The sequence below is a fragment of the Rathayibacter sp. PhB1 genome (assembly GCF_004362935.1).
Taxonomy (GTDB): Bacteria; Actinomycetota; Actinomycetes; order Actinomycetales; family Microbacteriaceae; genus Rathayibacter; species Rathayibacter festucae.
Genome location: NZ_SNYD01000003.1, coordinates 1 through 57671, shown reverse-complemented (window position 1 = coordinate 57671; position 57671 = coordinate 1). Strand labels below are relative to the sequence as shown.

Genomic DNA, 57671 nt, shown 5'->3' with positions numbered 1-57671 from the left:
GCCTGCGCGTCCTCGGCCGCGAGACCGGCGTCGTCACCGCCGACGGCGTCGAGCTCGAGCTCTCCACCCGGCACGCCGAGATCCTCACCCTCCTCGCCTGGCACCGTGCGGGGCTGTCCGCCGAGGCGCTCGCCCAGCTGCTCTACGGGCGGGAGGACGCGGTGGTCACCGTGCGCGCCGAGATGGTGCGCCTGCGCCGGATCCTCGAGCCGCGCCTCCCGCGGCTGGTGCCGCTCTCGCGCCCGTACCGCCTCGCCAGCCCGGTCGACCTCGACGCGCGCCAGGTGGTCGGCCTGCTCGACCGCGGCGCGCACCGGCTCGCCCTCGACGCCTACGCCGGCGCCCCGCTGCCCGGCTCCGAGGCCCCGGGTGTCCGCGCGATCGCCGACGAGCTGCGCGGCCGCGTGCGCGCCACCGTGCTCACCAGCGCCGCCGCCGAGACGCTGCTCGCCTACGCGCACGGGCCCGACGGCCACGACGACGCCGAGGTCTGGGCCGAGCTGCTGCGGATCCTGCCGCGCCGCTCGCCCCGCCGCGCCGGCATCGTCGCGCACCTCGAGGAGCTCGAGGCCGAGCAGCGCTGACCGCGCCCGGCCGCCGCCTCCGTCGCCGCGCGGTCGTGCAACGGCGTGCAACCTCCCGCGACGTACGGTCGGATCGAGCGCGACACCCCGCACTCACCCGACAACGACGTCGATGGAGGTCCACATGACGCTGTACGCCGACCCGGTAGCCGACCAGGCACCGAAGGAACCGGAGTCCACGGTCTACGCCAACCCGGGCACGGAGGGATCCGTCGCCTCGTTCCGCTCCCGCTACGACCACTTCATCGGAGGCGAGTACGTCGCCCCCGCGAAGGGCCAGTACTTCGAGAACATCACCCCGATCACCGGGAAGCCCTTCTGCGAGATCGCCCGCGGCACCGCCGAGGACATCGACCGCGCGGTCGAGGCCGGCTGGAAGGCGTTCCCGAGCTGGGGCAAGACCAGCCCCGCCGAGCGCTCGAACGTGCTGCTGCGCATCGCCGACCGGATGGAGGCGAACCTCGAGCTGCTCGCGGTCGCCGAGACCTGGGAGAACGGCAAGCCGGTGCGCGAGACCCTCGCCGCCGACATCCCGCTCGCGATCGACCACTTCCGCTACTTCGCCGGCGCCCTGCGCGCCCAGGAGGGCGGCGTCTCCGAGATCGACCACGACACCATCGCGTACCACTTCCACGAGCCGCTCGGCGTGGTCGGCCAGATCATCCCCTGGAACTTCCCGATCCTGATGGCCGTGTGGAAGCTCGCTCCGGCACTTGCCGCCGGCAACTGCATCGTCCTCAAGCCGGCCGAGCAGACCCCCGCGTCGATCCACGTGCTGATGGACCTGATCCACGACCTGCTGCCCGCCGGCGTGCTCAACATCGTCAACGGCTTCGGCATCGAGGCCGGCGCCCCGCTCGCCTCGCACCCGCGGATCCGCAAGATCGCCTTCACCGGCGAGACGACCACCGGCCGCCTGATCATGCAGTACGCGAGCGAGAACCTCATCCCCGTCACCCTCGAGCTCGGCGGCAAGAGCCCCAACGTGTTCTTCGCCGACGTGGCCGCCGAGCGCGACTCGTTCTACGAGAAGGCGCTCGAGGGCTTCTCGTTCTTCGCCCTCAACCAGGGCGAGGTCTGCACCTGCCCCTCCCGCGCCCTCGTGCAGAAGTCCATCTACGACGACTTCGTCGGCGACGGACTCGAGCGCGTCGGCCGGATCAAGCAGGGCAACCCGCTCGACGTCTCGACGATGATCGGCGCCCAGGCCTCCAACGACCAGCTGGAGAAGATCCTCTCCTACATGGACATCGGCAAGCAGGAGGGCGCGAAGCTGCTCATCGGCGGCGACCGCGCCGACCTGGGCGGCGAGCTCAGCGGCGGCTACTACGTCAACCCGACGGTCTTCGAGGGGCGCAACTCCATGCGCATCTTCCAGGAGGAGATCTTCGGCCCCGTCCTCGCCCTCACCTCGTTCGAGGACTTCGACGACGGCATCGCCATCGCCAACGACACCCTCTACGGCCTCGGCGCCGGAGTCTGGAGCCGCAACGGCGCCCAGCTCTACCGCGCCGGCCGCGCCATCGAGGCCGGCCGCGTCTGGTCCAACACCTACCACCAGTACCCGGCCCACGCGGCCTTCGGCGGCTACAAGCAGTCCGGCATCGGCCGCGAGAACCACAAGATGATGCTCGACCACTACCAGCAGACGAAGAACCTCCTCGTCAGCTACGCGGAAGGGCCCATGGGCTTTTTTTGAGCCGTCTTGCGGCGATTCCTCGCTCCGCTCGTCATCACCGCCGCGGTCGGCTTTCCGAGGTGGTCGCGCTGAGTGGAGCGGGGAGCGTCGCGCTACGCGAATCCGCTGGCACGCGGATTCGCGCTCCGCGCTCTCCCCTCCGCTTCGCGTTTCGATGCTGAGGGGAAGGACGCGGCGGCGGACCTTCATGTTGGTCGAGTAGCCCCGGAGGGGCGTATCGAGACCCGCCGTCCTCAGCAGGGCGGCTCTGCAGACTCGTCCTTCTGAGGCTGGTGGATCTCGATACGCCCGCTTCGCGGGCTACTCGATCAGCATGGGGGGCTTCCCCGCACCGACGAAGTGATCTCTCCTGAGGGACCCACAGCACACGCACGCACCACCGAGAGGAACACCGTCCATGGACAGCACGCGCGTCGACGTGACCGAGGCGGCAGCCGGCATGCTGCAGCGGATGAGCGAGCTGCACGGGCCGTTGATGTTCCACCAGTCCGGCGGCTGCTGCGACGGCAGCTCGCCGATGTGCTTCCCGGTCGGGATGTTCCGCACGGGGGCGTCCGACGTGCTCGTCGAGACGCTGCACGTGGACGGGCTCGCCCCGATCGAGTTCTACATGTCGCGGACCCAGTTCGAGTACTGGAAGCACACCCACCTCACCGTCGACCTGGTCGACGGGCGGGGGAGCGGCTTCAGCGTCGAGGCGCCCGAGGGCAAGCGCTTCATGATCCGCAGCCGCCTCCTCACCGACGCCGAGCTGGTCGAGTTCGGCCTCCTGCCGGCCGCCGCCGTCCAGCTCTGACCCCCTCGGTCGCAGGGAATCGCCCGCCTCGGGAATATACCCCCCGGGGGTATGTTGAACCACGGTGACCGACACCGAGGGAGCACCGATGACCGACGCCGCGCACGACCACAGCAGCCACTCCGCCTCCGCCACGACGTCCTGGCGGACCGCCGCCACGGCCACTCTGCACTGCCTCACCGGCTGCGCCATCGGCGAGGTCCTCGGCATGGTGCTCGGCACCGCACTCGGGCTGCACACCCTCGGCACCGTCGTGCTCTCCATCGTGCTCGCCTTCGCCTTCGGCTACGCCCTGACGATGCGCGGAGTGCTCCGCGCGGGGGTCTCCTGGCGCGCCGCCGTCGGCATCGCCCTCGCGGCCGACACCGTCTCGATCGCCGTGATGGAGGTCATCGACAACACGGGGATGCTGGCGATCCCCGGCGCGATGGACGCGGGACTCGCGACCGGCCTCTTCTGGGGCTCCCTCGCCGGCTCGCTCGCCCTGGCCTTCGTGGTCACCACCCCGGTCAACCGCTGGCTGATCGGCCGCGGCAAGGGCCACGCGGTCGTGCACCGCTTCCACCACTGAGAGCCGACGCGTGCGGGACGCCGCTCCGGCGCCCCGGCGGCGGCGCGGCTCCGACCTCGAGCCGCACCGCCACCGGCCTCACGCCCCGCAGCCGCCGAGCGTCAGCACCGGCTGCTCGTTCAGCGTGATGTCCACCACGGTCCCCTGGTCGGCGGCGATCCGGAACCACAGGGTCCGCCCGGAGCCGTTGCTCAGCGCGTAGAGGGCGTCACCGGCGACCGGATCCGCCGGGGTGATCCCCGGGTAGGCCGCCAGGAGCTCCTGCTCGGTCGAGCCGATCCCGATCCCCTCCGCCGTGCGCGGGAACGCGGCGGCCGCCCGCGTCGCGTCGACCCCGTAGCCGAAGACGTTCAGGAGGGTGACCCTGCCCGGCTCGTCGGAGACCGCCATGATCCAGGCCTGGGGGTTCTCCGTGGAACCCCGCCGATCGGAGCGGCACTCCTCGACCCCGAAGTCGTACGGCACGAGAGCGGTCGTGTCGAGGGCGGCGGAGGCGGACTCGCTGCTCCCGCCGAACGCGATCGGCCCGATGCCGTCGAACCCGATCACCCAGGCGGACAGGTCGGCGGTCGCCGCGGTCTCCGTCGGCACGGGGGTCGGCGCCGGAACGGGCGCGGCGGTGGCGGTGGCCGTGGCCGTCTGCGTCTCGGTCGGCGTCGGGACGGGCTCCGGCGTCGCCGTCTCGACGGGCGCCGGCTCCGGAGGGTCGAACGCGCCGGTCAGGGCGACCGCCACCCCGCCGCCGGAGAGCAGCACGGCCGCCGTCACGAGGCCGACGAGGAAGGAGGCGCGGTGGCGCAGCGGCCGCCGAGCCCGGTCGGCACGGGCGTTCTCGACGATCATGCGACGGAAGGCGCGGTCGCGCTCCGGATCGATCACGGGCTTGTCGTTCATCGTGCACCTCCATCGGTGGCTGCGTCGGCGGTGAGATCGGAGATCAGCCCTGCGAGCTTCCCCTTGGCCCGGGAGAGCCGGGACTTGACCGTTCCCTCGGGGACGCCGAGCACCGCGGCGGCGTCGGCGACGGGCATCTCGGCGATGACGCACAGCGACAGCACGTCCTGGTCGCGGAGGCCGAGGGCTCCGAACGCCAGGCGGATCGCCTCGCGTCGCGGCTCGTCGTCGATCCGCCGGTCGGAGTCGCCGGAGAAGTCGTCCTGGTGCTCCGGTTCGGGCAGGCGCCCGAGAGCCAGCCGGTGCCGGCGTGCCGACCGTCCGGCGTTCCGGGCGACGTTGTTCGTCGTGGCGAGCAGCCAGGGGAGCGGCGACCCGTCGACGAGCCGGACGGACGCCCGGCGGCGCCACGCCTCCAGGAAGACGAGCGCCGTCACGTCCTCGGCGTCGTGCAGGGCGCGGGTGTGGCGGAGCGCGTGCCAGAACACGCGCTGCCGGAAGGCGTCGTAGAGGCGGCCGAAGTCGTCGGGGTCACCCGAGAGCGCGGTCGCCCACGACACTCCGGCTTCTCGAGGCGGTGAGGAAGCGGTCATGCTCAGAGATGTCCGATCGGGCGGAACGGTTCCCTCCGTCGCGACGGCGTGTCGCGGGTCCGCTCCTCGTCGAGGTGGTGGCGGCCGGTGGGTCTCAGCCGGTGGGCGGCGCGGAGGCGGCCGGGGGTGAGGTGGCCGGGGGCGGAGTGCCGGTGCTGAGGGTGACGCCGACGACGGAGCCCTTGTCGACCGTCGTGCCGGCCGCGGGGACGGTGCCGGCGACCGCCCCCTGCGGCTGGGTCGAGTCCACCTGCGTGATCGACCCGACCGTGAAGCCGGCGTCGGTGAGCGTCCGGGTCGCGCTGTCGCTGCTGCGGCCCGCGAGATCGGGCACGACGACCTGCGGCGCCGCGATCGTCGCCGGATCGGCGGCGGCGAAGTCGGACCCGCCGTAGAGCGAGTCGATCTCGGTCATCAGCGGCTTCCAGATCCGGTGGCGCGCATCCGGTGCCCAGCCGCTCGCGAAGTCGATCGACTCCAGGTTCACCCGCGAGCCGCTGTCCTGCGCCTTGATGCTGCCCACCCAGACGGCGAGCGAGACGGAGCTCGAGGCGCCGAGCGCCCAGGTGTCGGCGGAGTTGTCCGAGGTCCCGGTCTTGGTGATGTGCTGCACGCCGTCCTTCGGGTCGGCCTGCGTGCCGGTGCCCTCCGCGGTCACCCTGAGCATCGCGTACTGCATCGCCCGGGCGACCGACGACGAGACGGCGCGCGTGCACTCGGACTCGCTCGGCGGGATCGAGACGCCGTCCGGTCCGGTGATCTCGGTGATCACGACGGGGGTGCAGCGCCTCCCGTCGTCCGCGATCGCCGCGTAGGCGACGGCCATCGTCATCGGAGCGACCTCGTTCGTGCCGATGACCGACGCGGCCGACTGGCTCAGTGCGCCGCCGTCCGCCCGGTGGATGCCGAACGACTCGGCGGTCGTTCGGATCCTGCAGAGGTCGAGCAGGTGCGACATCCCGGTGTAGCCCGTGTTCAGCGACCAGATCGTCGAGTTCAGCGCGGTCTGGGTGTCGGAGTAGCCGCCGTCGCCGGCGTTCTTCGGGTTGTAGGCGGGGTAGTCCTGCCTCCCCTCGCAGCTGTCCGTGAAGCCGGTCCAGTTCTTCCGCTTCGAGTCGAACTGCTCGAGCAGCGTGTGCCCGGACCGCAGCCACTCCGCGAGGGTGAAGACCTTGTAGCCGGAGCCGGGCTGGAAGCCGTTGCCCCCGCCCATGTCCGCGTCGACGTTGAGGTTGATCGCCGAGTACTCCGGTCCGCTCGCGATGACGTCCGGGTCCTGGCTGTAGCGCTTGTTCTGCACCATCGTCAGCACCTTCCCCGTCCCCGTCTGCACCGCGACGGCGGTCGCGCCGACGTCGAAGCGCGGGTCCGAGGCGGGGATCTGCTCGTCCATCAGCGCCTGCGCCGTCTCCTGCAGCCCGAGGTCGATCGTGGTGTAGACCTTGAGCCCGCCGCGCTTGAGCGCCGCATAGCGCTCGTCGGCGGTGTCGCCGAGGGCGGGGTCGTCGCGCAGCACGTGCGAGACGTAGTCGCAGAAGTAGGCGGCGCTGCCCGCGGTCTGGCAGCCGTTCGACGGGGGAGTGATGACCGGCTCGATCGGCGCCGCCTGCGCGCTGTCGTGGGCCGCGGCATCGATCTTCCCGTACTCGAGCATCCGGTCGAGGATGTAGTCGCGCCGGCTCGTGGTCAGCGCGTAGCCGTTCGCCTCGCCGTTGTCGGGATCGTCCGGGCGGTCGAAGCGGAACTTCTCCGGGTTGTTGACGATCGCCAGCAGTGCGGCCGACTGCCCGACCGAGAGGTCGGCGGCGTGGACGCCGTAGTAGTACTCGGCCGCGGCCTCGATGCCGTAGACGGTGCCGCCGAAGAGCGCGATGTTGAGGTAGCCGAGGAGGATCTCGTCCTTCGAGTACTCCTTCTCCACCCCGATCGCGAGCCGCATCTCCTTGAGCTTGCGCTCGGGCGTCGTTGCGGTCGCCTCCGTGTAGGCCGCGTCGCGCTCGCTCTCGTCGCTGATCGACTCGGCCTTCTGCACGAGGACGTTCTTGACGTACTGCTGGGTGATCGAGGAGCCGCCCTGCGGCGCCGTGTCGAGGAGATAGGTGCTGGCCACGGCGCGCAGGGTGCCCTGCAGGTCGATGCCGCCGTGCTCGTAGTAGCGCGGGTCCTCGCTCGAGACCAGGGCGTCGAAGACCGGCGCCGCGATCTGGTCGGCGGTGACCTCGATGCGGTTCTGGTCGTAGAAGGAGGCGAGGAGCGTCGGGTCGTCGGGGTCGCCCGCGTAGACGTCCGTCTTCTGCATCAGCTCGCCGACCTCGAGGTAGCTCGGCAGCGACTGGAACGCCGAGATCGTGCTCGAGGTGGCGGCCCCGGTGAGCGCGAAGGCCGGCGCCACCACGACGGTCGCGAGCAGCCCGGCCAGCACGCTGACGATCACGAATCCGAACAGCGCGCCGAGAGCCCCGTGGACGGTGCGACGGGGCTGGAAGACGGGGACGTTCGGACGCTTCAGGATGGATCCTCTCGGTGCACCAGCACCCTAGGCGACGTCTCCGACATCCCCGCCCAGGCGCGCCCGGACTCCTTCCGCGCGGCGCGGAACACGCCCGACCACGGGGGAGGGTCGGCCGCTGACACCGGCTCGATGGACGACCGCATGCCCGCGCCGGCCGCGAGCACGTCGTTCCCGGCGCGAGAGGTGGCAGGCGGGGTGCCCGCCGTCAGGCGCGGCTGACCGGTGCCGTCATTCGGAGGCGGTGGTGAGCAGGGTGCCGTTGACGTCGGAGATGTCGCTGGGGTTCTTCGGCGCCTTGCCGGTGCTCACCTGCAGGGGGATGACGGCTCCCCGCAGGACGGTCTCGTCCGCGCTGGGAGTCGTCGAGACGACGGACCCCTCCGGGATCCTCGCGGAGTCGACGGGCTCGGTGACGCCGACGGAGAAGCCGGCGGCGGTGAGCGTGGCGGTGGCCGCAGCGACCGTGAGCCCGGTCACGTCCGGCACCTCGGTCAGCGTCGCGGACCGCGGCGAGGACGCGAGCATCGAGGCGGGCGGGTCGATGAAGTCGTCGCCGCCGTACTTCTGATCGAGCGCCGTCATGATCGGCTTCCAGATCGCGTGGCGCGCGTCCGCGGCCCTGATCGTGCCCTTCTCGCCGGTGAGCCTGGTCGTGCGGAGGTTCTGCTTGGATCCGTCGTCGAAGCCCTTGATGCTGCCGACCCAGACGGCGAGCGACGCGGCACGGCTGGCGCCGGCGGTCCAGACGTCCGCCGCCTCGTCGGTCGTGCCCGTCTTGCCGATGTGCTCGATGCCGTCGCGCGGATCCGAGGCGGTGGCGGTACCGGAGGTGATGACCCGCTGCATCGCGTACTGCATGCCCCGCGCCACCTCGGGGGTGACGGACTGCGTGCAGGACGAGGTGGGCGGTGCGACGGCCGCACCGGTGCTGTCCGTGATCCGGTCGATGACGATCGCGGCGCAGGTCGATCCGTCGTTGGCGATGCCGGCGTAGGCGTTGGCCACGGTCAGCGGAGCGATCTCGTTCGTGCCGAGGACCGACGCGGCTCCGTTCTCCAGTTCGTTGCCGTTGGCGCGGTGGATCCCGAAGGACTCCGCCGTGGTGCGGATGTCGCAGAGGTCGAGCTGGTTGGCCATGCCCATGAAGCCGGTGTTGATCGAGTTCGCCGTGGCCTGGACGGCGGTCATCGACGAGGCGTCCTCGGAGGCGACGTCGTTCCGCGGAGCGAATCGCTCGGTGAACAGCCCGTCGTTCGCGACGTTGCACTTCTGCGGATAAGCGCGGAACCCCGAGGTCGGCGAGGGGAAGGACTCGTTCAGCGTGTGCCCCGCCTGCAGCCACTGCGCGAGGGTGAAGACCTTGTAGGTCGAACCGGTCTGCACGCCGGCGGTGCCGCCCATGGCGACGTCGACGTTGAGGTTGATCGCGCTGAAGCCGGGGTTCGCGGCGAGGAACTCCTCGTCCTGGCTGTACTTCGTGTTCTGCACCATCGACAGCACGCGGCCGGTGCCGGCCTGGATCGAGGCGGCGGTGGCACCGACCTGGAAGCGGGAGTCGTAGGACGGGATGTAGGCGTTGATCGCGGCCTGCGAGACCTGCTGGATGTCGAGGTCGAGGGTGGTGACGATGTCGAAGCCGCCCTGGCGGATCCGCTGGTAGCGCTCGTCGTCGTCGGCGCCGAACGCCTCGTCGTTGCGCAGGACGTTGAGCACGTACTCGCAGAAGTACGCCGCGTCGCCGGCGGTCGCGCAGCCGGTGGAGGGCTCCGTGATGTTCGGCGTGATCGGCTCGGCGATCGCCGCGTCGTAGACCTCCTGGCTGATCTTCGAGTACTTCAGCTCCTCGGTGAGGATGTAGTCGCGGCGCTCCTTGGTCGCGGCGTACCCGTTCGCGGCGCCGTTGGCCTCGTCCGTCGGGTCGTCGAAGCGGAACTTCGACGGGTTGTTGACGATCGCCAGCAGCGACGCGGCCTGCGAGGTCGAGAGCTGGCTGGCGGGGATGCCGTAGTAGTAGTTGGCCGCGGCCTCGATGCCGTAGACCGTGCCGCCGAAGAGCGCGATGTTGAGGTAGCCGAGCAGGATGTCGTCCTTCGACGTCTCCTTCTCGAGGCCGATCGCGAGGCGCATCTCCTTGAGCTTGCGCTCGGGCGTCGGGTCGGTCGCGAGCTTGTAGGCGGCGTCGCGCTCGGCCTCGTCCGTGATCGACTCGGCCTTCTGCACGAGCACGTTCTTGACGTACTGCTGCGTGATCGACGAGCCGCCCTGCAGGTCGTCGCCGGTCAGCGTGACCGCGAGCGCGCGGAGCGTGCCCTGCAGGTCGATGCCGCCGTGCTCGTAGAAGCGCGGGTCCTCACCGGCGACCGCCGCGTCCTTCGCGGTCTGGGCGACCTCGTCCCAGCCGACCTCGACGCGGTTCTGGTTGTAGACGGAGGCGAGGAGGGTCGTGCCGTCGCCCGCGTAGATGTTGGTCCGCTGCATCAGCTGGCCGGCGTCGAGGTAGCCGGGCAGGTTCTGGAACATGCCGATCGTGTTGCTCGTCGCGAGGCCCGTCAGCGCGAGCGCCGGAGTGACGCCGACGGTGATCAGGACGCCCGCCACGGCGCTCATCCCGATGAAGCCCAGCACTGCCCGCAACGACATCCCCAGCGGTCGAGCGGAGCTGCGGGATGCGGTGGGGAGAGCCATGGAGCGGGAGGTCCTTCCGGCGCGGTGATGCCGCGCGAATGCAGGGTGGCGGGTCGTCGCGCCGGTCGTGCGATCCCCCTCGGTCATGGTACGCGACGCGCCCGGGAGGAGGGGGTCCTCCGAGAGGACGAGATGCACCTGTGACGAGGCGTCCGCGACCCCGACGGGGACGGCCGGGCGGAGGTGGGAATCCGGCGCGCGTGACCGGCGGAAGGCGCCCCCGGGCACGCCGCTTCCGTATCGTGGAGGGTGCGTCCCCGCGAGGGGAGCGTCGGCATCACCGCACCACCAGTCGCCCCGGGGCCCCGGGGCGGTCGGCCCCGGCAGAAAGCACACACCATGGCACGCATCCACGACGACGTGACGCAGCTCGTCGGCAGGACCCCGCTCGTCCGCATCAACCGCCTCGACGGAGCGGACAGCGCCGTCGTCCTGGCCAAGCTCGAGTTCTACAACCCCGCGAACAGCGTGAAGGACCGCATCGGCGTCGCGATCGTCGACGCCGCCGAGGCGTCGGGGGAGCTGCCGCCCGGCGGCACCATCGTCGAGGGCACGAGCGGCAACACCGGCATCGCGCTGGCCATGGTCGGCGCGGCCCGCGGCTACAAGGTGATCCTGACGATGCCCGAGACGATGTCGACCGAGCGCCGGGTCCTGCTGCGCGCTTACGGCGCCGAGATCGTGCTGACCCCCGGCTCCGAGGGCATGCGCGGCGCGGTCGAGAGGGCGCAGGCCATCGTCGCCGAGACGCCCGGCGCCGTGCTCGCCCGCCAGTTCGAGAACGCCGCCAACCCCGAGGTGCACCGCCGCACGACGGCCGAGGAGGTCTGGGAGGACACCGACGGCGAGGTCGACGTCTTCGTCGCCGGCATCGGCACGGGCGGCACCATCACCGGCGTCGGCCAGGTCCTCAAGGAGCGCAAGCCCGGCGTGCAGATCATCGGCGTCGAGCCGATCGACTCGCCGCTCCTCACGCAGGGCACGGCCGGTCCGCACAAGATCCAGGGGATCGGCGCGAACTTCGTGCCCGCCAACCTCGACCGCGACGTCTACGACGAGATCATCGACGTCACCCTCGACGACTCCGTGCGCGTGGCACGCGAGATGGCCGCGCAGGAGGGCATCCTCGGCGGCATCTCCTCGGGCTCGATCATGTGGGCGGCGCTCGAGGTCGCGAAGCGCCCCGAGAACGCGGGGAAGACCATCGTCGCGATCGTCTGCGACTTCGGCGAGCGGTACATCTCGACCGTCCTCTACGAGGACCTCCGCAGCTGAGCGCCGCCGGACCCCACCGCGGGGCGGCCGGACGCCTCACGGCCTTCGCGCGCCTCCGCGAGGACGTGGCGGCCGCGCGCCTGCGCGACCCCGCGGCCCGCAGCGCGGCGGAGGTGGTGCTCGCCTACCCCGGGCTGCACGCGGTCTGGGTGCACCGCCTCGCGCACCGGTGGTGGCGGCGCGGTGCGCGCCTGCCTGCGCGGCTCCTCGCGCAGGCGGCCCGCGCGGCGACCGGAGTGGAGATCCACCCCGGCGCGACGATCGGCCGCCGGCTCTTCATCGACCACGGCATGGGCGTGGTGATCGGCGAGACGGCGCGGATCGGCGACGACTGCATGCTCTACCACTCGGTCACGCTCGGCGGGAAGTCGGCGAAGCGCGAGCGGCGCCACCCGACGCTCGGCGACCGCGTGGTCGTCGGCGCGGGGGCCGTGATCCTCGGGCCGATCGTGCTCGGCTCGGACGTGAGCGTCGGCGCGAACGCGGTCGTGGTGAAGGACGCCCCGGACGGAGCCGTGCTGGTCGGCATCCCCGCCCGCGACCTGCGCGCGCTGGGCCGCGCCGAGGACGCGCTGGCGGATCCGGCCTTCTGGATCGACCCCGCGATGTACATCTAGCGGCGGGGCGCGGCGCCGTCAGTCGTCGTCGGGGCGCGAGATGTCGCGCTTCGCGCTCTTGATCACCGCGAACGCGTCCAGGGCGTGCACCCGCGTCTCCTTGAGGTCGAGGATCGGCGCGGGATAGCCGTCCGCCTCCGGCGTCAGCGTGTCGCCGAGCGTCCACGGCTCGTGGATCACGGTGCGGTCGAGCTCGGCGAGCTCCGGGACGTACTCGCGCAGGTAGCCGCCCTCGGGGTCGAACTTCTTCGACTGCGTCACCGGGTTGAAGACGCGGAAGAACGGCGACGCGTCGGCGCCCGACCCCGCGACCCACTGCCAGTTGGCGGCGTTGCTCGCCGGATCCGCGTCCACGAGCGTGTCCCAGAACCAGTCCTCGCCCACCCGCCAGTCGACCAGCAGGTTCTTGATCAGGAACGAGGCGGTGACCATCCGGACCCGGTTGTGCATGTAGCCGGTCTTCCACAGCTCGCGCATCCCCGCGTCGACGAGCGGGAAGCCGGTGCGGCCCTGGTGCCAGGCGTCGATCCTGTCCTCGCCGGGGTGGCCCCAGGGGAAGGAGTCGAAGCGGGAGTCGAAGTTGGCGGTCGCGAGGTCGGGCCAGTGGAAGAGCAGGTGGTAGCAGAACTCGCGCCAGAGCACCTCGGCGAGAAAGCGGTCGCTGCCCTCACCGCGGTGCTGCCCCTTCGCGTGCGCCTCCTCGAGCGCGTGCCAGACCTGGAACGGGCTGATCTCGCCCCAGCGCAGGTGCGGCGACAGGTTCGAGGTGGCGTCGCGCGCCGGCAGGTTCCGGTCGTCGGCGTAGTCGTCGAGCTGCTCGGCGAGGAACGCGCGCAGCCGCTTCGCCGCCGCCTTCTCGCCCGGCACCCAGCGCTCGCGGAGCCCGCCGGCCCAGTCGGGGCTGGTCGGCAGCAGCTGCCAGTCGTCGAGGTCGTCGGAGGCCGCCTCCGAGGCGATCCCGTCGATCTCGCGCGGTCGCGGCAGCGGTGCGCGCGGAGTGTCCCGGTTGCGGCAGGCGCGCGCGAACGGGGTGTAGACGGAGTAGGGGGTGCCGCCGCCGGTCTGCACGGTCCACGGCTCGAAGAGCAGCGAGCCCTGGTGGCTCTCCGCCTCGACGTCCCGGTCGCGCAGCGCCTCCTTGATCGCGGCGTCGACGGTCCGCTCCGCCTTGCCGTAGCGGCGGTTCCAGTGCACCGCGCCGGCGTCGATCTCCTCGGCCAGCTGCAGCACGACGGCCTCGGCCGGCCCGCGGCGCAGGATCAGGGACGCTCCCGCCTCCTCGAGGTCGCCCGCGAGCGCGAGCAGGCTGCCGTGCAGCCACCAGCGCGCCGCGCCGCCGAGCGGGCGGATGCCGTCGGACTCCTCGTCGAGCACGTAGCAGACGGCGACGGGGCCGCCGCGGTCGATCGCGGCCCGGAGTGCCGGATTGTCGGCGAGACGCAGGTCGTCGCGGAGCCAGACGAGGGTGGGGGAGGAGCTGCTCATGGTGCCTCCATGATCCGCGAGTCCGGCGCCCGCGCGAAGTGCTGGCCGCGTGGCGGCGGGGCGTGCTAGCGGAGAACGGGAGCTCTCAGGCCGAGGCGACGCGCTCGCGCAGCTTGTCGCAGAGGGCGGTCAGCTGGTCCAGCTCGTCGTCGTCGAGCGCCGCTCCGACGTGGTCCGAGATCGTCTGCATGTGCGTCATCGCCACCCGTCGGAAGAGCGCGTAGCCCTCGTCGGTGATCTGGATGACCGTGCCGCGGGCGTCGGTCGGGTCCTCGCTCTTGGTCACGCAGCCGCGCGCGACCAGGCGGTCGATCAGGCGGCTGACGCTCGGCTGCGTCAGGAGGACGTGCTTGTTCAGATCCCGGAGCCGGGCCCGGCGCTCGGGCTGCAGCGTGAGGTTGAAGAGGACGTCGTACTCGTTGAGCGAGATCTCCTTCGACGGGAAGTCGGTGCTCAGCGCCCGCATCACGTGCACCTGCGCTCGGAACAGCGACTCCCACGCGGCGACCGCACGTCTCGAGCTCACGCATCCTCCTTGTGTTCCGTTCAGGATACGGCGTCTCGACGGTCGTCCGGCGCCCGGGGCGCGGGGGCGTCCGGCGGCTGTCGCGCGGGGGCGGTGCTCAGTCCGGGAACGACAGAAGGCCGGCCGCTGAGGCGAGCGGCCGGCCTTCATTCCCTTGCACCAAGAGTGTCCTGCAATCACTTCTCGCGCTTCCCGCCACAGCAAACGGTCGACGCACTTGAACTATATAACGGATCGATAACGCCGCAAGGGCCGATTTCCTGACGTTTCCCTGTGACCCCTTCGCGCCGCCGTCCCGACGCCGCCGCAGCACCGGACCGGGTCTCGATACGCCGCGTCCCGCGGCTACTCGACCAGCATGAATGCCGGCACGTCTCTGTTCGCCCAGCGGGCGTCCGCTGGCGCGCGGAGCGCCGCCGCCTGCATGCTGATCGAGTAGCCCGTTCGGCTGCATGAGCTGGCGTCGCGCCGAGTGCTGCCGCTCCCCCTGCATGTTGATCGAGTAGCCCGCTCCGCGGGCGTATCGAGATCCACCCTCCGCACGGGGGTGGGTCTCGATACGCCGCGTGCCGCGGCTACTCGACCAGCATGTGGTGCCGCCGACCCCTCGTCCGACTCGGGCCGAACGACCAGCCGCCCTCTACGAGGCGTTCGGTGAGAAACGCGTGCCAGCGTTTCTCACGAGCCGTGGGTAGGACGCTCTATGAGACGCGACCACCCGCGGAGCCGACCGCGGCGGAGCGAGCGCTCGCGCTCGCGCAGCACTTCAAAACAGGTCGGGGCTGGGGGTGGAGGCGTAGCGGATGGCGACGTCCGCGTGGCGGTCGAAGCGGTAGCCGACGCCGCGGACGGTGCGGACGATGTCCTCGTAGCGGCCGAGCTTGGCGCGGAGGCGGCGGACGTGCACGTCGATGGTGCGCTCGTTCGGGGCGTCGTCGTCGGCGGCTCCCCAGAGCGAGGAGATCAGCTCGGCGCGCTCGATGGTGCGGCCCTCGCGGAGGACGAGGTACTGCAGCAGCTCGAACTCCTTGTAGGTGAGGGCGGTGGTCTCGTCGTCGAGGATGACGCGCTTGCGCGAGATGTCGATGACGACGCCGCCGGGGGCGCGGTCGAGGTCGGGCTCGGTCTCGGAGCGGCGGCGGGCGACGGCGGCCGGGTCCTGGAGGGCGAGGCGGACGACGTCGACGTCGCGGCCGCCGGCGCCCTGCGGGGCGAGGGCGACGGAGGCGTAGGTCTCGGCGTCGGGAGCGAACTCGGCGGTGACGCGCTTGAGCTCCTCGACCAGGCGGCCGAGGTCGATGCCGGCGGCGCGGGCCTTGGCCTCGTCGATGCCGACGTAGAGGGCGAAGCCGCGGGCCTCGGTGCCCTGCGGCACGGCGCGGAGACGGGGAGCGGTGGCCGCCGCCTCGGGGGCGGCCTGCAGGCGGGGGGCGGCGGCGGGAGTGGAGACGGGACGGGCGTGGAGGAGGGACATGACGAATCCTTGGGCTGGTCGGATCCGAGACGAGTGTCCGGGGAGCGGATCCGGGTGTGCGCGCGAGAGCCGGTGCACGAGGTGCGGGCCGGCAGGGGCGGATGCGGGGCATCCAGGGGTTCACCGCGCCTGCGACGCCCGGCCGATCAGAGGATCGGCTCGATCAGTGCGATCGGGGGCGGAGGCTGTGCGGAGAACCGGCGAGGGTGATTCCTCAGGCGCACATTCGACAGCGCAGGACGAGGCCGCCGGCCATCATCATGCCGGCATCCCCGATGGCCTCAAGGGAGGTCAGGGCGTGCGCGTTGTCAGTCATGTCCGAAAGTAAAGCGGATGGTGCCGGACCCCGTCAACAGATCCGCGCACACTGGCGCGCTCCGGGCGCCGCGGCGGGCGCCCGGAGCGGCTCAGCCGGCGAGCCCGTAGAGGCGGTCGCCCGCGTCGCCGAGCCCGGGGACGATGTAGCCGAGCTCGTTGAGCTTCTCGTCGAGCGAGCCGAGGACGATGGTCACGTCCTTGCCGACGAACGCCTTCTCCACGGCCGCGAGGCCCTCGGGGGCGGCGAGCAGGCAGACGGCGGTGACGTCCTCGGCGCCGCGGTCGAAGAGGAACTGGATGGCGGCGATCAGCGAGCCGCCGGTGGCGAGCATCGGGTCGAGCACGAAGCACTGGCGATTGGACAGGTCGTCGGGCAGGCGCTCGGCGTAGGTGGTCGGCTCGAGGGTCTCCTCGTTGCGCGCCATGCCCAGGAAGCCCACCTCGGCGGTCGGGATGAGCTTGACCATGCCCTCCAGCATCCCGAGGCCCGCGCGCAGGATCGGCACGACCAACGGCTGCGGGTCGCTCAGCGCGAGGCCGGTGGTCGTGGTGACCGGCGTCTCGATGGTGACGGTGCGGGTGCGGACGCCACGGGTCGCCTCGTAGGCGAGCAGGGTCATCAGCTCCTCGGCGAGCTGCCGGAAGGTGGGGGAGGGGGTGCGCTTGTCGCGCAGCACGGTGAGCTTGTGCGTGATCAGCGGGTGGTCGGCTACGTGGACGCGCATAAGCTCAATCTACTTGCCGGTCGGAGCCGGCCGGAGCCGGACGAGGGGGCGCGATGCGCGAGAGCGACCTCCCCCTCCCTCCCGAGGCGGACGCCTGGATGCGGCTCGCGCTCGACGAGGCCCGCCGGGCCGCCGGATGGGGCGACGTGCCGGTCGGCGCGGTGGTCGTCGACTGCGACGGCGCGGTGATCGGGCGCGGCCGCAACGAGCGCGAGCTGCGCACGGACCCGACGGCGCACGCCGAGGTGGTCGCGCTGCGGGAGGCCGCTGCCGCCCGCGGAGACTGGCAGCTCGCGGGCTGCACCCTCGTGGTCACCCTCGAGCCGTGCGCGATGTGCGCCGGGGCGATCCTCGCCGCCCGGCTCGAGCGCGTCGTCTTCGGGGCGTGGGACGAGAAGGCGGGCGCGGCCGGCTCGGTGCACGACCTGCTCCGGGACCGCCGGCTGCACCACGTGGTCGAGGTGTACCCGGGGCTGCGGGCCGACGAGGGTGCGCGGCTGCTGCTGGACTTCTTCGCGGCGAAGCGCTGAGCGGCCCGGAGCGCGAGACTCCGGAGCACGCGACTCAGCCCTGCGCGCCGACCCATTCGCCGAGCGCCGCCTCCGTCGCCGTCCGCATCCGCTCGAAGCGGCCCTCGCGCACGTCGTCCTCGAGCTGCTCGTGCCCGTAGCCCGCTCCCGCGGCGTACTCGGCGTCGCCCTCGAGCCAGCGCGCGGCCAGCTCGCCGGTGAGCTCCGGGTGGAACTGCACGCCGAGCAGCCAGTCGTCGATCGCGAACGCCTCGACGGCGTAGGAGGGCGAGGAGGCGAGCAGGGTCGTCCCCGCGGGCAGGTCGAAGGTGTCGCTGTGCCACTGCATCACCGGGACCTCGGCGAGGTGGCGCAGCGGCGAGCGGAGTCCCGCCTCGGTCGCAACGATGCCGCGGAAGCCGACCTCGCGGGTCGGGCCTGGCCGGACCTCCTCGCCGAGCGCGGCGGCGATCAGCTGCGCGCCGAAGCAGACGCCGAGGGTGGGCCGGCGGTGGTGCAGCCGGTCCTGCAGCAGGGCGATCTCGGGCGAGATGAAGGGGTGCCGGGCGGTCTCGTAGACGCCGGCGCTCGAGCCGAGGGTGACGACGAGGTCGGGCGCGAGGATGTCGACGGAGTCGAGGTCGGTGCCGGCGACCGCGTCGACCGCGAAGCCCCGGTCGCGCAGCATCGGCTCGAGGGCGCCGAGTCCGGCGCCGCGCTCGTTGACGATCGCGAGGACTCGGCGCATCAGCCGGCGCTCCCGGCGGCGGCGGTCGGCTCCGTCGAGGGCGGCTGCGCCCCGCGGTCGACGTCGGGTTCGAGATAGATGACGCGGGCGGCCGGGACCGCGTCGCGGATGCGCTTCTCCGTCGCGTCGATCCCCGCGGCCAGCTCGGCCATCGTCTCGGCGGCGGGGAAGGCGAGCTTGGCGGCGACGAGGATCTCGTCCGGGCCGAGGTAGAGGGTCTTCATGTGGATGACGCGCTCGACGTCCGGACCGGCCTCGATGGCCGTGCGGATGGCCGCGGCGTCGGCCGGGGTCGCGCCCTCGCCGACCAGCAGGCTCTTGGTCTCGACGCCGAGGACGATCGCGACGACGACCAGCAGGGTGCCGATCATGATCGTGCCGATCGCGTCGAAGACCGTGTTCCCGGTGATCACCGAGAGGCCGACGCCGAGCAGCGCGAAGACGAGACCGGTGAGCGCGGCGACGTCCTCGAGCAGCACGACCGGCAGCTCCGGCGCCTTCGCCCGGCGGATGAACTGCAGCCAGGACTGCTGCCCGCGGACCTTGTTCGACTCCTTGACCCCGGTGCGCAGCGAGTAGCCCTCGAGGCAGATCGAGACGAGGAGGACCAGGATCGGCAGCCAGGCGTTCTCGAGCTCGTGCGGCTCGGCGATCTTCTCGACGCCCTCGTAGATCGAGAAGACGCCGCCGACGGAGAAGAGGATGATCGCGACGACGAAGGCGTAGACGTAGCGCTCGCGGCCGTAGCCGAACGGGTGCTCCTCGTCGGCGGCCTTCCGCGACTTGCGGCCGCCGAGCAGCAGCAGCAGCTGGTTGCCGGAGTCGGCGAGCGAGTGCACGCCCTCGGCCAGCATCGAGGCCGAGCCCGAGAAGAACCAGGCGACGAGCTTGGTCAGCGCGATGCCGAGGTTCGCGGCCAGCGCCGCGATGATGGCGGAACCGCCTCCGGATGCGCTCACGGGGTCTCCTCGGGGTGACTCGTCGGGGTGCTGGTGCTCGGGGGTGGTCGGCCCATCCTAGGAGGCGGGCGCCGGGCAGCAGGCTCCCGCCGTCGACCGAGTCGTGGCCCTTGCGCGGAGATCGCCTTCGTACGATGGGCGGATGACCGACGCACCCGTGCAGCTCCCGTCCATCGCCGTCCTCGGGCTCGGCTCGATGGGGGGCGCGATCCTCAGCGGACTGCTCGCCCCCGGCGTGGAGGTGCAGGGCGGTGTCCGCGTGACCAACCGCGACGCGGAGAAGGCGGCGCGCTGGAGCGGCCACCCGGTGGTGACCGCGTTCGCGACCGCCGACGATCCGGAGGCGAACCGCCGCGCGGTCGAGGGCGCCGCCGTGGTGCTGGTGGCCGTGAAGCCGCACATGGTGCCCGCGCTGCTCGACGAGATCGCCGACGCGCTCGCCCCCGGGACGATCGTGGTCAGCGTCGCGGCGGGAGTGACGGTCGCGACGTTCGAGGCGCACCTGCCCGCCTCGGTCGCTGTGCTCCGCTCGATGCCGAACACCCCGGCCGTCGTGGGCCGCGCGGTCACCGGCCTGAGCGCCGGCACCCGCTCGAGCGCGGACGACCTGGCGCTGGTCCGCCGGCTGTTCGAGACCGTCGGCGAGGTGGTGGAGGTGCCGGAGTCGCAGCTCGACGCGCTCTCGACGATCTCGGGATCGGGGCCGGCCTACGTCTTCCTCCTGGTCGAGGAGCTGACCGCCGCGGCGCTCGCCAAGGGCTTCACGCCCGAGCAGGCCGCGACCATGGTGACCGGCACCTTCCGCGGCGCCGCCGAGCTGCTCGTGCACTCCGGCGAGGAGCCGGCCGAGCTGCGCCGCCGGGTCACCAGCCCGAACGGCACGACCGAGCGCGCGATCGCCGTGCTGCAGGAGGCGGACCTCGCCGCCCTCTTCACCCGCGCAACCGACGCGGCCCTGGCCCGCGCCCGCGAGCTCGCCGCCTCCTGACCCCCGCCGCCCCTCCCCCCGCGAGATGCCACTTGGGTACGCGACACGCCGTGCGAGGCGTACCGAAGTGGCATCTCGCGGAAGGGGGCAGGGGGGTCAGGAGCCGAGGGCCGCGAAGCGCTCGATGTCGGTGGGGGTGCCGCTGACGACGATGAGGTCGTGGTTCGAGACGACGGTCTGCTCGGTCGCGTAGGTGAAGGGCTTGCCCGGGCTCTTCACGCCGACGACGGTGACGCGGTGCTTCCGGCGCACGCCCGACTCGGTGAGGGTGAGGCCGCGGATCGGCTTCGGCGGGTACATCTTGGCGAGCACGAAGTCGTCGTCGAACTCGATGAAGTCGAGCATCCGGCCCGAGACCAGGTGCGCGACGCGCTCGCCCGCCTCGGCCTCCGGGTAGATCACGTGGTTCGCGCCGATCCGCTCGAGGATCTTGCCGTGCGAGCGCGAGATCGCCTTAGCCCAGATCTGCGGGATCTTGAGGTCGACGAGGTTCGCGGTGATCAGCACCGACGCCTCGATCGAGGAGCCGACGGCGACGACGGCGACCTGGAAGTCCTGCGCGCCGATCTGGGCGAGCGCGTCGAGCGAGCGGGCGTCGGCCTGGACCGCGTGGGTGACCCGCTCCGACCACTTCTGCACGAGCCCGGCGTCCGCGTCGATCGCGAGCACCTCGCGGTCGAGCCGGTCGAGCTGGCCGGCCGTCGCGGCGCCGAAGCGACCGAGGCCGATCACCAGCACCGGGGCGTCGTACCTGATGCGGTCAACCAACGATGGGCCTCTCTTCCGGTCGTCTGAACAACTGCCTGCGCTGGCTCGCGGCGAGCGCGGCAGCGAGAGTCACGGTACCAACGCGGCCCATGAACATCGTCAGCGCCAGCACGTAGACGCCGGAGGTCGGCAGCTCGGCGGTGAGCCCGGTCGACAGGCCGGAGGTCGCGAACGCCGAGATCACGTCGAAGAGGACGTGGTCGAGCGGCGCCTTGGTGATGTGCAGGATCAGGACCGACGAGACGGCGACGGTGGTGGCTCCCCAGAGCACGACGGAGACCGCGAGGCGCAGCACGTCGTTGGGGATCCGGCGGCCGAACGCCTCCATGTCGTTGTTGCCGCGCGCCTCGGCGAACGCCGCGAGGAAGAGGATCGCGAGCGTCGTCACCTTGATGCCGCCCGCCGTCGAGGCCGAGCCGCCGCCGATGAACATCAGCATGTCGGTGACGAGCAGGCTGGAGCCGTTGAGGTCCGGGATCGAGATGGTCGAGAAGCCGCCCGAGCGCGTCATCGTCGATAGGAAGAAGGACTGGAAGACGGTGTCGCCGGCGTCGAGGGTGCCGAAGGTCGTCGGATTGTCGAACTCGAGCACGATGTAGAGCACGGCTCCCGCGACGAGCAGGATCAGCGAGGTGACCAGCGTGAGCTTCACGTGCACCGACCACTTGCGCGGGCGCCGCCAGCCGCGGGAGAAGGCGTAGATCACCGGGAAGCCGATCGAGCCGAGGAAGACGCCGATCATCAGGATCCCGAGGAACCAGTAGTCGTCCTCGAACGGCGTCAGGCCGGCGGCGTTCGGGGCGAAGCCGGTGTTCGTGAACGCCATCGCGGAGTAGTAGAAGGAGTGCCAGATCGCCTCGCCGATCGGGATGCCGTCGATCAGCATCCGCGGGAAGAGGAGGAGGGCGACCACGATCTCGATCACCGCGGCGCTGATGGCGACCGTCGCGAGCAGACCGCCGATCTCGCCGAGCCGCACGGCCTGGCCCTCGGCGACGGGACCGGAGTGGATGCGGAGCGGGTTCGAGTCGCTCGCGGCCATCAGCTTCGCGCGGAGCCCGAGGCGGCGCGAGATCGCCAGGCCCATGATCGACGCGAGCGTCAGCACGCCGAGGGCGCCGATGTTCACGCCGATGAAGACGATCGAGTGCCCGAACGCGGACCAGTGCGTGGCCATGTCGACCGTGGCGAGGCCGGTGACGCAGATCACCGACATCGCGGTGAAGAAGGCGTCGTGCAGCGGGGTGACGGTGCCGGTCGTGCTCGACACCGGCAGCGAGAAGAGCAGGGTGAAGACGAGGATCAGGCCCGAGAAGATCATGATCGCGAAGCGCGACGGCGAGCGGCCGGCGAAGTCGTCGACGAGGTCGCGGGCCCGGGCGAAACTCGACCACGGCGAGGCCGGCGAGACCCCCACGGGGCTGCGGAACTGCTGCCGAACCACCACGGCGGGCCCTCCACTCGATCGCGGCCATGCTACCCGCTCGCCGGTCGGCTCCCGGGGCGCCCGGACACCATGCGCCGCGCGGCATACGCACGGGCGACACCCTGCCCGCGACGGAGGGCGCTGACTACCCTGGGGGGATGGCTGACATCTTCGCGGTGATCGCGGACGGCACCCGCCGCGACATCCTCTCGCTCCTCCTGGAGCAGCGGGTCGAGGGTGCCGGGGGCGCCGGCGGCATGAGCGTCTCGCGCATCGTCGCGAAGCTCGAGCTCAGCCAGCCGACGGTGTCCAAGCACCTCAAGGTGCTGCGCGAGGCGGGGCTCGTCACCGTCCGCGAGAGCGGGCAGCACCGCATCTACGCACTCCAGTACGGGCCGCTCGTCGCCGTCGAGGACTGGCTGCTGCCGTTCGGCGCGGCCGACGAGGCCGACGAGGGCGCCGCCGTGCTCGACGCGGCCGCGGCCGCCCGGGCCGAGTCGCTCGGGCGGGCGCTCGCCGACCGGACGCACCAGGTCAGCACGGTGGTGCAGGACATCCAGCGCGGCGTGAGCGAGGGAGCGACGAAGGTCGCGGAGGCGCTGCGCATCCGCAAGTGAGGCCGCGTCGGTCGCCGCCAGGGGTTGCGCGACGGCGCGGATTCTCGTGGGGGGCCGCGTCGTGTAAGCTCGCGGGAGCCAGTTTTTCGTAAGCGGCCGTCCGTCGGGCGGTCGACCCCCTGAACGTTGTGAGGTCTTCGTGGGTTCTGTCATCAAGAAGCGTCGCAAGCGTATGGCGAAGAAGAAGCACCGCAAGCTGCTTCGCAAGACTCGTCACCAGCGTCGCAACAAGAAGTAGGCTCGCGCCTCTTCACCCTTCGAGCGTCCGCCCCTCTGGGGTCGGGCGCTCGTCTGCGTCTCCGGGCCCTTCTGCGTCGGACCCTCTGCGTTCGCGCCGTGCGCTCCCCGGCCCGATCGGCTCGCCGGGACGCGTCTACACTGACCGGGTGGATGTGGCACTGACTCTCGTGGGCAAGCCCGGCTGCCACCTCTGCGACGACGCCCGCGCCGTCGTGCAGCAGGTCCTCGCCGAGCTCGCGGACGTGCCCGGAGCTCCGAGCGTCTCGCTCGCCGAGGCCTCGATCCTCGACGACGCCGAGCTGCACGAGCGCTTCGTCGAGGAGATCCCGGTCGTCCTGATCGACGGGCGCGTGCACACCTACTGGCGCGTCGAGCCGGATCGCCTGCGCCGAGCCCTGCTCGAGCGCGCCTGACCGCAGCGCATCGGCGCGCTTCCGCCGTGATGCGAATGTTGTAGAAGGCCCCTCGGACGGGGGACTGGACCGCTGTCGAGCGGCGCCGGTTCGCGCATAGTCTCTTCACGGGGAGGCTCGCTCCCCGCATTCGGGGTGCGTTCGGCGTCTCGCGGGGGAGGAACTTCCATGACTCGACAGCGTCTGCTGCAGCAGCGTCGCCGCTCCACGGCGTCCGCGCTCGCGCTCGCCCTGCTCCTCGCCGGGCTCGCGCTGCCCGCCTCGGCCCAGGCCGAGCCGCTGCCCGACCCTTCTCCGACGACCAGCGAGCCGGTACCGGTCGAGCCCGTCGGCTCGTCGACCGACGACCCTGCGCCGGGGCCGAATCCGGGCACCGATCCCGGAACCGACCCCGGGACGAATCCTGGTACGGACCCCGGGACGGATCCCGGCACCGACCCTGGTACCGACCCTGGGACGGATCCCGGAACAGACCCGGGCACGGACCCCGGCACCGATCCGGGGACGGATCCCGGCACTGACCCGGGGACGGATCCCGGGACTGACCCGGGGACCGATCCCGGAACCGATCCCGGCACCGATCCGGGGACGGATCCCGGCACTGACCCAGGAACGGATCCCGGAACCGACCCGGGTACCGATCCCGGTACCGGAACCATTCCGGGCACCGGGACGCCGAACCCTGGAAACACGTCCGGAACGGGGACCAATCCCGGAACGGGTACGAGCCCCGGAACGGGGACGAGCCCGGGAACAGGTACCAGTCCCGGTGCCGGCACAGGTGGCGGCAATCCGGCGCCGGGCTCCGGCTCGAGTGGCGGCGGCGGCAACTCCCGCGGCACCGCGACCACCGAGGCCGGCACGACGGCGCCGCGCGCCTCCGCGCCCGGACGGACGCTGCTCTCGACCTCCGCGGCCGACCCCGCCACGGCACCCGTCCCTGGGACGGAGACCGTCGGCAGCCCTCCCGCCGTCTCGGTGTTCCTCACGCGCGACGCCGGGGTCGACCCCGGATCGCTGACCGTCGATCTCGCCCGCTTCTACGGGGTGGGCGTCGCCTACGCCGGGTTCCAGCGCGAGGAGAACGCCACGGCGACGCTGCGCGCTCCCGCCGGGACGGAGACCGCGCTGACGGTCGAGAACCGCCAGGACGGCGAGTCGACCAGCACCGGCTCGGCCACCGTGCCGACCGCGGCGCTCCTCTCCATCGGCACGTACACGGTCACGATCAGCGGCGACCGCGGCTCGTCCGCGACCAGCACCTTCGGGCTGACCGCCTCCTCCGCCCCCGGCATCCTCGTCGAGCCGCGCGAGTCCTCCAGCGCCGAGGCGGCCATGCCGCGCGGCGCGGTCTGGGGCTTCGGTCCGGTCGAGAGCGTCACCGTCGGCGCCTACACGACCGCCGGCGTCCAGGCCGACCTCGCGGCGGGCGACCTCGCGGTCCGCGTCGACGCGCTCGGCTGGTCCGACCTCGACCTCGGCGAGGCCGTCGTCGCGGAGCCCACGGCCGAGGTCTACTGCGTCGTCGCGGTCGGCTCGATCAGCAAGCGCACCGCCGCGGTCACGGTCGCCTACCCGGCGGAGGGCTCCACCGCGACGGCTCCCGACGCCGCGCAGGTCTGCGGCATCGCGATCACCTCCGCCAAGGCCGGCACCGTGCCGCCCGCAGCCTCCAGCACCGGTGGGCTCTCGGCCGGGGTCGGGCTCACCATCGGCGCGGGCGTGCTCGTCGCGCTGCTGATCGCCGGCCTGGTGACCACCGTCGTCCTGCGCCGTCGCCGCGAGAACGACGACCTGCTCATCGGCGGACCGCTCCCGCACCCGACGGAGCAGTGAGGCGCTGCGCCCGGTGCGTGACGACAGTCTGATCGCGGCGCTGCACCGCGGTCGTCCTCGGACGATCGCGGCGGCGGCGGAGCTGGTCCACCTGGCGCCGGGCGACGTGCGGATCGCCGTCGACCGGTTCCGCGCTCTGGGGCTCCTCGGCGGCGAGGGCGAGGAGATCGCCTACGTCCCGCCCGCCGACTGGGCGGCGGACGCGGTCCTCCGGCACACCGTGGCGGCTCGCCGAGCCACGCTCGAGGCGCTGGACGGCATCGAGCGACTCATCGGCGACCTGCCCTCGCTGCTCGGCGCGTGGTCGGTCGGTGCCGCCGCCGACGATCTCGTCCCCACGCTGCTGCGTCACGGGCCGCACGCCTCGGAGGACCTCTGGTTCGACCTCGTCCGCAGCGACTCCGGAACCCTGGTCGCGGTGCTCCCGGACGTGCAGCGCTTCCTCGATCCGCCGACCGAGCGGGCGCTGCGCTTCGGCCAGGCGCTGGCGGCGAAGGACCGGGTGCGGGTCATCATCCCCGCCGAGAGCGTCCGCGACCCGCGGGTGCTCGCCCGGATCGAGGCCTACCAGAAGGCCGGGGTGGAGTACCGCCTGCTCGAGACGATGCCGAGCTGGTTCTGGGTCGACGGCGAGTACCTGGCCGTGCCGTTCGAGTGGGGCGAGACCCGGCCGACGAGCGTGCTGGGCGTGCGGCACGAGGCGCTCGCCGGACTCGTCAGCGCGTACTTCGAGCAGCTGTGGCGGCAGGCGCTGCCGGTCGATGCGGCCGAGCAGAGCTGGACGTCGCTGCTCCGGCTGATGCGGACGGGCCTCACCCTCGAGACGGCCTCGCACCGGCTGGGGATCAACCCGCGCACGGGCCGGCGCCGCATCTCCGCCGCGATGGAGCACTACGGCGCTCCGACTCTCTTCGCCCTGGGAGCGGCCTGGTCGGCGGAGGAGGGCCGGGCGGCCCCGGGGGGGCCGGCCGAGCAGTAGCGGCGCGGCTCCGGTCCGGGCTTCCCGGCCCAGGTGCCGAGAAGGTCCCGACCACTCGGGGAGGGTTCGGGTCGCCCCGAGTGGTCGTCTGCGCCGACCAGGCAGTCCCCAGTGTCCGGAGTCGGGCCTCCCCGCCGCAAGCGCCGCTTGCGGACATGTCCGGAAGAGGGCGTCGGCTCCGCTCGACGAGCCGGCGCCTTTCCTGCTGGTCGGGCAGCCCCGCAGGGGCGTATCCATGCTGGTCGAGTAGCCCCGCAGGGGCGTATCGAGACCCGCCGTCGTCAGCACGGTTGGTCTGCAGACCCGGGTTCTGACGGTGGTGGATCTCGATACGCCCGCTGCGAGGGCTACTCGATCAGCATGGTGTCGTCGCCTGCTGCGCGGGTCGCTCGATCGGGGGAGCGTGCTCTGGAAGGGCGCGACGCAGTCGTCCTCCATGCTGGTCGAGTAGCCCCGCAGGGGCGTATCGAGACCCGCCGTCGTCAGCACGGTTGGTCTGCAGACCCGGGTTCTGACGGTGGTGGATCTCGATAAGCCCGCTGCGCGGGCTACTCGATCAGCATGGTGTCGTCGCCTGCTGCGCGGGCCGCTCGATCGGGGGAGCGTGCTCTGGAAGGGCGCGACGCAGTCGTCCTCCATGCTGGTCGAGTAGCCCCGCAGGGGCGTATCGAGACCCGCCGTCGTCAGCACGGTTGGTCTGCAGACCCGGGTGCTGACGGTGGTGGATCTCGATACGCCCTCTGCGAGGGCTACTCGATCAGCATGGTGTCGCCCGCTGTGCCGGCTGTTCGATCAGCATGGAGGGGGAGCGCGGCGCAGCCGTCCTTCTTGCTGGTCGAGTAGCCCGGGGGGCGTATCGAGACCCACCGTCGTTCGGTGGGTGGATCTCGATACGCCCGCTGCGCGGGCTACTCGATCAGCATGAGCGGCGCCCGCTGCGCGGGCTGCGCGGTCAGCAGGGGGCGTCAGGCGGCGGCGGTGAAGCGCAGCAGGATCGTGCGGGCCTCCGGGCGCAGCTGGAAGTCGGGCCAGACGTCCGGGCCGCAGGCGCGGGAGCCGAGGCCGTGCTGGGCGGCGTCGATCGTGAGCACCGAGCGGGTCGAGGCGGGCAGCTCGTGCGGGTGGCCCGCCGCCGTCAGCTCGTGCGCGGTGTGGCGCGCGAGCGTGAAGCCGGGGAGCCGGCCGTGCAGGTCGGCTGCCGCCTCGATGCGCAGGCGAGCGGACCCGCCCTCGCTGAGGACCAGCTCCCGCACGGCGCTGCGGTGACCGTTCTCCTGCGGGCGCGCGTACTCCGTCTTCAGCTCGTCGATGCCGGCCGAGAAGCGGCCGACCCTGGTCGCGCGCATGCTGTCGGGGTACGACTCCCGCGGACCGGTGCCGAACCACTCCGCGCCGTCGACCGACGCCGGGAGGTCGAGCCGGACGCCCAGCCGCGGCCAGACCGAGCCCCAGCCGCGGGTCGGCACCAGGTCGACCCGGAGGACGACTCCGTCGCCGTCGAGGCTCCAGTGCTCCTCGACGAGGAGTGCCGCGTCGAGGTCGGCGGCGGACCAGCGGGTGCGTCGGCGGACCCCCGACGAGGTGTCGACCGACTCGACCCGGCCCACCAGCCGGTCAAGGCCCGCCTCGCGCCAGCGCGACGCGGAGGACGGCGCGGGCACGCCGTTGCCGTTGCCGGCGCGCGGGTCGCCCTCCGTGTACCCGGGGAAGCCGTCGCCCTCGTCGTTGTCGGTCGGCGCGCGCCAGAGCTCGGCGCGCGGTCCGTCGACCGCCAGCCCGGCCAGGGCGGTGAGCCGGCCGTTCCGGAAGCTCGCGAGCCCCAGAGCGCCCTCGACGGATGCGCCGCTCCGGGGCGAGCGGGCCCAAGCGGGCATCGGTGCGAGCGCGGAGAGACGGCGCTGACCGGTGGAGATCACGTGCCCCTCCTCGGCCCAGACCGTGCTCGACGCGAGCGCCGCGTCGACGGTCAGCCACGCCTCGCCGCCGGTCGGCACGTCGAAGGTGGGCAGCGCCAGGCGCGCGGAGTCGCCCGCCGCGATCGAGCGAGCGTCGAGCACACCCTCCGCGGTGACCCGGCCGTCGAGCTCCACCCGCCACGCGAAGCGCAGGTCGGCGGTCGAGGCGTCGTGCCGGCGGTTCTCGACCAGCACGGCGTCCGCCTCGACCATGACGCGCACCGGCGCGACGATCTGCTTCCACTCGAACAGCCCCGGACTCGGCGTGCCGTCGGAGAGGACCATGCCGTCCATCACGAAGTTGCCGTCGTGCACGACCTCGCCGAAGTCGCCGCCGTAGGCGTAGTACTCGACGCCCTCGGGCGTGCGGGCGCGCAGACCGTGGTCGCGCCACTCCCAGACGAAGCCGCCGTGCAGCCGCGGGTAGCGGTCGACGAGGTCCTCGTACTGGTCGATCGCTCCGGGGCCGTTGCCCATCGCGTGCACGTACTCGCAGAGCAGGAACGGCTTCGAGCGCTGGCGCGCCGACTCGCCCGCCGAGCAGCCGAGCAGCGGCGTGCGCGAGTCGTCGCGGCCGATCTGCTCGGTCTCGGGGATCGACGAGTACATCCGCGAGTACACGTCGGTGTAGGCGCCGGTGTAGTCGCCCTCGTAGTGCACGGGGCGCTCGGGGTCGCGGCCGTGCACCCAGGACGACATCGCGGCGAGGTTCGCGCCGGTGCCGGCCTCGTTGCCGAGCGACCAGATCACGATGCTCGGGTGGTTCTTGTCGCGCTCGACGGTGCGCTCGATCCGGTCGAGGTACGCCTCGCGCCAGGCCGGGTCGTCGCTGGGGTTGCCCTTCCAGCCGTGGCGCTCGAAGCCGTGGGTCTCGAGGTCGCACTCGAGGATCACCCAGAAGCCCAGCTCGTCGGCGAGGTCGAGCAGGCGCGGGTGCGGCGGGTAGTGGCTGGTGCGGATCGCGTTGACGTTGAACCGCTTCATCATCGCGAGGTCCGCGCGGGCGAACTCCTCGTCGAAGGCGCGGCCGCGGTCGGGGTGCGTCTCGTGGCGGTTGACCCCGTGGAAGACGACGCGCTCGCCGTTGACCAGGAAGCGGTCGCCGCGGATCTCGATGGTGCGGAAGCCGAGGCGGAGCGAGACCGTCTCGCCCGAGGAGGCGACCTCGGCGTCGTAGAGGCGGGGTGCCTCCGCCGACCACGGCTCGACGGCCGGCACCTCGATCGGAGCGACGTCGCCGGCGCTCGCCCAGACCGTCTCGATGCCGAGCTCGGGGACCCGCAGGGTGACCGGGAAGGCCGCCTCGCCCGCCGTCAGCTCGGTCTCGATCCGGCCCGCGCCGGCGGCGAAGGAGGCGCGCACGAAGACGTCCTCGACGCCGCCGATGGGGCGGGCGATCAGGTGCACCGAGCGGAAGATCCCCGGCAGCCACCACTGGTCCTGGTCCTCGACGTAGCTCGCCGCGGACCACTGGTGCACGCGGACGACGACGAGGTTCTCACCCGGCCGCATCGCCTCGGTGACGTCGAACTCCTGTGCGAGCCGGCTGCCCGAGCCGATGCCGATCTCGACGCCGTTGACCCAGACGCGGTAGCGCGACTCGACGCCGTCGAAGCGGAGCACGACCGCCTCGGCGCCGGCGAACGACTCCGGCAGCTCGAAGCTGCGGCGGTGGTCGCCGGTCGGGTTCGCGTCCGGGACGAACGGCGGCTCGGTCGGGAAGGGGAACTGCACGTTGGTGTAGGCGGGGAGGCCGTAGCGCCCGTCGCCCTGGAGGACCCAGTGCGACGGGACCGGCAGCACGTCCCAGCCGGAGTCGTCGAAGGACTCCGCCCCGACGTCGTCCACACCCTCGCCCTCGGGCAGCGCGTCGGCGCCGCCGGGCGTGCCCGGTGCGGCGGGGAGCAGGCGGAAGCGCCAGTCCCCGTCGAGCGAGAGCGTCGGTGCGTCGGTGTGCAGCCACGAGCGGGCGGCGCGGCGCCGACCGGAGCCGGGGCCGGTGTCGTTGAGGTAGTGGGAGGACGTCGGGGCGAGGGTCACTTGACGGATCCTTCGGTCAGGCCGCCGCGCCAGAAGCGCTGCAGCACGATCATGGCGATGGCGAGCGGGATGATCGACAGCAGGACGCCGCCGGTCGTGAGCTCGTAGAACTCGGGCAGCCGGTCCACCTGGCTGAGCCAGTTGTTCAGGCCGAGGGTGATCGGGAAGAGCTCGGTGTCCGAGAGCATCACGAGCGGCAGGAAGTAGTTGTTCCAGATCCCGACCAGCTGGAAGAGGAACACGGTGACCAGCGCCGGGGTGAGGATCCGCAGCCCGAGGGTGTGGAAGATCCGCAGCTCGCTCGCGCCGTCGATCCTGGCGGCCTCGATGATGGCCGTGTCGACCGTCGCCTGCGCGTAGATCCGGCAGAGGAACAGGCCGAACGGCGAGACCAGCGAGGGGATCAGCACGCTCCAGTAGGTGTTCGCGATGCCCATCTGGCTGAAGAGCAGGAACAGCGGCAGCGCGGTGGCGGTGCCGGGGACGAGGACACCGGCGAGGATCGTGCCGAAGACGAGCTTGCTGCCCTTGAACTCGTACTTCGCCAGCGCGTAGCCGCCCGCCGCAGCGAGGTAGGTCGCGAGCAGCGCGCCGACCCCGGCGTAGAGCACGGAGTTGAGGAACCAGCGGACGAAGATGCCGCCGTCGTAGGTCAGCACCTGGCCCAGGTTGTCCCAGAGCGCGAAGGTCGGCGCGAACCAGAAGCCGTAGGTGGCGAAGAGGTCGCCGGTGGTCTTCGTCGCGGCGACGACGACCCAGTAGACCGGGATCAGGAAGTAGATCGCGACGACGACGAGGATCGCGGTGACGATGATCGTCGAGGCGCGGCTGCGCCCGGCCGAGCGGTCGGGGCCGCGGCCGGCCTTCGCGGGCCGTTCCGCGGTGACGATGCCGGTGGTCGTGGGCGCATCGGCGGTGGCGCGCTCCGTCGTGCTCATGAGGACTTCCTGTTCGAGATCGAGAGGAACGTGAAGGAGAGGGCGAACGCGACGAGCGCGATCAGCACGGCCTGCGCGGCGGCGACGTTGTAGTCGTTGTAGGCGAAGGCGGTGGTGTACGCGCTGAGGTTCGGCGTGTACTGGCTGTCGATCGCGGGCGCGACCGTCTTCAGCACCTGCGCCTCGGCGAAGAGCTGGAGCGTGCCGATGATCGAGAAGATCGTCGTGAGTACCAGGGCCGGGCGGATCAGCGGCAGCTGGATGCTCCGCGCGACCCGCCAGGTGGAGGCGCCGTCGACCTTCGCGGCCTCGTAGAGCTCGACCGGGATCGACTTCAGCTGAGCGACGATGATCAGCATGTTGTAGCCGGTGTAGCTCCAGAGCGAGATGTTCGCGATCGACCAGAGCACCGAGTTCGCGCCGAGGAAGTCGGGGTCGAGGCCGACCACGTTGGCCGCGTCGATGATCGGGCTGAGCCCGGGCACGTAGAGGAAGGACCACAGGATCGTGGCGATGACGCCCGGGACGCCGTAGGGCAGGAAGTAGGCGGCGCGGAAGAAGCCGGGGAAGCGCGCGGAGGCGGACTCGAGCATCAGCGCGAGCACTGTGCAGAGCGCGATCATGATCGGCACCTGCACGATGCCGAAGAGGAACATCCGGCCGATCGACGCGATGAAGTTGCCGTCGGCGAGGGCCTGGGCGTAGTTGTCGAAGCCGGCGAAGCCGCTGGTCACGCCCGCCTCGCCGAAGAGGCCCGAGCGGGTCACCTTCGTGAAGCTCGAGCCGATGGCGACGACGATCGGGATGATGAAGGTGAGGACGAAGAGCGCCAGGAAGGGCGCGAGCAGGATCCACGGGGCGCGGGTGACGGAGCGGCTCCGCTTCGAGGCGCCGGGCGCCCTCGAGGTGGCGGCGACCGCGGCGGCGGCGGGGGAGGTCGTGGTGGTCATGCGGAGGCCTTCCTGATGCTGAGGCCCTTGTTCTGGAAGACCGTGATGATCTGCTGCTCCGCCTGCGCGACGGCGTCGACGAGCGAGAGCCCGGACGCCTTCTTGCGGAAGCCGTCGCTGAGGATGTTGAACGACTGCTGGGTCACCGGCCACCAGGACCAGTCCGGGTTCTGCTCCGTCGCGGCGGGGACGAAGACGTCCTCGTTGTAGTTCTGACCGCTGAAGAAGTCGCTCGGGCCCTTCCGGACCGAGCCGATCTCGCCGACCGCCGGGGACCAGCCGATGCCGCTGTTGGCGATCATCGCGTCGATGCCCTCCTGCGTGGTGGTCATCCAGACGGCGAACTCGAGCGCCTCCTTCGGGTGCTTGCTGTTCGCGAAGACCGCGGCCGTCGAGCCGCCGAGGAAGCTCGAGCCGTAGCCCGTGCCCTCCCAGACGGGCATCGGCGCCGCGCGCCACTTGCCGGCCCCGCCGCTGACGCCCTCGATCAGGGCGTCGCCCCAGCTCGCCGTCGTGCAGGAGGCGATCCCGCCGTTCGCGGCGGCCGCGAACCAGGCGGGGGAGTAGGCGCCGTAGCCGACCTCGACCAGGTCCTGGTCGATCGCGGAGTCGAAGAAGGCGGCGACCTTCGTGGTGGCCTCGTCGGTCATGTCGATGACCCAGCCGTCCTCCTCCGCTTTCAGCCACTGCGCGCCGGCCTGCGTCGCGAAGGCGGCGAAGACGGAGGCGTCGGCGAGCGGGAAGCAGTCGATGTAGGAGTCGACGCCGCGCAGCTCGGTGGCGACCGCGGCCCAGTCGTCCCAGGTTGTGGGCGTCTCGGCGCCGACGCTGTCGAAGATCTCCGGCTGGTAGAACAGCGCCATCGGGCCGCTGTCCTGCGGGATCCCGTAGACGCCGCCGGTGTAGCTGACCTGGCCCCAGAGGGTCGGGTCGTAGCGGTCGGCGTAGTCCTCGGCGCCGTAGCGGTTGAGGTCGACGAGGCCGTTGACGAGCAGGAACTCGGGGAGCGAGCGCATCTCGACCTGGCCGAGGTCGGGACCGCCGCCGGCCGCGAGGGCCGAGTAGAGCTTCTGATAGCCGCCGGCGTTGCCGCCGGGGATCCAGACCGCGTCGACCTGGACCTCGGGGTGCGAGGCGTTCCAGACGTCGCAGACCTTCTGCAGGTCCTTCAGCCAGGCCCAGTACTGGAGCCGGATCGGCCCGTCGGCCGCCGGGATCGCCGCGCCGGCGTTGACCGAGACGGTGCCGGGCGTGGAGCAGGCGGTGAGGCCGCCGAGTGCCGCGGTGCCGAGGCCCGCGGCGAGCAGCTGTCGCCGGGTGAACGGATGCATGTGTCCCTCACTTCATCGTGGTGGAGTCCGGGACCAGTCCGCCCGGCTGATCCGGACGCTACCACAATTTCGAGTGCGTACTCGAAATTGGTGGAGGGCACCGCTCGGTCGCTCCGAGCGCGCGCTACGCTGGGCGATCGACCGGCTGCGCAGCCGGCACTTCGAGGGCGAGGAGCGGCCGATGGCGGAGGCGGGCACCACCCGGAGCGCGCGCCGCGGCCCCTACGCGAAGTCGGCCGAGCGCCGGCGCGCGATCATCGAGGCGGCGCACGCGGTCTTCGCCGCCCGCGGCTACGCGCGCGGCTCGCTGCAGGACGTCGCCGACCGGGTCGGGCTCAGCCAGACGAGCCTGCTGCACTACTTCCCGTCGAAGACCGATCTGCTCCTGGCCGTGCTGCAGCACCGCGACCGGATCACCGGCGACGGCTCGACGCCCGTCGATCCCGAGGAGGGGCTCGTCGAGGGCATCGTCCGCCAGACCCGCTACAACGAGACGGCGCCCGGCGTGATCGAGCTCTACGCGGTGCTCTGCGGCGAGTCGACGACCGACGAGCACCCGGGGCGCGACTTCTTCGCGTCGCGCTTCCAGCGGCTGCGGGCGGACTACGCCGGCCAGCTCCGGGAGCTGCGCGCCGCGGGCCGGCTGCGCGAGGGCGCGGATCCGGACCGGGTGGCCGCCTCGATCATCGCGCTCTGGGACGGCATCCAGCTGCAGTGGCTGCTGGAGAACGACGCGGTCGACATGGTGGCCTGCCTGACCGACTACCTCGACCTGATGATCCTGCCCGCGCCGTAGGCTCCGGGCATGACTCTCACCCAAGGCTCCGGCTGGCTCTGGTTCGCTCTCGCGATCGTCACGGCCGGCCTCGCCGAGCAGAAGGGCCGCTCGCGCTGGCGCTGGTTCGTGCTCGGGCTGCTGCTGGGGCCGATCGCGACGGCGCTCGTCGTGCTCTGGGCGCGACCGGAGGCCGGGGTGGCGACGGACGTGCGCTGGAACTTCGCGATCGGCGCCGGCGTCGCTGCGGTGGCGCTCGCGCTCGTCGCGGTCACGTCGGCGCTCTGGCTGCTGCTCGTCCCCGCGGCGGTCGCGGCGCTCGTCGCCGGGCTGCTCGCCTGGCTCAGCCGCCGCGTCCCGTACGAGCGCCTGCCCCGCTGACGCGCGTCCGCATGCTGGTCGAGCAGCCGCGCAGCGGCGTATCGAGACCCACCGTCGTTCGGTGGGTGGATCTCGATACGCCCTCTGCGAGGGCTACTCGATCAGCATGAGACGGACGCCCACGTTCGACATGGCGCGGATGCCTGCGTGCAATGGGGGCGGGCGCTCGCGCGCACCGTGAAGCGGGCGGCTGTGCGCTTCATGCTGGTCGAGTAGCCGCGGAGCGGCGTATCGAGACCCGCTGTCGTTCGGTGGGTGGATCTCGATACGCCCTCTGCGAGGGCTACTCGATCAGCATGAATCGGACGCCCGCGCTTGCAGCATGAAGTGAACGCGTGCACGCCTTCATGCTGGTCGAGTAGCCGCGCAGCGGCGTATCGAGACCCGCCGTCGTTCGGTGGGTGGATCTCGATACGCCCTCTGCGAGGGCTACTCGATCAGCATGAGACGGACGCCCGCGCTTGCAGCATGAGGCGGACGCGTGCGCGCCTTCATGCTGGTCGAGTAGCCGCGCGGCGGCGTATCGAGACCCGCCGTCGTTCGGTGGGTGGATCTCGATACGCCCTCTGCGAGGGCTACTCGATCAGCATGGGGGAGACCCCGGTCCGCCGACGCCTACGGCAGCAGGCGCGTGGGGCCGCGGAAGAGATAGGTGACCTCGCGGAGGTTCGCCTGGCCGAGCATCAGCATGATCACGCGGGAGAGGCCCATGCCGAAGCCGCCGTGCGGGGGGACGCCGTAGCGGAAGAAGTCGAGGTAGAACTCGAGCTCCTCCGGCTCCAGGCCCTTCTCGCGCGCCTGCTCGACGAGGACGTCGACGCGGTGCTCGCGCTGCGCGCCGGTGGAGATCTCGACGCCGTTGTAAATGAGGTCGTAGCTGTTGGTGATCGTCCCGTCGCCCTCGCGGCGCATGTGGTAGAACGGCCGGATGCTCGAGGCGTAGTCGGTCAGGAAGACGAAGTCGTGGCCGAACTCCTCCTGCACGTAGGCCGCGATGCGGCGCTCGCCCTCGGGGTCCATGTCGTCGTCGGCGCGGGGCACCTCGTAGCCGCGCTCGGCGACGATCCGCTTGGCCTCGGCGAGCGGGATGCGCGGGAACGGCGTGGTCGGCACGCGCAGGTCGATGTCGAAGAGCGCCTTGATCGCCTCGCCGTGCTTCTCGACGACCGCGGTGAGGCCGGCGACGATCAGCTGCTCGTGCAGCTCCATCACGTCCTCGTGCGAGTCGATCCAGGACACCTCGGCGTCGACGCTGGTGAACTCGGTCGCATGCCGGGAGGTGAAGCTCGGGTCGGCGCGGAACGCGGGCCCGACCTCGAAGACCTTGCCGAAGCCGGCCGGCTGCGCCATCTGCTTGAAGAACTGCGGGCTCTGCGCGAGGTACGCCTTGGTCTCGAAGTACTCGACCTCGAAGAGCTCGGCGCGCGACTCGGAGGCGCTCGCCATCAGCTTCGGCGTGTGGATCTCGATGAAGTCGTGCTCGATCCAGTACGTGCGCAGCGCGTGCTCGAACGTGGTCTGCACCCGGGCGATCAGGTTCTGCTCGGGGCGGCGCAGGTCGAGGAAGCGCCAGTCCATCCGCTTGTCGATGCCGGAGTCGGCCGCGATCGGCGCCTCGGGGATCGACGCGCTGACGATCTCGAGCGACTCGAGCTTGACCTCGAGGCCGCCGAGCTTGACGCGCTCGTCGTGCTTGAGCTGGCCGGTCACGCTGACGAACGAGCCCTGCGCGAGCCCGGAGATCGCCTCGGTGATCGCGAGCTTCGCGGCGGAGGCGTCGTCGCCCTCGACGGCCTCGCGGACGGCCGGGTTCACCAGCTGCACGGCGCCGGACTCGTCGCGGAGGACGACGAACTGCACCTTCTTCTGATCGCGCACGGTCTCGACCCAGCCGGCGACGCGCACCGGGCCGTCCTCGAGGGCGGCGAGCTTGCTGACGGTGGTTCGGGGGAGGCGGGTCTCGTCGGTCACGGTAGGGGAGTCTACCCGCGGGGTCCGCCGGGGGGTCAGCGCAGCACGCCCGAGCGGCGCGCGGCCGAGACCGCCGCGGTGCGGGAGGTGACGCCGAGCTTCGCGAACACGTGCGCGAGGTGCGACTTGACGGTGGTCTCGGTCACGAACAGCCGGGCGGCGACCTCGGTGTTGCTGAGGCCCTGGGCGACGAGGGCGAGCACCTCGGTCTCGCGGGCGCTGAGCCGCGGGGCGGGGGACCGGAGCCGCTCGAACAGCCGCGTGGCGACGGCGGGGGCGAGCGCGCTCTCGCCGGCGGCGGCCGCGCGGATCGCCGCGAGCAGCTCCTCCGGCGGCGCGTCCTTGAGGAGGTAGCCGCTCGCGCCGGCCTCCACCGCGCCCAGGATGTCCGCGTCGGTGTCGTAGGTCGTGAGGACGAGGACGGAGGGCGGCTCGGCGGAGGAGCGCAGCGCCCGCGTCGCGTCGACGCCGGTCTGGCGGTCGGCGCCGAAGCGCAGGTCCATCAGCACCACGTCCGGGTGCAGGCGGGCGGCGGCGTCGATCGCCTCCGCGGGGGAGCCTGCCTCGCCGACCACGGTCAGACCGTCCTCCGCGCCGATCAGCGCGCGCAGCCCGGCGCGGACGATGGGGTGGTCGTCGACGAGGAGCACGCCGATCACGCGGCGCCTGCCACGGGGAGCTCGGCGCGGACCGTCGTCCCGGCCGGCGAGGAGTCGACGTCCAGCCGCCCGCCGAGCTGCTCGGCCCGATCGCGCATCGCGCGCAGGCCGAAGGAGTCCGGCCGGGCCGAGGGGGTGTCCGCCTCGGGGTCGAAGCCGGTCCCGTCGTCCGCGATCTCGAGGCGGGCCGTCCGACCGTCGCTGCGGAGCGTCAGCGCGACCGTGCTCGCTCCCGAGTGCTGCAGTGCGTTCGCGACCGCGCCCTGGGCGAGCCGGAGCAGCGCGGTCTGCGTCTGCATCGGCAGCGCGCGGCCGTCCTCGGCGTCGACCGTGACGACGACTCCCGAGCGCTCCCAGTGCGTGGCGGCCAGTCGCCGCAGCGCTCCGTCGATGCTCTCGCTGTCGAGGGCGGGCGGGGAGAGCTCGCGGATGAAGCGCCGGGTCTCGTGCAGATCGGCGGCGGCCGTCTCCCGGGCGAGCCGGACGTGCTCGATGCCCGGCCGTCCGGGGTCCGCCCGCTCGGCCGCGTGCAGCAGCATCTGGATGCTGGAGAGGCCCTGCGCGACGGTGTCGTGGATCTCGCGGGCCAGCCGGGAGCGCTCCTCGGCGACGGCGGCCGCGAGCTCGCTCGCGCCGAGCCGGTCGCGGGTGGCGAGCAGCTCGGCGAGCAGCTCCTCCCGCTCGCGCGCCTCGCGGGCCAGCGCCCGCGCGGCGAGGCCGATCAGGATCGCGATGCCGGCGGCGATCACCGGCCCGACGACCCCGCCGATGCTCCACCGGTCGTCCCAGCCGAGGGCGGCGACGGCGATGGCGGTGAGGCCGAGCACCGCGGCGATCGCCGCCCGCGGGGGCAGCACGTGCATCGCCAGGAAGAACAGCGGGAACGCGAGGTAGGCGGCGTCGGACTCGAGCAGGACGAGAGCGGCCCAGGCGAGGGTCACTCCCGCGAGCCAGAGCAGCCCGCGGCGCCGCGAGCGGGCCGTCCAGCGCGGCCCGGCGAGGTACGCGCCGAGCAGGAGGAGGCAGAGCAGGAGCACCGCCGGAGTGCTCGGGCCGGGCTCGACGAGCGTGCGCACGGCGACCAGGGCGAGCAGGCCGCCGACCAGGAGGTGCAGTCCCGCGCGCAGTCCCGTCAGGACGGGGGCGAGCGGAGTGTGCGGCACGGGGGAACGCTACGCACCGCGGGGCTGCCTGTCATCGTGCGAAAGGAGGAGGCGGCCGTCCCTCGAAGAGCGGGCGGCGCCCCCGGTCGACCGCACGATGCGCCGGATGCGCGCCGCTTCCAGGCTGGAGGGGCCGCCGATCCCGCGGCATCGACTCCCTGGAGGTCCCCGTGTTCGTCGCCTGGCGCGAGCTGCGTTCCGCACGCGGCCGATTCCTGCTCATCGGCGCGGTGGTCGCGCTGCTCACCCTCCTGGTCGGGTTCCTCTCCGGCCTGACCGGCGGTCTGGCCCTGCAGAACGTCTCGGCGGTGCTCGGCGTCCCCGCCGACCGCCTCGTCTTCTCGGCCGGCGCCGACGCACCCTCGTTCGCCGACTCCTCGGTCACCGCGCAGCAGGAGGCGGAGTGGGCGGCGCTGCCGGGCGTCGCGTCCGTCGAGCCGCTCGGCGTGCTGCAGGCCCGGGCGGAGGCGGGCGGCGCGCGCGTCGCGGTCGCCGTCCTCGGGGTCGACGCGGCGCTCGGGGCGCCGGCCGACCCGGGCGGCATCGCCCTCTCGGCACCGGCGGCGAGAGCGCTCGGCGTCGGAGTCGGCGACACCGTGAGCATCGCGGGCACCTCCGCCGTCGTCTCCTCGATCGGCGGCGACGATTGGTACAGCCACACCCCCGTCGTCCGCCTCCCGCTCGCCGCCTGGCAGGCGCTCGCGGCCTCGCTCGGAACACCGGCCGACGCGACCGTCCTCGCGGTGCGCGGCTCGCCGGACTGGGCGGCGGGCGAGGCGGCGACCGGCATGGTCTCGCGCGCTCCGCTCGCCGCGCTCACCGCGATCGGCTCGTTCCGGTCCGAGATCGGCTCGCTGCTGCTGATGGTCGCGATGCTCTTCGGGATCGCCGCGCTGGTCGTCGGCGCGTTCTTCACGGTCTGGACGATGCAGCGCTCCGGCGACATCGCCGTCCTGAAGGCCCTCGGCGCCTCGACGCGCTCCCTCCTCCGGGACTCCCTCGGCCAGGCCCTCGTCGTGCTGATCGCCGGGACGGGGGCGGGGCTGCTCGCCGTGGTCGGGCTCGGGAGCCTGGCCGGCTCCGCCCTGCCCTTCCTGCTCAGCCCCGTGACCACGCTGGCCCCGGCCGCCCTGATGATCGCGCTGGGACTGCTCGGCGCCGCCGCGGCCCTGCGCGCCGTCGTCTCCACCGACCCCCTCACCGCACTCGGGAGCGCACGATGATCGAACTGCACGACGCCACCCTCACCTTCGACGACGGCGGCTCGCGCCTCACCGCCGTCGACCGGGCCGACCTCGAGTGCCGGCCGGGGACCGTGACCGGGCTGACCGGCCCGAGCGGCTCCGGCAAGTCCAGCCTGCTCGCCCTGGCGGCGACGCTGATCCGCCCGGACTCCGGCCGCGTGCTGATCGACGGCGACGACGTGTCGCGCCTGTCCCGCGCGGGGGCGGCCCGGCTGCGCCGCTCGCGGATCGGCATCGTCTTCCAGCAGGCGAACCTGCTGCCCGCGCTGACCGCCCGCGAGCAGCTGCTGGTCATGGACCGGCTCGGCGACCGGCGGCGGAGCTCGGCGACGGCGCGGGCGGACGAGCTGCTCGCGGAGGTCGGTCTCGCGGACCGCGCCCACGCCCGCCCGGCGCAGCTGTCGGGCGGTCAGCGGCAGCGGGCGAACATCGCCCGCGCGCTGATGAACGCGCCGTCGGTGCTGCTGGTCGACGAGCCGACGAGCGCCCTGGACACCGAGCGCGGTGCGGCGATCGTCGACCTGATCGTCCGCCTCACCCGGGAGCGCGGCACGGCGACGCTCCTGGTGACACACGAGGAGGCGCACCTCCCGCGGCTCGACCGCGTGGCGACGATGCGGGACGGGCGGCTGTCGGCCGGCGAGCCGTGCGCCGCGGTGCCGGCCGGCCGGCGGTCCGCGGCGCGGTAGCGTCGCCCGCATGAGCACCGCACTGATCACCGGAGCGTCCACCGGCATCGGCGCCGCCTTCGGGCGCGCCTTCGCCCGCCGGGGCTTCGACCTCGTCCTCGTCGCCCGCGACCGGGGCCGGCTCGAGGAGGCGGCCGCCGCCTTCCGCGCGCTCGGCGCCCCGCACGTCGAGGTGCTGCCCGCCGACCTCTCCGACCGCGAGGACGTCGAGCGGGTGCGCGTCCGGCTCGTCGACCCCGAGCGGCCCGTCCGGGTGCTGGTCAACAACGCCGGCTTCGGGATCGACGGCAGCTTCGCCGAGCCTGACGTCGCGGCGCAGGACGAGGCGTTCGAGGTGATGGTCCGCTCCGTGTCCGTGCTCTCCGGCGCCGCGGCGCAGGCGATGGTCGGCCGCGGGCGCGGGGCGATCCTCACCGTGTCGAGCGTCGCCGGCTTCGTGCACCTCGGGCCGTACTCGGCGATCAAGGCCTGGGCGACGGCCTTCACCCAGTCGCTGGCGGTGGAGCTGCGCGGCAGCGGCGTGCGGGCCGCGGCGCTCTGCCCGGGCTGGGTGAGCACCGAGTTCCACGAGCGCGCGGCGATGGACACCGCCTCGATCCCCTCCTTCCTCTGGCTGGACGCGGACGCGGTGGTCGAGGAGTTCCTGCGCGACGTGGCGCGCGGCTCGGTCGTCTCGATCCCGTCCTGGCGGTTCGGCGTGCCGATCAGCGTGGTCCGCCACCTGCCCGGCTCCCTGGTCCGCCGGCTCTCCGCGGCGGTGAGCGCGCGGCGCTGACCGCCCGCCGCGGCCGGGCACGGCAGAGGTGCGGATCGGCCGTCCCTATTCCCGGCGTTCCTCCACGCGGCGTTCCGTACACTTGACGCTCGTGGTTGCCGATCAGATCCATCTCGTGCGGCACGGCGAGGTCTTCAACCCCGACCGGGTCCTCTACGGGCGACTCCCGCACTTCCGGCTCTCGGACCTGGGCAACCGGATGGCGCGCGCCGCCGCCGACGACCTGCTCGAGCGCCGCCGCCCCGTCACGGCGCTCTTCGCCTCGCCGCTGCAGCGCACCCAGGAGTCGGCTCAGCCGATCTCGCAGGCCTTCGAGCTCGAGATCGTCACCGACGAGCGCCTGATCGAGCCGACCAACCGCTTCGAGGGCAAGCGCGTCGCCGCTCGCAACTCGGCGCTCAAGGACCCGCGCAGCTGGCCTCTGCTCCGCAACCCCTTCGAGCCCAGCTGGGGCGAGCCCTACCTCTCCATCTCGGCGCGGATGTACGCGGCGCTCGAGTCCGCCTGGCAGGGCACGGCCTCCGGCGACGCCGCGCTCGTCAGCCACCAGCTGCCGATCTGGACCACTCACCGCGCGATCGCGGGGGAGAAGCTCTTCCACGACCCGCGCAAGCGCCGCTGCGCGCTGTCGAGCATCACCACCTTCGAGCGCCGGGGCGACCGCTTCGTCGAGGTCGGCTACTCCGACCCGGCGGCCGGCCTCCAGGGCCTCGCGACCGACGTCGGAGCGGTCTGATGCGCCGCACCCGCGCGCTCGGCGTGCTCGTGCTCGTCGGCGCCCTCGCGCTGAGCGGCTGCACCCGCGACAAGCTCGCCGAGGACTACCGGCAGGGCACCAACAACGGCTTCATCTCCGGCGACGGCACGATCACGGAGGTCCCGGTCGATCAGCGGGGCGAGGCGATCGAGTTCACCGGGACCGACGAGGACGGCGAGACCATCGACTCGGCCGATCTCGCGGGCAGGGTCGTCGTCGTCAACTTCTGGTACGCCAGCTGCGCTCCCTGCCGTGCCGAGGCGGCGGACCTCGAGCAGGTCAACAGCGAGTTCGCCGGTCAGGACGTCTCGTTCGTCGGCGTGAACGTGCGCGACCAGGCGCCGACGGCCGCCTCCTTCGCCGCCGACTACGGCATCAGCTACCCCTCGATCGTCGACACCGACTCCTCGGTGCAGCTCGCCTTCACCGGCGACGTCCCGCCGAACGCGGTGCCGACCACGATCGTCCTCGACAAGGAGGGCCGGGTCGCCTCGCGCATCCTCGGTCAGCTGCAGGAGGCGTCGATCCTCTCGACGCTCGTGGGCGACACGCTCGCGGAGTCGGAGTAGCGCGGTGAGCGAGGTCGTCATCAGCGGCCAGCTCCTCCTCGCGGTGCCGATCGCGCTGCTGGCCGGGCTCGTCTCGTTCGCGTCGCCCTGCGTGCTCCCGCTGGTGCCGGGGTACCTCGCCTACGTCGGCGGCTTCACCGACGCCGACGAGCGCGCCGCCCGGGGCCGCCGCCGCATCGTGCTGGGCGTGCTGCTGTTCGTGCTCGGCTTCTCGCTGGTCTTCGTGCTCTTCGGCGTCGCCGCCGGCTCGATCGGCTTCTGGCTGCGCGCCTACGCCGACGTCATCACCCGCGTGCTCGGCGTCTTCGTCATCGCGATGGGGCTGGTCTTCATCGGCCAGCTCTCCGTCCTGCAGCGCACGATCCGTCCCGGCTTCCGCCCGGCGACCGGGCTGATCGGCGCCCCGCTGCTCGGCATCGTCTTCGGCGTCGGCTGGACCCCCTGCCTCGGCCCGACGCTGACCTCGATCCTCGCCCTGAGCTACGGCGCCGGCTCGCCCTGGCGCGGTGCGCTGCTGACGGTCGTCTACTGCCTCGGCCTCGGCATCCCCTTCCTCCTGGTGGCGTTCGGCTTCAGCTGGGTGACCACCACCCTCGCGTTCGTGAAGCGCCACATCCGCGTCATCAACATCGCCGGCGGCGTCGCCCTCGTCCTGATCGGAGTCCTGATGGTCACGGGCCTGTGGAACACCCTCGTCTACGGAGCACTCTTCGAGGTGATCAATGGCTTCCAGCCCGCGCTCTGAGTCCGACTCGAGCACCGAGTCCGACTCGAGCACCGACGCCTCGGCAGGCACCGACGCGACCCAGCGGAAGGCGGACGCGTCCTTCCGCCCCGCCGACCACTTCGACTCCGACGGGTCGATCACCCAGCCGACCCTCGGCTTCACCGGCTGGGTCCGCTGGATGTGGCGCCAGCTCACCAGCATGCGGACCGCGCTGTTCCTGCTGCTGCTGCTCGCGATCGCGGCGGTGCCGGGCTCGCTCGTGCCGCAGCGCTCCTCCGACCCCAACGGCGTCACCCAGTACTTCGTCGACAACCCGGACCTCGCGCCGCTGCTCGACAAGGTCCAGGCGTTCGACACCTACACCTCGGCGTGGTTCTCGAGCATCTACCTGCTGCTGTTCGTCTCGCTGATCGGCTGCATCATCCCGCGGACGAAGCACCACTTCGAGGCGATGCGCTCCCGCCCGCCGCGCACCCCCGCCCGCCTGCAGCGTCTGGCCGGCTACACCGTCCGCGAGGTCGAGGGCGCGAGCGAGGAGGAGGCCATCGCCTCCGCGCAGGCCGTCCTGCGCCGGGCGGGCTACCGCACCGAGCGCCACGACGACCCGCGCGGCCGCTGGTCGAGCGTCTCGGCCGAGCGCGGCTACCTCCGCGAGACCGGCAACCTCGTCTTCCACTCCGCGCTGGTCGGCATCCTCCTGGCCGTCGGCATCGGCGGCGGCTTCGGCTACAGCGGCCAGCGCGTGCTGGTCGAGGGCTCGCAGGGCTTCGCCAACAACCTGGCCGGCTACGACTCCTTCAACCCGGGCCGGTTCTTCGACAGCAGCCAGCTCGACCCGTATCAGCTGACCCTCGACTCGCTCGACGTGCAGTACGAGGAGCAGAACCAGCAGGCGCTCGGCCAGCCGGTCGACTTCACGGCGCACGTGACGACCACGCAGCGCGACGGGGACTCCTCCGACGAGACGATCAAGGTCAACGACCCGCTCGCGGTCGGCGGCACCAACGTCTACCTGCTCGGCAACGGCTACGCGCCGACGATCACGGTGCGCGACCCCTCGGGCACGGCGATCTTCACCGACTCGGTGCCGTTCCTCCCGCAGGACGCGAACCTCACCTCGGTGGGCGTCGTCAAGGTGACCGACGGCCTCGCCGAGCAGGTGGGGCTCACCGGCTTCTTCTACCCGACCCAGGACGAGCTGGCCTCCGGAGCGTCGACCTCGATCTTCCCGGACCTGCAGTATCCGGTGCTCTCGCTCAACGTCTTCGAGGGCGACCTCGGCCTCGACGGCGGGGTGCCGACCTCGGTCTACGTGCTGAACACCGACTCGCTCACCCGCCTCACCGGTGGGCAGACCGGCGTGCCGTCGATCACGCTCAAGCCGGGCGACTCCGCCGAGCTGCCCAACGGCCTCGGCACCGTCACCTTCGACAACGTCGGAGCCGACCCCTCCGTCGTCGGGACCGACAGCGTCAAGCGCTTCGCCTCGTTCGACATCCACCACGACGCGACCCAGGGCTGGGTGCTGCTCTTCGCGATCCTCGTGCTCGCAGGACTGCTCACCTCGCTGTTCGTGCCGCGGCGCCGGGTGTGGGTGAAGGCGACGAGCGGGGCGGACGGCGGGCTGACGCTCGAGTACGCCGGGCTCGCCCGCGGCGAGGACCCGCAGCTGACGCGCGCGGTCCGGACGATCGCGGACCGGCACGCTCCGCTCGACCAGCCCTGAGGTCGGCCGGCCCGACGTCGGTCTGCTCCGACGCCGGCCGGCCCTGACGCGGCCGGCACCGGACTCGTCCGGGGCCGCGGTCAAGTGATCCAACCTGTGCATGTGTGCAGGGGCGCCTCACGGCGCCGTCGCTTACCCTGGAGGGGTGATCGAGACCCTCTCGCAGTACTCCGTGCTGTGCCTCTACTCCGCCATGGGCATCTACGCCCTGGCCTTCATCTTCTTCGCCATCGACCTGGCCCGGCGTTCGTCGGTCGCCGACGGCGACTCGATCGAGGTCGTGCGCGAGGCCGAGCGGGTCGCCTCCAGCGCCGCCGCCGACCGCGCGGCGAGCGGCAAGGCCACCGTCGCGTCCGGAGCGGCCTCCGCCGGCGGCAGCGGACGCACCGCGACGCTCTCCCGCCTCGGCAGCCGGGTCGAGGACGAGGTGTACAACGCGCCGTCCCGCTCGAAGGCGATGCGGATCGGCTTCTCGCTCACGCTCCTCGCCTTCGTCCTGCACCTCGGCGCCACCGTGCTCCGCGGCATCGCCGCCGGCCGGGTGCCGTGGGCCAACATGTACGAGTTCTCGATCACCGGGACCGTCCTCATCATCGGCGTCTTCCTCGCCGTGCAGCTGCGCTGGGACCTCCGCTTCCTCGGCGCGTTCATCACCGGCCTCGTGCTGGTCCTCCTCGGCGTCGCCACCGTCAACTACTACGTCGACGTCGTCCCGCTGCCGCCGGCCCTCCAGTCCTACTGGCTCGTCATCCACGTGCTCGTCGCGATCCTCGGCACCGCCTTCTTCGCCCTCGGCTTCGCGCTCTCCGTCACCCAGCTGCTCCAGTCGCGGAGGGAGACCAGCGGCGAGAGCGCCCCCTCCGTCCTCCGCTTCCTGCGCACCCTCCCCAGCTCGCTGACCCTCGAGAACCTCGCCTACCGAGTCACGATCATCGGCTTCATCCTCTGGACCTTCACCCTCATCGCCGGCGCCGTCTGGGCCGAGAAGGCCTGGGGCCGCTACTGGGGCTGGGACACCAAGGAGGTCTGGACCTTCATCATCTGGACCATCTACGCCGGCTACATCCACGCCCGCGCCACCCGCGGCTGGCGCGGCACCCCCTCCGCCTGGCTCGCGATCATCGGCTTCTCCGCCGTCATGTTCAACTTCGGCGTCGTCAACGTCTTCTTCAAGGGGCTCCACGCCTACTCCGGCCTCGACACCGGCATGTGATCTGCGGGCGCTGGCGGGCGCGCTCGCGGCGTTGTCGTCGGGGTCCGTAGCTCCGCTACGCACCCCTCCTCCGCCTTGCGATCACACCCACCAGCACCCGCAGATCCGTACTGACTGCGGGCGGGGCCGTCGCTGCGCGACGAGCACTCGGGAGCAGGGCCGTCGCTGCGCGACGAGCCTTCGCGGCAGGGCCGTCGCTCCGCGACGAGCACCTCCTGGGGGCGGCAGCGCCGTTCGCAGAACCGTCGGCGCATTCATGCTGGTCGAGTAGCCCCGCAGGGGCGTATCGAGACCCACCGTCGTCAGCAGGGTGGTCTGCAGACTCGCCTGCTGGCGTCGGTGGATCTCGATACGCCCGCTGCGCGGGCTACTCGATCGGCATGAGGGCCGCGCTCCGCAGGACCGCGGGGCGGCCTCACCCTTTTTGCTGGTCGAGTAGCCCCGCAGGGGCGTATCGAGACCCACCGTCGTCAGCAGGGTGGTCTGCAGACTCGCCTGCTGGCGGTGGCGGATCTCGATACGCCCGCTTCGCGGGCTACTCGATCGGCATGAGGGTCCGCGGTCCGCGGGACGGCCTCATCTTTTTGCTGGTCGAGTAGCCCCGCAGGGGCGTATCGAGACCCACCGTCATCAGCACGGCAGGCCTGCAGACTCGAACTCGATCCGCCCGCTGAGCGCGCTACTCGATCGGCGTGCAGTGCAGAGCCGGTCAGGCGCCCGTGATCACGTCGATCAGGTGGGGGGCGAACGGCTCCGCCAGCGCGAGGACGAAGCGGGTGCGGGCGCCCTCGGGGTGGACATCGCGGTAGAGGCCGCGGAGGTCGGGGAGGGTCTGGCCGCGGCCGGGACCGAAGGAGGTGTCGACCTCGACGGGGACGCGCGGGGCCGAGGTCAGCTCCAGGGCGCCGACGGCGATGGCCGCGGCCATCGGGTCGTGCAGCGCGGCGGTCCGGTCGCCGAAGTGGCCGACGTAGAAGTCGAAGTAGTAGTCGAGCGCGTGCCCGATCGCGGACGCCAGCGGATCGGCGGAGCGGATCAGGACGTCGCGCTGCTCCTCGTCCAGCAGGTGCTTCATCGTCACGTCGAGCGGGACGAGCGTGAGATCCCAGTCCTCAGCGACGACCTCGGCGGCCGCGGCCGGGTCGTGCCAGATGTTCGCCTCGGCGACGGCGGTCACGTTGCCCGGCGCGAGCCCCGCGCCGCCCATCACGGTCACCGAGTGCAGCAGCGACGGCAGCTCCGGGTGCTTGCGCAGTGCGAGCGCGAGGTTCGTCAGCGGGCCGATCGCGACCAGCCGCAGCTCGCCCTCGTGCTCGCGGGCGAGGCGGAGCAGCAGGTCCGCGGGGTCCTCGTCGACCGGCTCCGCGCCGACGGGCAGCAGCACGCCGCCGATGCCGTTCTCGCCGTGCACGTGCGGGGACCCGCCGGAGTAGGGCTCCTCGAGGAAGTCGTGCGCGCCGACCGCGACGGGGACGTCGGTCCGGCCGGCGAGGGCGAGCAGGCCGAGGCTGTTGACGGCGGCCTGGCGGGCGTCGGTGTTGCCGCTGACGGTGCTGATGCCGACGAGCTCGGCGAGCGGCGAGCGCAGCAGGTAGGCGAGGGCGAGCGAGTCGTCGATGCCGGTGTCGCAGTCGAGGAAGACGGGGACGGTGGGTGCGGTCACGGGACTCCGATGCTCGAAGGGGGCGGGGTGCGGCGGGCATCGGCGGCCGGAGCAGATCCATTCTGGCCCTCCGGCGGCGCCGCCCCGACCGCGGGTAGCCTGAACCGGTGCCCGCCGTCCGGCCGGTGCCCGAGACGAGGAGGGGCCCGTGCCGCGTCCGTCCCTCGTCGCCACCGTCGCCGACGCGCTGCTCGACGAGATCGTCGCCGGCCGCATCCCGATCGGCTCCGAGCTGCCGAGCGAGGGCGAGCTGGCCCTTGCGCACGACGTGAGCCGGGCGACCATGCGCGAGGCGCTCGGCCGCCTCCAGGGCCTCAACGTCATCGACGCGCGCCGGGGCAAGCGCGGCACGGTCAATCCGGTCGCCCGCTGGAGCGACCTCGAGCCGATCCTGCGGGCCACCGCCTCCGGCGTGGACTCCGCCGAGGCGTCGCTGCACCTGATCGAGGTGCGCGAGATGATCGAGACCGGCGCCTCGGCGCTCGCCGCGGTCCGCCGCTCCGACGCCGACCTCGCCCGGCTGGAGGAGGAGCTCGCGCGGATGACCGCCGCGCACGAGAGCGGCGACCTGGCCGCCTTCGTCGCCGCCGACATCGCCTTCCACGACGTGATCCTCGCCGCGACCGGCAACGTCTTCGTCGCCGCCGTGTTCGCGCCGCTCGCGAAGGTGATGCGGGCCAAGCGCGAGCAGACCTCCGCGCTGGTGCAGATCCAGCGCAACGCCCTGGCCAAGCACCACGCGGTGCTCGAGGCGATCCGCGCCGCGGACGCGGACGCCTCCCGAGCGGCGATGGCCGACCACATCGCCCAGACGGCGGAGGACCTGCGGCGCTACGTGCTCTCCGGCGACGACTCCTCCGAGTAGGCGGCCGGCCTGCCGACAGCGGTGGATCTCGATACGCCCGCTGCGCGGGCTGCTCGATCAGCAGGAAGAGGGCGCTGCGCGGACTGCTCGATCAGCAGAAGCGGCTGCCGCTCGAAGCGCGCGACTGCGCGCGAGCATGCTGGTCGAGTAGCCCCGGAGGGGCGTATCGAGACCCGCCCACCGCCAGCGGGGAGGTCTGCAGACCGGCCTGCTGGCGGTGGTGGATCTCGATACGCCCGCTGCGCGGGCTACTCGATCAGCAGGGAGGGCCGCTCGGTCTGCGAAGACGGTGCCGCTCGAAGCGCGCGACCGCGGGCGAACATGCTGGTCGAGTAGCCCCGGAGGGGCGTATCGAGACCCGCCCACCGCCAGCGGGGAGGTCTGCAGACCGGCCTGCTGGCGGTGGTGGATCTCGATACGCCCGCTGCACGGGCTACTCGATCAGCAAGGAGGGGGCGCTGCGCGGGCTGCTCGATCAGCAGAAGCGGGTGCCGCTCGAAGCACGCGACTGCGCGCGAGCATGCCGGTCGAGTAGCCCCGGAGGGGCGTATCGAGACCCGCCCACCGCCAGCACGGAGGTCTGCAGACCGGCGTGCAGACGGTGGTGGATCTCGATGCGCCCGCTGCGCGGGCTGCTCGATCAGCAAGGAAGGGATGGCTTCTCCGGAGGAGGGCGGCCCCTTCCACCACAGGCCGGTCTGCTTGTAAGATATCTGATACCTCAGGACGAAGGAGTACCGGTGATCTCGGAGACGACGCTGCTGCAGCAGTACCCCGCGCAGGTGCCGGTCGAGGCCGCCGCCGTCGCCGCCACGCGGACGGAGCGCACGCCGGTGCTGGTCGTGCTGGACGACGACCCGACCGGCACGCAGTCCGTCGCCGACCTGCCGGTGCTGACCAGCTGGGCGGAGGAGGACCTCCGCTGGGCGCTCGCCACCGGCGCACCGGCCGTCTACGTCCTCAGCAACACCCGGAGCCTCGCGCCCGAGGACGCCGCCGAGCGCAACCGGGAGATCGTCGCGAGCGCGCTCGCCGCCGCCCGCGCCCTCGACGTGCCGGTCGCCTTCGTCAGCCGTGGCGACTCCACGCTGCGCGGGCACTTCCCGCTCGAGACCGCCACCATCACGGACGCCCTCGACGGCGCGGTCGACGCCGTCCTCCTGGTCCCCGCCTTCCCGGATGCCGGCCGGGTGACGATCGGCGGCGTCCACTACATGCGCGGCGCGGAGGGGCTCCAGCCGGTCGCCGAGACCGAGTTCGCCCGTGACTCGACCTTCGGCTACGCGCACTCCGACCTGCGCGAGTGGGTGGCGGAGAAGACGGAAGGCCGCTGGCCGGCCGACCGGGTCGTCGCGCTCGGCCTCGACACGATCCGCGCGGGCGCCGACGCGGTAGCGGCCGTGCTCGCTCCGCTCCGCGGCGGCGTGCCGGTGGTCGTCGACGCGGTCACCGAGGACGACCTCCGGCTGCTGGCCCTCGGCCTCGCACGAGCGGAGGAGGCCGGCCTCCGCGTGCTCTACCGGGTCGGTCCGCCGTTCGTCCGGGCGCGCATCGGCCAGGCGGTGCGCCCACCGCTCACCGCGGACGAGGTCTTCCCGAGCGGATCCGCCGCGGCCGATCGGACCCGCGGCGGCCTCGTCGTCGTCGGCTCGCACGTCGGCCTCACCTCACGTCAGCTGGCGCGGCTCGCGGCGTCCGAATCGCTCCGCGCGACCCTCGAGCTCGACGTCGACCGAGCCGTCGACCCCGAGCGCGCCCCCGCGCATCTCGCCGAGCTCGTCGACGAGGCGGTCGCGGCGCTCGCGGAGGGCGACGTCGCCGTGCACACCAGCCGCTCGCTCCGCCGCACCGACGACCCGCAGGAGAGCCTCGACATCTCCCGGCGCGTCTCCGCGGCCGTCGTCGCCGTGGTCCAGGGCGTCCTCGCCCGCGTCCGCCCGCGCTTCGTCATCGCGAAGGGCGGCATCACCTCGAGCGACGTCGCCTCGAAGGGCCTCGGCATCCGTCGCGCGATCGTGCGCGGACCGATGCTGCCCGGCCTGGTCTCGCTCTGGGAGCCCGTCGAGGGCCCCGCGACGGGCATCCCGTACATCGTCTTCGCCGGCAACGTCGGCGACGACGAGTCGCTGGCGCAGGTCGCCGCGACGCTCCGCGCTCCCGCGCTCTGACCGCGCACCCTGATCCGCCCCGATCCCCTGGAGGACTCCGTGACCACGCCCGACACCACTTCCACTCCCACCCCCGCCTCGGAGTACACCGTCGCCGTCCTCGGCCTCGGCGCGATGGGCCTGCCGATGGCGACCCGCCTGGCCGGCTCGCTGACCGTGCACGGCTTCGACATCGCCGAGCCGCGCCTCGCGCTGGCCCGCGAGGCCGGCATCACCCCCTTCGGCTCGGCCCGCGAGGCGGTGGTCGGCGCCGACGCGACGCTGCTCGCCGTCCGGAACGGCGCCCAGTTGCGCGAGGTACTCTTCGGCGGCGCCGACTCCGAGGGGATCGCGACCGCGCTGCGCGCCGGCTCCGTCGTGATCATGACCAGCACGGTCGGCATCACCGAGGTGACCGAGGTGGCGGCGGCGCTCGCCGAGCACGGGGTCGACCTGGTCGACGCCCCGCTCAGTGGCGGACCGGTGCGCGCCGGGGAGGGCGACCTCCTGATCGTCGTCGGCGCGACCCCTGCCGCGCGCGAGCAGGCGCGCCCCGTGCTCGACCTGCTCGCCTCCACCCTCAGCGTCATCGGCGACCGCCCGGGCGACGGTCAGGCCTTCAAGACCGTCAACCAGCTGCTCTGCGGCGTGCACATCGCCGCCGGGGCGGAGGCGCTCGCGCTGGCCGCGAAGCTCGGCCTCGACCCGGCGGCCACGCTCGAGACGCTCTCCGCCGGCGCCGCAGGCTCGTTCATGCTCGGCAACCGCGGGCCGCGGATGCTGCAGGCCGGCGAGGAGGGCGGGGCCGAGGTGCTGAGCCGCCTCGACATCTTCGTCAAGGACCTCGGCATCGTCACCACGGCCGCGCGCGGCGCGGGTCTCGCCACTCCGGTCGCCGCGGCGGCCGAGCAGCTCTTCCTGCTCGGTGCGGCGCAGGGACTCGCGGCGGCGGACGACTCCGCGATCATCTCGGTGCTCGCGCCGCCCGCCTGATCGGGCGGCCCGGAGAGGCTCAGAGCAGCGCCCACGTCTCGCGGAGGCGGTCGCGCCACCAGGCCAGCCGCTCCGGCGCGACCGCGTGGCGAAGCAGCAGCGCCTCCGACACCTCGACCCGCTCGACCGGGATCGCGCCGTCGACGGGCCGCAGCGGCCGCTCGGTCACGTCGGCGGCGAGCAGCGAGGCCGTGCCGAGCCCGCAGTCGTAGGGCAGCTCGGGCAGCGCTGCGGCGAGCGCCGCTCCCATCGCCAGCCCGACCGAGCTGTCGAGGGCGCTGGAGACCACCGCGGGCAGCCCCGCCTCGGCGACGATTTGAAGCGCCCGCCGCACCCCGCCGAGCGGCTGGGCCTTGACCACGAGCAGGTCGGCGGCACCGGCGCGCGCGACGGCGAGCGGATCCGCGGCCTTGCGCACGCTCTCGTCGGCGGCGACCGGGATGCCCATCCACTTCACCCGGCGGCGCAGATCGGCGAGCTCGTCGACGCTCGCGCACGGCTGCTCGACGTACTCGAGGTCGGCGGAGGCGAGCGCGTGCACGGCGTGCTCCGCCTCGTCGACGTTCCAGCCGCCGTTCGCATCCACCCGGATGCGGCCCTCCGGACCGAGCACCCGGCGCACCTCGGCGACCCGCGCCACGTCGTCGGCCAGGGTCTGCCCGCGCTCCGCGACCTTCACCTTGGCGGTGCGGCAGCCGTGGTAGCTCGCGAGGATCGCGGCGACCTCGCCGGCGTCCACCGCGGGCACCGTCGCGTTCACCGGGATGCGGTCGCGCAGCGGTGCGGGCTGCTCGCTCCAGCCGTAGTCGAGGGCGGCGCGCAGCCAGGCGGCCGACTCGGCGGGCCCGTACTCGAGGAACGGCGAGAACTCGGTCCAGCCCTCCGGCCCGCGGACCAGGGCGATCTCGCGATGGTCCACCCCACGGAAGCGGGTGCGCAGCGGGAGCGCGACGACGCGCAGTCCGGCGTCGACCTCCTCGAGGGCGGGCAGAGCGGCGGGGAGGGGAGCGGGCACGACATCGTCCATCCCGCCATCATCCTCCGCCGCGCGGACCGACTGGGACGGGCGGCGCTCCTGCCGCGTCGACGACGACCGCGGGCAGTCCGCCCTCGCCGCCGACCGGTGCCCGCCCCCGTGCGAGACTGGCGTCCACGACGCTCGACCCCGGAGGGATGCGATGAGCCAGGTACCCGTGAGCCCGCCCCCGATGAGCCCGTCGCCCGCGGTGCCGCCCGGTGCCCCCGGAGCACCCCGGCCGCTCGGCACCGGCGGCTGGATCGCCCTGGGCACCAGCATCGTCGTCGGCGTCGTCTACACCGGCGTGCTCGGCACGCTGCTCGCTCTCGGCATCGGCACCGCGATCGACGCGACCGCCGACGCCCTGCCGACCGCGGCGCCCGGCTTCACCGACGAGCCGTTCGGCGAGGCGACCGAGGGCCCTGGCAGCGGCGACCCGACCGACCCGCTCTACGACTACCCGGGCTATCAGGACGGCGACGCCGCGCTCGTGCTCGCGCAGCCGTCGGCCGAGGCTGCGATCGCGCAGTCCGAGGCGGCCGTCGCGGCGATCGAGTCGACCGTCCTCGACGGCTGGACCTCGGCCGACGACGAGTACTACGAGCGCTCGGAGAACGGCTACGGCGGCCCGTCGCTCCTCTACGACTACATCTCGGCCACCAGCTACGCCGACGCCGACCTCGGCTCCGCCGACGCCAAGCAGGCGGTCGTCGACGTGTTCACCGCCGCGGTCGCGCCGCTGGGCTTCGACGCCGTCGACGTCGCCGACACCCCGGCGGAGTGGTCGGAGGTGGGCTACGAGTACGAGGGCGACCTGAGCGACGAGGAGGCGGGCGCCGCGCTCTGGGTCGTCACCGCCTACTCCACGGTGGAGGACGTGCCCGCGATCGAGATCGGCCTCGTCGATCTCGGCGCCGACAGCACCGGAGACGTCGAGCGGATGCTCGACGACGTCGGGCTGACGCCGCCGGACAGCGGCGCGTTCCTCGCGGGGTACGCCAACGCGATCCTCGAGGAGGGCGACCGCGCCGAGTTCACCGAGCGGATGCAGGCCTACGGCGGAGTCGCCGCCACCTGAGCCTGCGGTACCGGCAACCGGGTGACCTCGCAAGCCCGAGCCGACGACCCGCGCGCCGCCTAGCGTGAGGGCATGGCCCAACCCCGAGCGACCAGACCCCTGCGCGACTACGCGGCGATCGGCGACGGTCGCACCGTCGCGCTGATCGCGAGCGACGGGAGCGTCGACTGGCTGCCCGTCCCCGACCTCGGCTCGACCCCCGCGTTCGCCGCGCTGATCGACGCCAAGACCGGCGGCTGCATCGAGCTGTCCCCGGAGGAGCCCGCGGAGACGACCCGTCGCTACCTGGGCGACACGAACGTGCTCGAGACCACCTTCACCACCGAGTCCGGCACCGTGACGGTGACCGACGCGCTGGTGACGGGCATCGCCGGGCGCCTGCCGTGGGCCGAGCTGGCGCGCCGAGTCGAGTGCACCGACGGCGAGGTCCGGATGCGCTGGGTCGTCCGCCCCGGCACCGGCCTCGGCACCTTCTCCCCGTGGATCCAGAACGCGGACGGCCGCTCGCTGATCCGGGCCGGCGACATCACGATCGGTGTCACCGGGAAGGACCACGGGCCTGTCGACGAGTCGGCGCCCTCCGGCGCGGGCGACGAGCTCGCCGGCGCCTTCGTCGCGACCGCCGGCGGCGAGCGGCACGTCCTGGTCGTCTCGGCGACGCACGACGAGCCGCTGCACTTCCCGGTCGCGGTGAACGTCGACCGCGGGATCGACCGCACGCTCGCCAGCTGGCAGTCCTGGTCCGACGAGTTCTCCTACGACGGTCCCTGGGCCGGAGCGGTGCAGCGCAGCGCGCTCGCGCTGAAGCTGCTGATCTACTCGCCCACCGGCGCGATCGCGGCAGCGGCCACCACCTCGCTCCCGGAGTCGCCCAACGGCGGCAAGAACTGGGACTACCGCTTCGCCTGGGTGCGCGACGCCGCGTACACGGCGCACGCGCTGGTGCGCTTCGGTCTGCGCGAGGAGACGCACGCGGCGCTCTCCTGGCTCCTGCGCACGATCAAGGAGCACGGCCCGGATCTGCACATCTTCTACGGCCTCAACGGCTCGCTGCCGACCGAGCAGACCGAGTACGACGTCCCCGGCTACGCGGGCATCGGCCCGGTCCTCGCCGGCAACGGCGCGCAGAGCCAGCTCCAGCTCGGAGTCTTCGGCGACCTCTTCGACATCTGCCGCATCTACGTCGACGAGGGGAACGTCCTCGACATCGAGACCGGACGGCTGCTCGCCCGCGTCGCCGACACCACCTGCGACCTCTGGCGCAACCGCGACGCCGGGATGTGGGAGCTCGAGGAGGAGCAGCACTACACCTCCTCGAAGATGGGCTGCTGGCAGGCGCTCGACGCCGCCGTGCACCTCGCCGAACTCGGGCAGGTGGCGGGCAGCCCCGACCGCTGGCGCTTCGAGCGCGACCGCATCCGCGACTGGATCGAGGAGAACTGCTGGTCCGAGGAGCTCGGCTCCTACGTGATGTACCCGGGCACCGAGGAGCTGGACGCCTCCGTCCTGCTGCACGCGCCGAGCGGCTACGAGCGCGGCGAGCGGATGGTCTCGACGATCGACGCGCTGGTGAAGGAGCTGGGCCGCGGCGCCCTGCTGTTCCGCTACTCCGGCATGGAGGCCGAGGAGCACCCGTTCGTCGCCTGCTCGTTCTGGCTCGCCGGTGCCCTCGCCTGCGTCGGCCGGCACGACGAGGCGATCGCCCTGATGGACGAGCTGGTCGAGACGGTGCCGAACGACGTCGGTATCATGTCCGAGATGGTGGCCGTCGACGACCTCGCCTTCTGGGGCAACCTGCCGCAGGGGCTCAGCCACCTCGCGCTGATCAACGCCGCGATCACGATCGAGGAGCTGGCGCCGGAGAAGATCGGCGACCGCTGATCGCGGCGTCCGGGCCCCCGACGATCGGCGCGGCGCACCGCTAGACCCGGCGACGGGTTCGCGCAACCCGGTTGAGGGGCTCCCGCCACGGCGCGTAGACCGGACTCATCACCCCGGACCGTCCTGCGCGGCGTGCCCGGGAGCGGCAGGAAGGAAGACCAGATGGACCTCGGCATCTCCGGGCGCACCGCCCTCGTCACCGGCGGCGACTCCGGCATCGGCTGGCACACCGCCCAGCTCCTGCTCGCGGAGGGCGTCACCGTCGTCCTGAGCGACAAGGACCAGGGGAAGCTCGACGAGGCGGCCGCCCGCCTCGGCGCCGCAGACGGGACGCTGCACGCCTTCGCCGCCGACGTCACGAGCGTCTCCGAGCTCGCCGCCCTGCACGAGCGGACGGCCGAGGCCGTCGGCGAGATCGACATCCTCGTGCAGTGCGCGGGTGTCACCGGCGCCCAGGGCCTCTTCCACGAGATCGACGACGAGGGCTGGACCAGCACGCTCGAGACCGACCTGCTCGGCCCCGTCCGGCTCGTCCGCGAGTTCCTGCCCGACCTGCGCTCCGGAGGCTGGGGCCGCCTCGTGCTCACCGCCTCCGAGGACGCGGTGCAGCCCTACGACGACGAGCTGCCCTACTGCGCGGCGAAGGCCGGCGTGCTGGCGCTCGCCAAGGGCCTCTCCCGCTCCTACGCCCTCGAGGGCCTGCTCGTGAACGCGGTGTCGCCGGCCTTCATCCACACGCCGATGACCGACGCGATGATGGACAAGCGCGCCGACGAGAACGGCACCTCGAAGGAGGAGGCGATCTCGTCCTTCCTCGACGAGGAGCGGCCCTACCTGGAGCTGAAGCGACGGGGCCGGCCCGAGGAGGTCGCCGCGGTCATCGCGTTCCTCTGCTCGGAGCGCGCCTCGTTCGTGAACGGCTCGAACTACCGCGTCGACTCGGGCTCGGTCGCGACGATCTAGCCCCGGGCGTCCAGCCCCGCAGTCCCGGCGCCGTCCAGGTCGCGCACCCCGCGCGTCCGGGCGACGTCCAGCCGAAAGAGTCACAATCGAGGTCGGGTTTTCCGCATCCCGGCACTGTCAGAGAAAGGAACGGTCCATGACCACCACCCTCGAACGCCACGTCGAAGCCCCCGCGGGCTCCGGAGCGAAGACCAGCCGCCGCCAGAACGCCGAGAAGGGCTTCAAGGCCTCCAAGGAGCTGCTCGACAGCCTCCAGATCGTCCTCGTCGACCTGATCGAGCTGCACGTCCAGGGCAAGCAGGCGCACTGGAACGTCGTCGGCAAGAACTTCCGCGACCTCCACCTCCAGCTCGACGAGATCATCGAGGCTGCGCGCGAGTTCAGCGACGACATCGCCGAGCGCATGCGCGCGCTGCACGGCATCCCGGACGGCCGCAGCGACACCGTCGCGGCGACCACGACGCTCCCGGAGTACCCGCACGGCGAGATCGACACCGCCGAGACCGTCGACCTCATCACCATCCGCCTCGAGAACACCGCCGCCACCATGCGCGAGGTGCACGACCAGGTGGACGACGAGGACCCGACGAGCGCCGACCTCCTGCACGCGATCATCCAGAGCCTCGAGCAGTACGCCTGGATGGTGTCGGCCGAGAACCGCACCACCTCCGCCGCGAAGTAGCACCACCGCACCACCCGTCGAGGGACCCCGCCTGCGCGGGGTCCCTCTTCGCGTCCCCGGGGTTCGCACCGACGGAGGAGCCCGCGGAGCGGGCGCACTCTCTGTCGATCGAGCAGCCCGCGCAGCGGGCGCACCTCATGCTGATCGAGCAGCCCGCGCAGCGGGCGCACTTCATGCTGATCGAGCAGCCCGCGCAGCGGGCGTATCGGTGATTGCCTTGGTGTGTCGCGGGGTTCTGACTCGTCTGCGTATCTGACGCCTGGCAGGGCTGTCTGGATCTC

At 72.4% G+C, this 57671-nt stretch carries 51 protein-coding genes (1 of these 51 running past the window's edge); 30 read left to right on the top strand and 21 right to left on the bottom strand.

Features of this window, described 5'->3' with window-relative positions; genetic code table 11:
* The 4 genes from EDF17_RS08160 to EDF17_RS08145 form a co-directional block, all read left to right on the top strand.
* Positions 1-584: the end of a helix-turn-helix domain-containing protein gene (locus EDF17_RS08160; RefSeq protein WP_123446634.1), read on the top strand. The gene continues 658 nt to the left of window position 1, outside the view; 584 of the gene's 1242 nt are visible here — the last part of the coding sequence; its start codon lies beyond the left edge, outside the window; it ends in the stop codon at positions 582-584.
* Positions 585-708: 124 nt separating this feature from the next.
* Positions 709-2283, top strand: a complete 1575-nt coding sequence (locus EDF17_RS08155; RefSeq protein ID WP_123447035.1) for an aldehyde dehydrogenase family protein — start codon at positions 709-711, stop codon at positions 2281-2283.
* 397 nt (positions 2284-2680) lie between these two features.
* Positions 2681-3079 (top strand): DUF779 domain-containing protein, encoded by a 399-nt coding sequence (locus EDF17_RS08150; protein ID WP_123446633.1) that lies wholly within the window; start codon positions 2681-2683, stop codon positions 3077-3079.
* A 64-nt stretch (positions 3080-3143) separates the two neighbouring features.
* The gene (locus EDF17_RS08145) at positions 3144-3650 is read left to right on the top strand and encodes a DUF4396 domain-containing protein (protein ID WP_243732834.1); all 507 of its coding nucleotides are present in this window, start codon (positions 3144-3146) and stop codon (positions 3648-3650) included.
* 78 nt (positions 3651-3728) lie between these two features.
* On the opposite strand, the gene EDF17_RS19785 is transcribed toward EDF17_RS08145, so the two are convergent.
* The 4 genes from EDF17_RS19785 to EDF17_RS08130 all read right to left on the bottom strand — a co-directional run bounded on the left by EDF17_RS19785 (position 3729) and on the right by EDF17_RS08130 (position 10334).
* Positions 3729-4544, bottom strand: a complete 816-nt coding sequence (locus EDF17_RS19785; RefSeq protein WP_166649627.1) for a hypothetical protein — start codon at positions 4542-4544, stop codon at positions 3729-3731.
* Positions 4541-5104 carry a sigma-70 family RNA polymerase sigma factor gene (locus EDF17_RS08140; protein WP_243732833.1) on the bottom strand — a complete coding sequence of 188 codons (564 nt, stop codon included), beginning with the start codon at positions 5102-5104 and terminating at the stop codon, positions 4541-4543. Before EDF17_RS08140 ends, EDF17_RS19785 begins: the two co-directional genes overlap by 4 nt.
* Positions 5105-5231: 127 nt before the next feature.
* On the bottom strand, positions 5232-7571 hold the full coding sequence (locus EDF17_RS08135; protein WP_123446631.1) for a transglycosylase domain-containing protein: 2340 nt from the start codon (positions 7569-7571) through the stop codon (positions 5232-5234).
* Between the two features lie 306 nt (positions 7572-7877).
* Positions 7878-10334, bottom strand: a complete 2457-nt coding sequence (locus EDF17_RS08130; RefSeq protein ID WP_164874537.1) for a transglycosylase domain-containing protein — start codon at positions 10332-10334, stop codon at positions 7878-7880.
* 339 nt (positions 10335-10673) lie between these two features.
* On the opposite strand from EDF17_RS08130, the gene cysK reads away from it, so the two are divergent.
* The gene (cysK, locus tag EDF17_RS08125; protein WP_123446628.1) at positions 10674-11609 is read left to right on the top strand and encodes a cysteine synthase A; all 936 of its coding nucleotides are present in this window, start codon (positions 10674-10676) and stop codon (positions 11607-11609) included.
* Positions 11610-11674: 65 nt separating this feature from the next.
* The gene (gene epsC, locus EDF17_RS08120; RefSeq protein WP_243732832.1) at positions 11675-12226 is read left to right on the top strand and encodes a serine O-acetyltransferase EpsC; all 552 of its coding nucleotides are present in this window, start codon (positions 11675-11677) and stop codon (positions 12224-12226) included.
* Positions 12227-12244: 18 nt separating this feature from the next.
* Here epsC and EDF17_RS08115 read toward each other — a convergent pair whose 3' ends face one another.
* The 4 genes from EDF17_RS08115 to upp all read right to left on the bottom strand — a co-directional run bounded on the left by EDF17_RS08115 (position 12245) and on the right by upp (position 16754).
* Complete coding sequence (locus EDF17_RS08115; protein ID WP_123446627.1) at positions 12245-13711, bottom strand: deoxyribodipyrimidine photo-lyase; 1467 nt, start codon at positions 13709-13711, stop codon at positions 12245-12247.
* An 85-nt stretch (positions 13712-13796) separates the two neighbouring features.
* On the bottom strand, positions 13797-14177 hold the full coding sequence (locus tag EDF17_RS20250) for a MarR family winged helix-turn-helix transcriptional regulator (protein WP_123736825.1): 381 nt from the start codon (positions 14175-14177) through the stop codon (positions 13797-13799).
* Positions 14178-15003: 826 nt separating this feature from the next.
* Positions 15004-15711 carry a winged helix-turn-helix domain-containing protein gene (locus tag EDF17_RS08105; RefSeq protein WP_123446625.1) on the bottom strand — a complete coding sequence of 236 codons (708 nt, stop codon included), beginning with the start codon at positions 15709-15711 and terminating at the stop codon, positions 15004-15006.
* 407 nt (positions 15712-16118) lie between these two features.
* Complete coding sequence (gene upp / locus EDF17_RS08100; protein ID WP_123446624.1) at positions 16119-16754, bottom strand: uracil phosphoribosyltransferase; 636 nt, start codon at positions 16752-16754, stop codon at positions 16119-16121.
* Between the two features lie 53 nt (positions 16755-16807).
* Here upp and EDF17_RS08095 point away from each other — a divergent pair, with 53 nt between their 5' ends.
* Positions 16808-17284, top strand: a complete 477-nt coding sequence (locus EDF17_RS08095) for a nucleoside deaminase (RefSeq protein ID WP_243732831.1) — start codon at positions 16808-16810, stop codon at positions 17282-17284.
* Positions 17285-17318: 34 nt separating this feature from the next.
* Here EDF17_RS08095 and EDF17_RS08090 read toward each other — a convergent pair whose 3' ends face one another.
* Positions 17319-18011 (bottom strand): gamma-glutamyl-gamma-aminobutyrate hydrolase family protein, encoded by a 693-nt coding sequence (locus tag EDF17_RS08090; protein WP_123446623.1) that lies wholly within the window; start codon positions 18009-18011, stop codon positions 17319-17321.
* Complete coding sequence (locus EDF17_RS08085; protein ID WP_123446622.1) at positions 18011-18970, bottom strand: cation diffusion facilitator family transporter; 960 nt, start codon at positions 18968-18970, stop codon at positions 18011-18013. Before EDF17_RS08085 ends, EDF17_RS08090 begins: the two co-directional genes overlap by 1 nt.
* Before the next feature lie 142 nt (positions 18971-19112).
* On the opposite strand from EDF17_RS08085, the gene proC reads away from it, so the two are divergent.
* Positions 19113-19958 (top strand): pyrroline-5-carboxylate reductase, encoded by an 846-nt coding sequence (gene proC / locus EDF17_RS08080; protein WP_123446621.1) that lies wholly within the window; start codon positions 19113-19115, stop codon positions 19956-19958.
* 96 nt (positions 19959-20054) lie between these two features.
* Here the strand turns inward: proC and EDF17_RS08075 are convergent, their stop codons facing one another.
* Both EDF17_RS08075 and EDF17_RS08070 read right to left on the bottom strand, forming a co-directional pair.
* Positions 20055-20726 (bottom strand): TrkA family potassium uptake protein, encoded by a 672-nt coding sequence (locus EDF17_RS08075; protein ID WP_123446620.1) that lies wholly within the window; start codon positions 20724-20726, stop codon positions 20055-20057.
* Positions 20719-22050, bottom strand: a complete 1332-nt coding sequence (locus tag EDF17_RS08070; protein WP_243587915.1) for a potassium transporter TrkG — start codon at positions 22048-22050, stop codon at positions 20719-20721. The genes EDF17_RS08075 and EDF17_RS08070 overlap by 8 nt, the downstream gene beginning before the upstream one ends.
* A gap of 260 nt (positions 22051-22310) precedes the next feature.
* On the opposite strand from EDF17_RS08070, the gene EDF17_RS08065 reads away from it, so the two are divergent.
* The 5 genes from EDF17_RS08065 to EDF17_RS08045 all read left to right on the top strand — a co-directional run bounded on the left by EDF17_RS08065 (position 22311) and on the right by EDF17_RS08045 (position 26237).
* Positions 22311-22769, top strand: a complete 459-nt coding sequence (locus EDF17_RS08065; RefSeq protein WP_123446619.1) for a metalloregulator ArsR/SmtB family transcription factor — start codon at positions 22311-22313, stop codon at positions 22767-22769.
* A gap of 139 nt (positions 22770-22908) precedes the next feature.
* Entirely contained in the window at positions 22909-23007 is a 99-nt protein-coding gene (locus tag EDF17_RS08060; protein ID WP_003792170.1) for an AURKAIP1/COX24 domain-containing protein, read from the top strand.
* A gap of 148 nt (positions 23008-23155) precedes the next feature.
* Positions 23156-23422 (top strand): glutaredoxin family protein, encoded by a 267-nt coding sequence (locus tag EDF17_RS08055; protein ID WP_123446618.1) that lies wholly within the window; start codon positions 23156-23158, stop codon positions 23420-23422.
* Positions 23423-24400: 978 nt separating this feature from the next.
* Positions 24401-25258, top strand: a complete 858-nt coding sequence (locus EDF17_RS19780; RefSeq protein WP_166649626.1) for a hypothetical protein — start codon at positions 24401-24403, stop codon at positions 25256-25258.
* Positions 25259-25271: 13 nt separating this feature from the next.
* On the top strand, positions 25272-26237 hold the full coding sequence (locus EDF17_RS08045; protein ID WP_123446617.1) for a hypothetical protein: 966 nt from the start codon (positions 25272-25274) through the stop codon (positions 26235-26237).
* 965 nt (positions 26238-27202) lie between these two features.
* Here the strand turns inward: EDF17_RS08045 and EDF17_RS08040 are convergent.
* Genes EDF17_RS08040 through EDF17_RS08025 form a run of 4 tightly spaced genes read right to left on the bottom strand, consistent with a single transcriptional unit; the run spans position 27203 to position 33451 of the window.
* The gene (locus EDF17_RS08040) at positions 27203-30232 is read right to left on the bottom strand and encodes a glycoside hydrolase family 2 TIM barrel-domain containing protein (protein ID WP_123446616.1); all 3030 of its coding nucleotides are present in this window, start codon (positions 30230-30232) and stop codon (positions 27203-27205) included.
* On the bottom strand, positions 30229-31170 hold the full coding sequence (locus EDF17_RS08035; RefSeq protein WP_123446615.1) for a carbohydrate ABC transporter permease: 942 nt from the start codon (positions 31168-31170) through the stop codon (positions 30229-30231). The genes EDF17_RS08040 and EDF17_RS08035 overlap by 4 nt, the downstream gene beginning before the upstream one ends.
* Positions 31167-32120, bottom strand: a complete 954-nt coding sequence (locus EDF17_RS08030; protein ID WP_123446614.1) for a sugar ABC transporter permease — start codon at positions 32118-32120, stop codon at positions 31167-31169. The genes EDF17_RS08035 and EDF17_RS08030 overlap by 4 nt, the downstream gene beginning before the upstream one ends.
* Entirely contained in the window at positions 32117-33451 is a 1335-nt protein-coding gene (locus EDF17_RS08025; RefSeq protein ID WP_123446613.1) for an extracellular solute-binding protein, read from the bottom strand. Before EDF17_RS08025 ends, EDF17_RS08030 begins: the two co-directional genes overlap by 4 nt.
* Before the next feature lie 73 nt (positions 33452-33524).
* Here EDF17_RS08025 and EDF17_RS08020 point away from each other — a divergent pair, with 73 nt between their 5' ends.
* Both EDF17_RS08020 and EDF17_RS08015 read left to right on the top strand, forming a co-directional pair.
* On the top strand, positions 33525-34247 hold the full coding sequence (locus EDF17_RS08020) for a TetR/AcrR family transcriptional regulator (protein WP_243732830.1): 723 nt from the start codon (positions 33525-33527) through the stop codon (positions 34245-34247).
* A 9-nt stretch (positions 34248-34256) separates the two neighbouring features.
* Positions 34257-34607, top strand: coding sequence for a hypothetical protein (locus EDF17_RS08015; RefSeq protein ID WP_123446611.1), 351 nt, complete (start codon positions 34257-34259; stop codon positions 34605-34607).
* A gap of 615 nt (positions 34608-35222) precedes the next feature.
* On the opposite strand, the gene aspS is transcribed toward EDF17_RS08015, so the two are convergent.
* Genes aspS through EDF17_RS08000 form a run of 3 tightly spaced genes read right to left on the bottom strand, consistent with a single transcriptional unit; the run spans position 35223 to position 38400 of the window.
* A complete protein-coding gene (gene aspS / locus EDF17_RS08010) occupies positions 35223-36578 on the bottom strand; it encodes an aspartate--tRNA(Asn) ligase (RefSeq protein ID WP_243615965.1) in 1356 nt (451 codons plus the stop codon).
* A gap of 35 nt (positions 36579-36613) precedes the next feature.
* The gene (locus EDF17_RS08005; protein ID WP_123446610.1) at positions 36614-37237 is read right to left on the bottom strand and encodes a response regulator transcription factor; all 624 of its coding nucleotides are present in this window, start codon (positions 37235-37237) and stop codon (positions 36614-36616) included.
* Complete coding sequence (locus tag EDF17_RS08000; protein WP_123446609.1) at positions 37234-38400, bottom strand: sensor histidine kinase; 1167 nt, start codon at positions 38398-38400, stop codon at positions 37234-37236. Before EDF17_RS08000 ends, EDF17_RS08005 begins: the two co-directional genes overlap by 4 nt.
* A gap of 170 nt (positions 38401-38570) precedes the next feature.
* On the opposite strand from EDF17_RS08000, the gene EDF17_RS07995 reads away from it, so the two are divergent.
* From EDF17_RS07995 to ccsB, 8 genes are all read left to right on the top strand, one after another.
* Positions 38571-39623, top strand: coding sequence for an ABC transporter permease (locus EDF17_RS07995; protein ID WP_123446608.1), 1053 nt, complete (start codon positions 38571-38573; stop codon positions 39621-39623).
* Positions 39620-40333 (top strand): ABC transporter ATP-binding protein, encoded by a 714-nt coding sequence (locus EDF17_RS07990; RefSeq protein ID WP_123446607.1) that lies wholly within the window; start codon positions 39620-39622, stop codon positions 40331-40333. The genes EDF17_RS07995 and EDF17_RS07990 overlap by 4 nt, the downstream gene beginning before the upstream one ends.
* A gap of 10 nt (positions 40334-40343) precedes the next feature.
* Entirely contained in the window at positions 40344-41108 is a 765-nt protein-coding gene (locus tag EDF17_RS07985; RefSeq protein ID WP_123446606.1) for an SDR family NAD(P)-dependent oxidoreductase, read from the top strand.
* A 91-nt stretch (positions 41109-41199) separates the two neighbouring features.
* Complete coding sequence (locus tag EDF17_RS07980) at positions 41200-41844, top strand: histidine phosphatase family protein (RefSeq protein WP_123446605.1); 645 nt, start codon at positions 41200-41202, stop codon at positions 41842-41844.
* Positions 41844-42434 (top strand): TlpA disulfide reductase family protein, encoded by a 591-nt coding sequence (locus tag EDF17_RS07975; RefSeq protein WP_123446604.1) that lies wholly within the window; start codon positions 41844-41846, stop codon positions 42432-42434. Before EDF17_RS07980 ends, EDF17_RS07975 begins: the two co-directional genes overlap by 1 nt.
* Before the next feature lie 4 nt (positions 42435-42438).
* Positions 42439-43179, top strand: a complete 741-nt coding sequence (locus tag EDF17_RS07970) for a cytochrome c biogenesis protein CcdA (protein WP_123446603.1) — start codon at positions 42439-42441, stop codon at positions 43177-43179.
* Positions 43157-44887, top strand: a complete 1731-nt coding sequence (locus EDF17_RS07965) for a cytochrome c biogenesis protein ResB (RefSeq protein ID WP_123446602.1) — start codon at positions 43157-43159, stop codon at positions 44885-44887. The genes EDF17_RS07970 and EDF17_RS07965 overlap by 23 nt, the downstream gene beginning before the upstream one ends.
* 193 nt (positions 44888-45080) lie before the next feature.
* Positions 45081-46100: a c-type cytochrome biogenesis protein CcsB gene (ccsB, locus tag EDF17_RS07960; protein WP_123447029.1), complete on the top strand. Its 1020-nt coding sequence runs from the start codon at positions 45081-45083 to the stop codon at positions 46098-46100.
* A gap of 709 nt (positions 46101-46809) precedes the next feature.
* On the opposite strand, the gene EDF17_RS07955 is transcribed toward ccsB, so the two are convergent.
* Positions 46810-47763 carry a nucleoside hydrolase gene (locus EDF17_RS07955; RefSeq protein WP_123446601.1) on the bottom strand — a complete coding sequence of 318 codons (954 nt, stop codon included), beginning with the start codon at positions 47761-47763 and terminating at the stop codon, positions 46810-46812.
* A gap of 148 nt (positions 47764-47911) precedes the next feature.
* On the opposite strand from EDF17_RS07955, the gene EDF17_RS07950 reads away from it, so the two are divergent.
* The 3 genes from EDF17_RS07950 (at position 47912) to EDF17_RS07940 (ending at position 51768) form a co-directional block, all read left to right on the top strand.
* Complete coding sequence (locus tag EDF17_RS07950) at positions 47912-48628, top strand: FCD domain-containing protein (RefSeq protein WP_123446600.1); 717 nt, start codon at positions 47912-47914, stop codon at positions 48626-48628.
* A 740-nt stretch (positions 48629-49368) separates the two neighbouring features.
* A complete protein-coding gene (locus EDF17_RS07945) occupies positions 49369-50796 on the top strand; it encodes a four-carbon acid sugar kinase family protein (RefSeq protein ID WP_243732829.1) in 1428 nt (475 codons plus the stop codon).
* Positions 50797-50835: 39 nt separating this feature from the next.
* Positions 50836-51768, top strand: coding sequence for an NAD(P)-dependent oxidoreductase (locus tag EDF17_RS07940; RefSeq protein ID WP_260321549.1), 933 nt, complete (start codon positions 50836-50838; stop codon positions 51766-51768).
* Positions 51769-51787: 19 nt separating this feature from the next.
* On the opposite strand, the gene EDF17_RS07935 is transcribed toward EDF17_RS07940, so the two are convergent.
* Entirely contained in the window at positions 51788-52795 is a 1008-nt protein-coding gene (locus tag EDF17_RS07935; RefSeq protein ID WP_123446598.1) for an o-succinylbenzoate synthase, read from the bottom strand.
* 166 nt (positions 52796-52961) lie between these two features.
* Here EDF17_RS07935 and EDF17_RS07930 point away from each other — a divergent pair, with 166 nt between their 5' ends.
* From EDF17_RS07930 to EDF17_RS07915, 4 genes are all read left to right on the top strand, one after another.
* Positions 52962-53864, top strand: a complete 903-nt coding sequence (locus EDF17_RS07930; RefSeq protein ID WP_133671950.1) for a hypothetical protein — start codon at positions 52962-52964, stop codon at positions 53862-53864.
* Positions 53865-53936: 72 nt separating this feature from the next.
* Entirely contained in the window at positions 53937-55745 is a 1809-nt protein-coding gene (locus tag EDF17_RS07925; protein WP_123446596.1) for a glycoside hydrolase family 15 protein, read from the top strand.
* Between the two features lie 162 nt (positions 55746-55907).
* Positions 55908-56708: an SDR family oxidoreductase gene (locus EDF17_RS07920; protein WP_123446595.1), complete on the top strand. Its 801-nt coding sequence runs from the start codon at positions 55908-55910 to the stop codon at positions 56706-56708.
* A gap of 136 nt (positions 56709-56844) precedes the next feature.
* The gene (locus tag EDF17_RS07915) at positions 56845-57390 is read left to right on the top strand and encodes a DNA starvation/stationary phase protection protein (RefSeq protein ID WP_123446594.1); all 546 of its coding nucleotides are present in this window, start codon (positions 56845-56847) and stop codon (positions 57388-57390) included.
* Positions 57391-57671: the final 281 nt, after the last annotated feature.

Coding starts and splice junctions, on each gene's coding strand:
- EDF17_RS08105 (WP_123446625.1), bottom strand. CDS start 15,711: ATGTCCCTCCTCCACGCCCGTCCCGTCTCCACTCCCGCCGCCGCCCCC.
- EDF17_RS08030 (WP_123446614.1), bottom strand. CDS start 32,120: ATGACCACCACGACCTCCCCCGCCGCCGCCGCGGTCGCCGCCACCTCG.
- EDF17_RS08150 (WP_123446633.1), top strand. CDS start 2,681: ATGGACAGCACGCGCGTCGACGTGACCGAGGCGGCAGCCGGCATGCTG.
- EDF17_RS07975 (WP_123446604.1), top strand. CDS start 41,844: ATGCGCCGCACCCGCGCGCTCGGCGTGCTCGTGCTCGTCGGCGCCCTC.
- EDF17_RS07935 (WP_123446598.1), bottom strand. CDS start 52,795: ATGGACGATGTCGTGCCCGCTCCCCTCCCCGCCGCTCTGCCCGCCCTC.
- EDF17_RS19785 (WP_166649627.1), bottom strand. CDS start 4,544: ATGAACGACAAGCCCGTGATCGATCCGGAGCGCGACCGCGCCTTCCGT.
- EDF17_RS08065 (WP_123446619.1), top strand. CDS start 22,311: ATGGCTGACATCTTCGCGGTGATCGCGGACGGCACCCGCCGCGACATC.
- EDF17_RS08115 (WP_123446627.1), bottom strand. CDS start 13,711: ATGAGCAGCTCCTCCCCCACCCTCGTCTGGCTCCGCGACGACCTGCGT.
- proC (WP_123446621.1), top strand. CDS start 19,113: ATGACCGACGCACCCGTGCAGCTCCCGTCCATCGCCGTCCTCGGGCTC.
- EDF17_RS08130 (WP_164874537.1), bottom strand. CDS start 10,334: ATGGCTCTCCCCACCGCATCCCGCAGCTCCGCTCGACCGCTGGGGATG.
- EDF17_RS08155 (WP_123447035.1), top strand. CDS start 709: ATGACGCTGTACGCCGACCCGGTAGCCGACCAGGCACCGAAGGAACCG.
- EDF17_RS07985 (WP_123446606.1), top strand. CDS start 40,344: ATGAGCACCGCACTGATCACCGGAGCGTCCACCGGCATCGGCGCCGCC.
- EDF17_RS07965 (WP_123446602.1), top strand. CDS start 43,157: ATGGCTTCCAGCCCGCGCTCTGAGTCCGACTCGAGCACCGAGTCCGAC.
- EDF17_RS20250 (WP_123736825.1), bottom strand. CDS start 14,177: ATGCGGGCGCTGAGCACCGACTTCCCGTCGAAGGAGATCTCGCTCAAC.
- EDF17_RS07925 (WP_123446596.1), top strand. CDS start 53,937: ATGGCCCAACCCCGAGCGACCAGACCCCTGCGCGACTACGCGGCGATC.
- EDF17_RS08015 (WP_123446611.1), top strand. CDS start 34,257: ATGACTCTCACCCAAGGCTCCGGCTGGCTCTGGTTCGCTCTCGCGATC.
- upp (WP_123446624.1), bottom strand. CDS start 16,754: ATGCGCGTCCACGTAGCCGACCACCCGCTGATCACGCACAAGCTCACC.
- EDF17_RS08090 (WP_123446623.1), bottom strand. CDS start 18,011: ATGCGCCGAGTCCTCGCGATCGTCAACGAGCGCGGCGCCGGACTCGGC.
- cysK (WP_123446628.1), top strand. CDS start 10,674: ATGGCACGCATCCACGACGACGTGACGCAGCTCGTCGGCAGGACCCCG.
- EDF17_RS08035 (WP_123446615.1), bottom strand. CDS start 31,170: ATGAGCACGACGGAGCGCGCCACCGCCGATGCGCCCACGACCACCGGC.
- EDF17_RS07920 (WP_123446595.1), top strand. CDS start 55,908: ATGGACCTCGGCATCTCCGGGCGCACCGCCCTCGTCACCGGCGGCGAC.
- ccsB (WP_123447029.1), top strand. CDS start 45,081: ATGGGCATCTACGCCCTGGCCTTCATCTTCTTCGCCATCGACCTGGCC.
- EDF17_RS08025 (WP_123446613.1), bottom strand. CDS start 33,451: ATGCATCCGTTCACCCGGCGACAGCTGCTCGCCGCGGGCCTCGGCACC.
- EDF17_RS08095 (WP_243732831.1), top strand. CDS start 16,808: ATGCGCGAGAGCGACCTCCCCCTCCCTCCCGAGGCGGACGCCTGGATG.
- EDF17_RS07915 (WP_123446594.1), top strand. CDS start 56,845: ATGACCACCACCCTCGAACGCCACGTCGAAGCCCCCGCGGGCTCCGGA.
- EDF17_RS07990 (WP_123446607.1), top strand. CDS start 39,620: ATGATCGAACTGCACGACGCCACCCTCACCTTCGACGACGGCGGCTCG.